The 57,671-nt window shown below is 35.2% G+C and carries 49 protein-coding genes and 1 pseudogene (2 of these 50 cut by a window edge); 34 read left to right on the forward strand and 16 right to left on the reverse strand.

Annotated elements, in window-relative coordinates; translation table 11 throughout:
- Both RBR53_04615 and dapA read right to left on the reverse strand, forming a co-directional pair.
- A protein-coding gene (locus tag RBR53_04615; GenBank protein ID MDY0131933.1) for a DUF1015 domain-containing protein crosses the window boundary here: on the reverse strand, nt 1-396 show its beginning. 945 nt of this gene lie to the left of the window's left edge; only the first 396 of its 1,341 coding nucleotides appear in the window; it begins with the start codon at nt 394-396; its stop codon lies beyond the left edge, outside the window.
- 91 nt (nt 397-487) lie between these two features.
- Nucleotides 488-1,525, reverse strand: a complete 1,038-nt coding sequence (dapA, locus tag RBR53_04620; GenBank protein MDY0131934.1) for a 4-hydroxy-tetrahydrodipicolinate synthase — start codon at nt 1,523-1,525, stop codon at nt 488-490.
- Nucleotides 1,526-1,774: 249 nt separating this feature from the next.
- Between dapA and RBR53_04625 the strand changes: the two genes are divergently transcribed.
- The 6 genes and pseudogenes from RBR53_04625 (at nt 1,775) to prxU (ending at nt 8,181) form a co-directional block, all read left to right on the forward strand.
- Nucleotides 1,775-2,404 (forward strand): tetratricopeptide repeat protein, encoded by a 630-nt coding sequence (locus RBR53_04625; GenBank protein MDY0131935.1) that lies wholly within the window; start codon nt 1,775-1,777, stop codon nt 2,402-2,404.
- A 499-nt stretch (nt 2,405-2,903) separates the two neighbouring features.
- The gene (gene dsrA / locus RBR53_04630; protein MDY0131936.1) at nt 2,904-4,223 is read left to right on the forward strand and encodes a dissimilatory-type sulfite reductase subunit alpha; all 1,320 of its coding nucleotides are present in this window, start codon (nt 2,904-2,906) and stop codon (nt 4,221-4,223) included.
- Nucleotides 4,224-4,241: 18 nt separating this feature from the next.
- Nucleotides 4,242-5,390 carry a dissimilatory-type sulfite reductase subunit beta gene (dsrB, locus tag RBR53_04635; protein MDY0131937.1) on the forward strand — a complete coding sequence of 383 codons (1,149 nt, stop codon included), beginning with the start codon at nt 4,242-4,244 and terminating at the stop codon, nt 5,388-5,390.
- Nucleotides 5,391-5,476: 86 nt separating this feature from the next.
- Nucleotides 5,477-5,704: a dissimilatory sulfite reductase D family protein gene (locus RBR53_04640; GenBank protein ID MDY0131938.1), complete on the forward strand. Its 228-nt coding sequence runs from the start codon at nt 5,477-5,479 to the stop codon at nt 5,702-5,704.
- Between the two features lie 24 nt (nt 5,705-5,728).
- Nucleotides 5,729-7,132, forward strand: coding sequence for a cobyrinate a,c-diamide synthase (locus tag RBR53_04645; GenBank protein ID MDY0131939.1), 1,404 nt, complete (start codon nt 5,729-5,731; stop codon nt 7,130-7,132).
- A 320-nt stretch (nt 7,133-7,452) separates the two neighbouring features.
- Nucleotides 7,453-8,181: pseudogene (prxU, locus tag RBR53_04650) on the forward strand (thioredoxin-dependent peroxiredoxin).
- Nucleotides 8,182-8,242: 61 nt separating this feature from the next.
- Here the strand turns inward: prxU and tatC are convergent.
- Entirely contained in the window at nt 8,243-8,971 is a 729-nt protein-coding gene (gene tatC / locus RBR53_04655; GenBank protein MDY0131940.1) for a twin-arginine translocase subunit TatC, read from the reverse strand.
- Entirely contained in the window at nt 8,958-9,179 is a 222-nt protein-coding gene (tatB, locus tag RBR53_04660; protein ID MDY0131941.1) for a Sec-independent protein translocase protein TatB, read from the reverse strand. The genes tatC and tatB overlap by 14 nt, the downstream gene beginning before the upstream one ends.
- A 101-nt stretch (nt 9,180-9,280) precedes the next feature.
- Here tatB and RBR53_04665 point away from each other — a divergent pair, with 101 nt between their 5' ends.
- Nucleotides 9,281-10,066 carry a sugar phosphate isomerase/epimerase family protein gene (locus tag RBR53_04665; GenBank protein MDY0131942.1) on the forward strand — a complete coding sequence of 262 codons (786 nt, stop codon included), beginning with the start codon at nt 9,281-9,283 and terminating at the stop codon, nt 10,064-10,066.
- A complete protein-coding gene (locus tag RBR53_04670; protein MDY0131943.1) occupies nt 10,056-11,735 on the forward strand; it encodes a response regulator in 1,680 nt (559 codons plus the stop codon). The genes RBR53_04665 and RBR53_04670 overlap by 11 nt, the downstream gene beginning before the upstream one ends.
- A 12-nt stretch (nt 11,736-11,747) precedes the next feature.
- Here RBR53_04670 and RBR53_04675 read toward each other — a convergent pair whose 3' ends face one another.
- Both RBR53_04675 and RBR53_04680 read right to left on the reverse strand, forming a co-directional pair.
- Nucleotides 11,748-13,400 carry a YcaO-like family protein gene (locus RBR53_04675; GenBank protein ID MDY0131944.1) on the reverse strand — a complete coding sequence of 551 codons (1,653 nt, stop codon included), beginning with the start codon at nt 13,398-13,400 and terminating at the stop codon, nt 11,748-11,750.
- A 1-nt stretch (nt 13,401) separates the two neighbouring features.
- A complete protein-coding gene (locus tag RBR53_04680) occupies nt 13,402-13,740 on the reverse strand; it encodes a DUF4405 domain-containing protein (protein MDY0131945.1) in 339 nt (112 codons plus the stop codon).
- Between the two features lie 199 nt (nt 13,741-13,939).
- Here RBR53_04680 and RBR53_04685 point away from each other — a divergent pair, with 199 nt between their 5' ends.
- From RBR53_04685 to nrfD, 6 genes are read left to right on the forward strand one after another with little or no spacing between them, the layout of a single operon-like run.
- On the forward strand, nt 13,940-14,509 hold the full coding sequence (locus RBR53_04685) for an RsbRD N-terminal domain-containing protein (protein ID MDY0131946.1): 570 nt from the start codon (nt 13,940-13,942) through the stop codon (nt 14,507-14,509).
- A gap of 32 nt (nt 14,510-14,541) precedes the next feature.
- Nucleotides 14,542-15,636 carry a sulfate reduction electron transfer complex DsrMKJOP subunit DsrM gene (gene dsrM, locus RBR53_04690; protein ID MDY0131947.1) on the forward strand — a complete coding sequence of 365 codons (1,095 nt, stop codon included), beginning with the start codon at nt 14,542-14,544 and terminating at the stop codon, nt 15,634-15,636.
- A gap of 3 nt (nt 15,637-15,639) precedes the next feature.
- On the forward strand, nt 15,640-17,259 hold the full coding sequence (locus RBR53_04695; protein MDY0131948.1) for a (Fe-S)-binding protein: 1,620 nt from the start codon (nt 15,640-15,642) through the stop codon (nt 17,257-17,259).
- Nucleotides 17,252-17,641 (forward strand): sulfate reduction electron transfer complex DsrMKJOP subunit DsrJ, encoded by a 390-nt coding sequence (gene dsrJ / locus RBR53_04700; GenBank protein ID MDY0131949.1) that lies wholly within the window; start codon nt 17,252-17,254, stop codon nt 17,639-17,641. The genes RBR53_04695 and dsrJ overlap by 8 nt, the downstream gene beginning before the upstream one ends.
- The gene (locus tag RBR53_04705; GenBank protein MDY0131950.1) at nt 17,641-18,435 is read left to right on the forward strand and encodes a 4Fe-4S dicluster domain-containing protein; all 795 of its coding nucleotides are present in this window, start codon (nt 17,641-17,643) and stop codon (nt 18,433-18,435) included. The genes dsrJ and RBR53_04705 overlap by 1 nt, the downstream gene beginning before the upstream one ends.
- Before the next feature lie 10 nt (nt 18,436-18,445).
- Nucleotides 18,446-19,603, forward strand: coding sequence for an NrfD/PsrC family molybdoenzyme membrane anchor subunit (gene nrfD / locus RBR53_04710; GenBank protein MDY0131951.1), 1,158 nt, complete (start codon nt 18,446-18,448; stop codon nt 19,601-19,603).
- Between the two features lie 126 nt (nt 19,604-19,729).
- Here the strand turns inward: nrfD and lpxC are convergent, their stop codons facing one another.
- The gene (lpxC, locus tag RBR53_04715) at nt 19,730-20,608 is read right to left on the reverse strand and encodes a UDP-3-O-acyl-N-acetylglucosamine deacetylase (protein ID MDY0131952.1); all 879 of its coding nucleotides are present in this window, start codon (nt 20,606-20,608) and stop codon (nt 19,730-19,732) included.
- Nucleotides 20,609-20,776: 168 nt separating this feature from the next.
- On the opposite strand from lpxC, the gene RBR53_04720 reads away from it, so the two are divergent.
- The 3 genes from RBR53_04720 to RBR53_04730 all read left to right on the forward strand — a co-directional run bounded on the left by RBR53_04720 (nt 20,777) and on the right by RBR53_04730 (nt 23,135).
- Entirely contained in the window at nt 20,777-22,309 is a 1,533-nt protein-coding gene (locus tag RBR53_04720) for a YifB family Mg chelatase-like AAA ATPase (protein MDY0131953.1), read from the forward strand.
- Between the two features lie 345 nt (nt 22,310-22,654).
- The gene (locus tag RBR53_04725; protein ID MDY0131954.1) at nt 22,655-22,801 is read left to right on the forward strand and encodes a hypothetical protein; all 147 of its coding nucleotides are present in this window, start codon (nt 22,655-22,657) and stop codon (nt 22,799-22,801) included.
- A gap of 58 nt (nt 22,802-22,859) precedes the next feature.
- The gene (locus RBR53_04730) at nt 22,860-23,135 is read left to right on the forward strand and encodes a hypothetical protein (GenBank protein ID MDY0131955.1); all 276 of its coding nucleotides are present in this window, start codon (nt 22,860-22,862) and stop codon (nt 23,133-23,135) included.
- A 124-nt stretch (nt 23,136-23,259) separates the two neighbouring features.
- Here RBR53_04730 and RBR53_04735 read toward each other — a convergent pair whose 3' ends face one another.
- Nucleotides 23,260-23,631: a cereblon family protein gene (locus tag RBR53_04735; protein ID MDY0131956.1), complete on the reverse strand. Its 372-nt coding sequence runs from the start codon at nt 23,629-23,631 to the stop codon at nt 23,260-23,262.
- Nucleotides 23,632-23,643: 12 nt separating this feature from the next.
- Nucleotides 23,644-24,678: a tRNA-dihydrouridine synthase family protein gene (locus tag RBR53_04740; protein ID MDY0131957.1), complete on the reverse strand. Its 1,035-nt coding sequence runs from the start codon at nt 24,676-24,678 to the stop codon at nt 23,644-23,646.
- Between the two features lie 29 nt (nt 24,679-24,707).
- On the opposite strand from RBR53_04740, the gene RBR53_04745 reads away from it, so the two are divergent.
- The 6 genes from RBR53_04745 to putP all read left to right on the forward strand — a co-directional run bounded on the left by RBR53_04745 (nt 24,708) and on the right by putP (nt 31,923).
- Nucleotides 24,708-25,724: an FAD:protein FMN transferase gene (locus tag RBR53_04745; protein MDY0131958.1), complete on the forward strand. Its 1,017-nt coding sequence runs from the start codon at nt 24,708-24,710 to the stop codon at nt 25,722-25,724.
- Between the two features lie 188 nt (nt 25,725-25,912).
- Nucleotides 25,913-26,728, forward strand: a complete 816-nt coding sequence (locus RBR53_04750; protein MDY0131959.1) for a crotonase/enoyl-CoA hydratase family protein — start codon at nt 25,913-25,915, stop codon at nt 26,726-26,728.
- 4 nt (nt 26,729-26,732) lie between these two features.
- Complete coding sequence (gene rimO, locus RBR53_04755) at nt 26,733-28,052, forward strand: 30S ribosomal protein S12 methylthiotransferase RimO (protein ID MDY0131960.1); 1,320 nt, start codon at nt 26,733-26,735, stop codon at nt 28,050-28,052.
- Nucleotides 28,052-29,035, forward strand: coding sequence for a polyprenyl synthetase family protein (locus tag RBR53_04760; GenBank protein MDY0131961.1), 984 nt, complete (start codon nt 28,052-28,054; stop codon nt 29,033-29,035). The genes rimO and RBR53_04760 overlap by 1 nt, the downstream gene beginning before the upstream one ends.
- 10 nt (nt 29,036-29,045) lie before the next feature.
- On the forward strand, nt 29,046-30,224 hold the full coding sequence (locus tag RBR53_04765) for a hypothetical protein (GenBank protein ID MDY0131962.1): 1,179 nt from the start codon (nt 29,046-29,048) through the stop codon (nt 30,222-30,224).
- A gap of 256 nt (nt 30,225-30,480) precedes the next feature.
- Nucleotides 30,481-31,923 (forward strand): sodium/proline symporter PutP, encoded by a 1,443-nt coding sequence (gene putP / locus RBR53_04770; GenBank protein MDY0131963.1) that lies wholly within the window; start codon nt 30,481-30,483, stop codon nt 31,921-31,923.
- Between the two features lie 36 nt (nt 31,924-31,959).
- On the opposite strand, the gene RBR53_04775 is transcribed toward putP, so the two are convergent.
- The gene (locus RBR53_04775) at nt 31,960-32,385 is read right to left on the reverse strand and encodes a hypothetical protein (protein ID MDY0131964.1); all 426 of its coding nucleotides are present in this window, start codon (nt 32,383-32,385) and stop codon (nt 31,960-31,962) included.
- 281 nt (nt 32,386-32,666) lie between these two features.
- Here RBR53_04775 and htpG point away from each other — a divergent pair, with 281 nt between their 5' ends.
- The 5 genes from htpG to RBR53_04800 all read left to right on the forward strand — a co-directional run bounded on the left by htpG (nt 32,667) and on the right by RBR53_04800 (nt 39,171).
- A complete protein-coding gene (gene htpG / locus RBR53_04780) occupies nt 32,667-34,604 on the forward strand; it encodes a molecular chaperone HtpG (protein MDY0131965.1) in 1,938 nt (645 codons plus the stop codon).
- Between the two features lie 251 nt (nt 34,605-34,855).
- Nucleotides 34,856-35,857, forward strand: a complete 1,002-nt coding sequence (locus RBR53_04785; GenBank protein ID MDY0131966.1) for a FeoA domain-containing protein — start codon at nt 34,856-34,858, stop codon at nt 35,855-35,857.
- Between the two features lie 8 nt (nt 35,858-35,865).
- Nucleotides 35,866-38,037, forward strand: a complete 2,172-nt coding sequence (gene feoB / locus RBR53_04790) for a ferrous iron transport protein B (GenBank protein ID MDY0131967.1) — start codon at nt 35,866-35,868, stop codon at nt 38,035-38,037.
- Nucleotides 38,038-38,051: 14 nt separating this feature from the next.
- On the forward strand, nt 38,052-38,495 hold the full coding sequence (locus tag RBR53_04795; GenBank protein MDY0131968.1) for an SH3 domain-containing protein: 444 nt from the start codon (nt 38,052-38,054) through the stop codon (nt 38,493-38,495).
- A gap of 16 nt (nt 38,496-38,511) precedes the next feature.
- A complete protein-coding gene (locus tag RBR53_04800) occupies nt 38,512-39,171 on the forward strand; it encodes a hypothetical protein (protein ID MDY0131969.1) in 660 nt (219 codons plus the stop codon).
- Between the two features lie 317 nt (nt 39,172-39,488).
- Here RBR53_04800 and RBR53_04805 read toward each other — a convergent pair whose 3' ends face one another.
- On the reverse strand, nt 39,489-40,868 hold the full coding sequence (locus tag RBR53_04805) for a sigma-54 dependent transcriptional regulator (protein MDY0131970.1): 1,380 nt from the start codon (nt 40,866-40,868) through the stop codon (nt 39,489-39,491).
- Nucleotides 40,869-42,314, reverse strand: a complete 1,446-nt coding sequence (locus RBR53_04810) for an ATP-binding protein (protein MDY0131971.1) — start codon at nt 42,312-42,314, stop codon at nt 40,869-40,871.
- 152 nt (nt 42,315-42,466) lie between these two features.
- Between RBR53_04810 and pilM the strand changes: the two genes are divergently transcribed.
- The 6 genes from pilM (at nt 42,467) to RBR53_04840 (ending at nt 52,918) form a co-directional block, all read left to right on the forward strand.
- Nucleotides 42,467-43,525 carry a type IV pilus assembly protein PilM gene (gene pilM, locus RBR53_04815; protein ID MDY0131972.1) on the forward strand — a complete coding sequence of 353 codons (1,059 nt, stop codon included), beginning with the start codon at nt 42,467-42,469 and terminating at the stop codon, nt 43,523-43,525.
- The gene (locus RBR53_04820; protein ID MDY0131973.1) at nt 43,522-44,079 is read left to right on the forward strand and encodes a PilN domain-containing protein; all 558 of its coding nucleotides are present in this window, start codon (nt 43,522-43,524) and stop codon (nt 44,077-44,079) included. The genes pilM and RBR53_04820 overlap by 4 nt, the downstream gene beginning before the upstream one ends.
- 14 nt (nt 44,080-44,093) lie before the next feature.
- Nucleotides 44,094-44,726, forward strand: coding sequence for a type 4a pilus biogenesis protein PilO (pilO, locus tag RBR53_04825; GenBank protein ID MDY0131974.1), 633 nt, complete (start codon nt 44,094-44,096; stop codon nt 44,724-44,726).
- A 1-nt stretch (nt 44,727) separates the two neighbouring features.
- The gene (locus tag RBR53_04830) at nt 44,728-45,513 is read left to right on the forward strand and encodes a pilus assembly protein PilP (protein ID MDY0131975.1); all 786 of its coding nucleotides are present in this window, start codon (nt 44,728-44,730) and stop codon (nt 45,511-45,513) included.
- Nucleotides 45,514-45,516: 3 nt separating this feature from the next.
- Entirely contained in the window at nt 45,517-48,246 is a 2,730-nt protein-coding gene (gene pilQ / locus RBR53_04835; protein ID MDY0131976.1) for a type IV pilus secretin PilQ, read from the forward strand.
- A gap of 97 nt (nt 48,247-48,343) precedes the next feature.
- Nucleotides 48,344-52,918 (forward strand): invasin domain 3-containing protein, encoded by a 4,575-nt coding sequence (locus RBR53_04840; GenBank protein ID MDY0131977.1) that lies wholly within the window; start codon nt 48,344-48,346, stop codon nt 52,916-52,918.
- Nucleotides 52,919-52,967: 49 nt separating this feature from the next.
- On the opposite strand, the gene RBR53_04845 is transcribed toward RBR53_04840, so the two are convergent.
- The 4 genes in view from RBR53_04845 to serS are tightly spaced (at most 19 nt apart) and all read right to left on the reverse strand, a layout consistent with a single transcriptional unit that may run on beyond the window.
- Nucleotides 52,968-53,717: a tetratricopeptide repeat protein gene (locus tag RBR53_04845; protein MDY0131978.1), complete on the reverse strand. Its 750-nt coding sequence runs from the start codon at nt 53,715-53,717 to the stop codon at nt 52,968-52,970.
- Between the two features lie 19 nt (nt 53,718-53,736).
- The gene (locus RBR53_04850) at nt 53,737-55,392 is read right to left on the reverse strand and encodes a LysM domain-containing protein (GenBank protein MDY0131979.1); all 1,656 of its coding nucleotides are present in this window, start codon (nt 55,390-55,392) and stop codon (nt 53,737-53,739) included.
- 1 nt (nt 55,393) lies between these two features.
- Nucleotides 55,394-56,887 (reverse strand): threonine synthase, encoded by a 1,494-nt coding sequence (thrC, locus tag RBR53_04855; protein ID MDY0131980.1) that lies wholly within the window; start codon nt 56,885-56,887, stop codon nt 55,394-55,396.
- Nucleotides 56,877-57,671: the 3' portion of a serine--tRNA ligase gene (gene serS / locus RBR53_04860; GenBank protein MDY0131981.1), read on the reverse strand. The gene runs 489 nt beyond the window's last position; 795 of the gene's 1,284 nt are visible here — the last part of the coding sequence; the start codon falls outside the window, past its right edge — the gene reads right to left on this strand; it ends in the stop codon at nt 56,877-56,879. The genes thrC and serS overlap by 11 nt, the downstream gene beginning before the upstream one ends.

The raw sequence follows: 57,671 nt of genomic DNA on the forward strand, positions 1-57,671 counted from the left end.
GATAAGTGATTTTGAGTCTTTTGAATAGTCATAATGTTCAAGATCAAGGCAGCAGATAATTCCTTTTCTTTTATTGCCTGTGGTCAAAGTTCTTTCACAGATGAAAATTCCTGGGCCGTGCTTTTCAAGAACATTGTTTTCCAGGTAGATATCCATTGATGAATGGATGTTTTCAATAAGAATTTCCTCTTTTTCAGAATCAAGAAAAACTTCAGGAAAAATTATATTAAGAGTTGAAGGTAAATCTCCAACATATTTTGCTATTTTTTCCCAGTATTCGGGATGGGAAGTATATTGATCGCAGGCTATTACCGACCATTTTTCAGGGTCAGTATTTTTTGAGGGTAGATATACCTCGGGCAATTTAAGGGCAACTTTATTAAAAACTGTTTTCATTTGTCCACCAAAATTAAATTTAAATAAGAAAATTTTATAAAGGAACTCTGGAAGAGAACTTAAAGACCGGTAATACCGGTCTTTAGGTTGTTTAAATATCCTGATAAATAAGGTGTTGGAAAAGATCTGGAGAATTCAGTCTCTTTTCAATATCAACATCAAAAAAATCTGAAATGGGGTTGAAAATATGAGGTGATTTTTTGAATGTTCCTTTTGCAATTTCAAGAACTTTTTCAGCCCCTTTGGGAGACATTTTGCCAAGAGGCCTTCTGCATTGACCACCGGGCATACCTAAAATTCCCATAAGTGTTTTAATTGGAAGAGGGTTTTTTTGCTTAAATTCAACTTCACCATAGGGGGTATTTTCATAAGTTATTACAGCAACCAGCTGAAAAAGAGGTTCAATCTCTTTTAGAATTTTTAATGCATTATTATTGTTTCCCTTAGATAATTCCATTGTTAACTCTGTTAGAAAATAAGGGATTATATTTGATGCCACAGAAATGATTCCTGAACCTTTAATCTGTGGGTTTGACATGAGCTCAAATCCAAGGGAGTCATCTCCTGAATAAATTTTGAATTCATCTCCACAGACTTTTCTTGTTCTTTTCATATTTTCAATGTCGCCGGTAGCTTCTTTGACACATGAAATGTTTGGGCAGTTTTTATTTGCAATGGCAATATCTTCGGGGAGGAGCTTGCTGCCAGTTCTTCCTGGAATAACATATGGAATTATTGTTGTATCCGGACATTGTTTTGCAATAGGTTCTAGATATTCTTTTCTTATACTCATTGAGCCTGGGTTGTTGTAGTAAGGATCTACAAGGAGAAGAGCCTGAGCCCCGGATTTAACAGCACGTTGGGATGCGTTTAGAGCTTCGTCAGTGTTGTTACTCCCTGTTCCTGCTATGCATATACATTTTCCTTTTGTTTTCTGTGCTGTAATTTCAATTACCTTGTTGTGTTCTTCCCATTTAAGAGTCGGGCTTTCGCCTGTTGTTCCAACAGCAAGAATTCCAGTTATATTGTTTTTAAGCTGAAAGTCTATAAGTTTGTCTAAACCTTTTAAATCAAGGGATCCGTCTTGTGCAAAAGGAGTTGCTAATGCCGTATAGCAGCCTGGTATCATAATATCTCCATATAATAATTTGATATAGTTACAATTTTTATTGGCTTTAACATAAGTTTTCCAGATTTACAACTCTAACCAAATAAAAAAAATATAATAAAGATTTATACTTGAAATTATCTGAATAATTGCAATATTTAAAATCCGTATTTGAATAAAACACTTTAATTCAAGTTGAATCAAAAAACAAGAAAAGGACAGTGAAGATAAATTTGTCCTAAAACAAATAATTTTTATGACGGAGGAAAGATGGCACCAATCGCAAGAGATGTTGATGAATATATAGCAATTCAAAGGGGAGCGATTGCTCAAAATCCCGACTGCGGAAACTCTCATTATAATCTTGCTGTAGCTTTGATGGGACTTAAAAAATTGGATGAAGCTGAGGCTGAACTTCATACCGCACTAGATTGTTCTCCTTCACTGGCTGAAGCTTATGTTCAGCTTGGTGCTATATGTATGCAAAGAGGGGATCTTGAAGGAGCGATTTATTACAATAAATCCTCGATAAAGGTAAGGGCTGGGTTTGCTCCTGGATATGCTAATCTAGGTTTTTTTCATCTTCAGCAGGGGGAGGTTGAAGAGGCAATAAAAAACCTTCAAAAAGCAATTGTATATAACTCCAAGTTTGTGCAGGCATATACAACTCTTGGAAACGCCTATCTCATGAAAGGCCTTGTTGATGAGAGTATAGAGGCAAATAAGAAAGCCATAGAAATTCAGCCTGAATTTCCGGTTTCTTATTATAATTTAGGATTAGGTTACCTTGAAAAGGGTGAAGTCGGTCTTGCCTCTGAAAATATCGAAAAGGCAGCTTCAATGGGATATGAGGTTCCTGAAAAAATTTTAGAGGAACTAAAAGAACTGAAATCTAAATAAAGATTTGGTCACTTAATTAGGCACTGAACAAAATTTAATTTTTTGTTCAGTACCTTAAAACGAACTTAATATCGTCTGTAGCATAGTTTTTTTAAGGTTGCTTTTTTTAAATTAAGAATCTCATCGTGAACTAGTAAATAAAATTTAAGCTTAAAAATATTTTAGTTTTTTGAAGATTAATATTTAATCAGGATAATAGACTTTTTGCTTTTGTATTGACAAGAAAACTCATTCGTCCTATATCTTTAAACTGACAGTATTTAATTGACGCTCTTTAAGGTCTGATGTTTAAGTTAAGCTTTTAGTCCAGGCTCTGTGGTTTAGTTTTGTTTTAACCATAATTTCAGGGGTTTAAGTTTGAGAACGCAAGTTCAGGTTTTTTTAGTAATAGAAAAACTTCTTATTTGTTTATTTTAGAAGCATGTACTTTATATTTAAGTACTTGAAAAGTGAATTAAGTATATAATTAATCAATCTTTATCTTTATGGAGGTAAGGCGATGGCAAAACACGAAACTCCCATGCTGGATCAACTAGAATCCGGTCCATGGCCAAGTTTTGTTTCTGACATGAAGCAAGAAGCGGAAGCAAGAGCTAAAAATGTGAATAATGTTGAATATCAGGTTCCCGTAGATGTTGTGGATGATTTACTTGGTGTTCTTGAGCTTTCCTACAAGCATGGAAGAACTCATTGGAAGCACGGCGGTATTGTTGGTGTTTTTGGTTATGGCGGCGGGGTTATAGGCCGTTATTGCGACCAGCCAGAAGTGTTTCCTGGTGTAGCACACTTTCATACAGTACGTGTTAATCAGCCTGCAGGCAAGTACTACACAACCGAATATCTTAATCAGCTTATGGGTGTGTGGGAGATGCGTGGTTCAGGACTTACAAACATGCATGGTGCAACAGGCGATATTGTTTTTCTTGGTACAAGAACTGAGCAGCTCGAAGAAATTTTCTTTGAACTTACTCATAAATATGACACAGACCTTGGCGGTTCAGGCTCAAACCTTAGAACACCAGCGGATTGTATAGGTTCTTCAAGATGTGAATATTCATGTTATGACACAAACTCACTATGTCATTTCTTGACAATGGAATTCCAGGATGAGCTTCATCGTCCTGCTTTCCCTTATAAGTTTAAATTTAAGTTTGACGGATGCCCAAATGGTTGTGTTGCTGCAATGGCACGCTCTGACATGGCTTTTGTTGGAACTTGGAAAGACGATATAAGAATTGATCAGGAAGCAGTGCAGGCTTATATCGGTGGCGAACTCGTTGCTGATGGTGGTGCACATTCAGGCCGTGATTGGGGTAAGTTTGATATCGAGAAAGATGTTATTGGTCTTTGTCCTACCGAGTGTATGTGGATGGACGGGAAAGAGCTTAAAATCAATAATAAAGAATGTAATCGTTGTATGCATTGTATCAACGTAATGCCTCGTGCCTTGAGAATCGGCGAAGATACAGGAGCCTCAGTTCTTGTTGGTGCAAAAGCTCCTATTCTTGATGGTCAGCAGATGGGTTCACTTCTTGTTCCTTTTATTGAGGTCAATCCTGACAATGATTATGAAGCAATCATTGACCTAATTGATAAGATTTGGGACTGGTGGATGGTAGAAGGTAGAAACCGTGAGCGTCTTGGTGAAACTATCCGTCGCTTAAGCTTCCAGGGACTTCTTGAAGCTTGTGATATGGAAGCTGATTCACGTCATGTGTTACATCCCCGTGAAAACCCATACATCTTTTGGAAAGAAGAAGAAGTACCTGGCGGATGGGAAAGAGATATCAACGAATTTAGAAAATATCATCAGAGATAAGATAGGGAGGAAATATAAATGGCATTTGTATCTTCAGGTTACAATCCCGATAAGCCAATGGAAAACCGTATCACAGATATCGGTCCAAGGCATTTTGAAGAGTTTTATCCTCCGGTCATTAAAGCCAACAAAGGTAAGTGGCTATACCATGAAATACTTGAGCCGGGTGTACTGGTTCATGTTTCAGAAACCGGAGACGAAGTTTATACAGTACGTGTAGGTGGTGCTCGTCTTATGAGTGTTACCCATATTCGTGAAATATGTGAAATTGCTGACAAGCATTGTGATGGACATCTTCGTTTCACCACACGTAACAACATCGAATTTATGGTTGATTCAAAGGATAAAGTTGAAGGGTTAAAAAAGGATCTTGCTTCAAGAAAATTTCCTGGTGGCTCCTTCAAGTTTCCAATCGGCGGTACTGGTGCAGGTGTAACCAACATCGTTCATACACAGGGATGGATTCATTGTCATACCCCTGCTACTGATGCATCTGGCCCTGTTAAAGCTACTATGGATGCACTGTTTAAAGATTTTCAGGACCACAGACTTCCTGCACAGCTTAGAGTTTCCCTTGCTTGCTGTCTTAATATGTGTGGTGCAGTTCATTGTTCAGACATAGCTATTCTTGGATATCACAGAAAACCTCCAATGATTGACCACGAATACGTAAGCAAAAACTGTGAAATTCCCCTTGCTGTTGCATCATGTCCTACTAATGCTATCAGACCTGCAAAGCATGTTGCTGGGGATGGAACAGAATACAAATCACTTGCAGTTAACAACGATCGTTGTATGTATTGTGGTAACTGCTATACAATGTGTCCTTCAATGCCTCTTGCTGATACAGAAGGTGACGGTATTGTTCTAATGGTAGGCGGTAAGGTTTCAAACCGTATTAGTAGACCAAAATTTTCTAAAGTTGTTGTTAGTTTTCTTCCAAACGAAGCTCCAAGATGGAAAAGCACAACTGATACAATTAGTAGAATTGTAGAAGCTTATGCTAACGACGCAAGAAAATACGAAAGAGTTGGCGACTGGGCAGAAAGAATTGGCTGGGAGCGTTTCTTTGATAAGTGTGAAATTGATTTTACCCATCACCTTATCGACGATTTCCGTGACCATGCTTACTATACATGGCGTCAGACTACTCAGTTCAAGTTCTAATCAAGTTCTGAGTTAAAGATTTTTATATCTAGCCGGAGGTTTTTTAACCTCCGGCTGAATTATTTTTCCTGATTAAGGAGGAAATTATGGCACTTCCAGATAATGCAAAAGATATTATAGTTGAAGAATTGACAAAAAAATCAAAATCCAAATCAAAATTTTACTTTAATGACCTTTCAAAAATGTTTCCTGGTGAAAGCCCGAGAACAGTTAAAAAACTTGTTAATGAAATGGTTAGCGAAGGTGTTCTTGAGTACTGGTCAAGTGGAAGTACAACTATGTACGGCCTAAAAGGAATGGGTGACCTTGGGTAGTATTCTTTCTGGAGCTTTTTAGTAATGCCTAAAAATTCAGAGTGTAGTTCTTTAGTTACAATTGCAGGTTTAAGAGGTGGTTCAGGTAAAACCTTTGTATCTCTTGGACTCGTGTCTTTACTCAGAGGCATTGGTAAAAAAGTATCTCCTTTTAAGAAGGGTCCTGATTATATTGATGCCGGCTGGTTGGCTCTTGCCTCAGGCCGGCATTGCTATAATTTGGACACGTATATGTGTACCAATGAAATTGTTAAACAATCTTTTGGTTATCATTCCCAGGGCTCTGATTTTGCACTTATTGAAGGGAACCGAGGGCTTTTTGATTCAATAGATGTTGATGGACTTACCAGTACTGCAGAAATAGCAAAGCTCCTTAATTCTCCTGTAATCGTCTGTATTGACTGCACAAAATGTACAATGACAATAGCTGCAATTGTTATGGGACTAAGAGCCTTTGATCCTGAACTTGAACTTTCAGGAGTGATTTTCAATAGAGTTGCAGGGCCAAGACATGCAGGCAAGCTTACAAAAGCTGTTGAGCATTATACTGATGTTCAAGTTATTGGTGCTCTTCCTAAAGTAAAGAAATTTGATTTTTCCGAAAGGCATATGGGACTTGTACCAACTTGTGAAAACAAGATGGCTTCTCTTATTATTGAAGATACTGGGAGGATAATCAAAGAAAATCTTGACATTGATAAAATATTATCCATTTCAAAGTCTAAAAATTCTATTTCCTTTGAAAAATCGCCTTACGAGGTCTTAATGTCTGGTAAAAGCTTTGAAGAAGTTAATATCGGCATTATCATCGATAATTCTTTCCAATTTTATTATCCTGAAAATATACTTATTCTTGAAAAGTATGGAGCAAATCTTATCAAAATCAATGCCATGGAAGATAAGTTTCTTCCTGACAACCTCCATGCATTATATATAGGGGGGGGATTTCCAGAATGTTTTGCAAAGGAACTTTCTGAAAATATAACCATGAGAAAGTCTATAAAAGAAAAAGCTGATAATGGTCTTCCTGTATATGCAGAGTGCGGGGGGTTGATGTATCTGGGAAAATCCATAATTCTTGAAGAAAACGAATACGAGATGTGTTCTTTTTTTGATATGAGTTTTACAATTTCGAAAAAACCCCAGGGTCATGGGTATGTTGATGCTGTTGTTAAACAGGAAAATCCCTTTATTGAAAAAGGTACTCATCTTAAAGGCCATGAATTTAGATATTCCAAGATTGTTAAAAATATGGAAAAGGATCCCTGCTTCTCCTATGAATTGGACAGAGGCGTAGGTATAATCGACAATATGGACGGAATAACAAAGAAGAATACTTTGGCTTCATTTATTCACCTTCATGCTTTTGGTTCCCCCTCCTGGGCAGAAGCCATGGTAACTGCTGCAGAAAAATATAAAAAAGCCTAAAACATTTAATTTGTTCCAGAATTTAACCTTTCTTTTTGCCTATTTTTTCACTAATCTAAAAAAAATGATTATCCTAAACAGTTTGATATAATTTCCTTATCTTAAAGGCTTAGTTGTTTTTTTGTTGACCTTCTTCTGGAAAGCCATTGAATCGTTTACTATTAGATCAAAGTGTTTTACTTGGCTTTAATATTCTTTTTCAAAAAACTTATTGATTAATTCAAAAACATTGATAATCTAGGTGCTAAGAAGAATCATTATTGATAACTTGTGTTAAGAAATTAATTAGAAATGACTAAATCATTTTCCAAGGAGGGATAATGGCAGAAGAAAATGTGATTGGTTGTGCAAGGCCTGTAGGAGGGGTTGAACCAGATTCTGAAGTTGAAAAAACTTTGGAAGTAAATCATCAAGAAAAAAACAATTTTAAGGAGAAAAAAATGATACAGGTTGGTAAAAAAGCTCCGGATTTTGTTTCTCCGGCATATCATAAGGGTTAGTTTACAAACGTTAAGTTGTCAGATTATCTTGGTAAATGGGTGATCCTTTGTTTTTATCCAGGTGATTTTACCTTTGTCTGAGCTACAGAAATTTCGGCGGTCGCCGATAAATACAAAGAATTTCAGGAGCTTGGAGTTGAGGTGTTTTCAATGAGCGTTGATAGTATGTTTGTTCATAAAATGTGGAACGACCATGAAATTTCAAAAATGGTTGAAGGTGGAGTTCCTTTTCCTATGCTTTCAGATGGCGGAGGAAGAGTAGGTTCTGTTTATGGTGTATATGATGAAGATGCCGGTGTTGAAAACAGAGGAAGGTTTATAATTGATCCTGATGGAATAGTTCAGGGATACGAGGTTTTAACTCCTCCTGTGGGCAGGAATGTTTCTGAAACAATTCGGCAGATAAAGGCTTTTCAACATATAAGAAAAACAAAAGGCGGCGAAGCTACTCCTTCAGGCTGGGAGCCAGGGAAAATAACTTTAAAGCCCAGCCCTGAATTGGTGGGTAAAGTATGGGAAGTCTGGAAGCCAGGTATGAAATCTGAATAAGTAAAAACTATAGTTTATTTCCTCAGGCGGTTTTATTAACCGCCTGAATTTTTTAGGGGATTTAGTCTTTTTTTTTGGCAAATACAATTGCTCCTAAAATTCCCAGTTCATAAAGTAAAATCATAGGGACTGCCATCATAATCTGGGTGACAACATCCGGGGGAGTTATAATAGCTGCAAAAACAAAAAAAATCAAAATTGCATATTTTCTTTGTTTTTTTAAAAATTTGGGTGAAACAATTCCCATTTTAGAAAGCCCGCTCAAAACAAGAGGAAGTTGAAAAGAAAGACCAAATGCAAACAAAAGTTTTGCTGCAAATGAAAAATATTCTTTCATTGAGGGAAGTGCTTTGATATTTTCATTGGCAAATCCCAAAAGAAAATTAAATCCGTAAGGGAATACAATAAAATAGGCAAATGAAGCACCTGCACTAAAAAAAACAATTGAAAGTATTGTAAGAATAATTACAGCTTTTTTTTCCTTTGAATAAAGACCCGGGGAAACAAAAAGCCAGAATTGATAGAGGACAAAAGGTAAAGAGATTATTATTCCTGAAAAAAGGGCAGTTTTAATATAAGTGAAAAAAGCTTCAGGAAGAGATGTGAATATAAGTTGCCCATTTTCTTCAAGAGCTTGCCTTAAAGGTTTGATTAAGAAAAAGAAGATCTTTTCTTTAAAAAAATATGATCCTACAAAGCCGGCACTGATTGCAAAAAAACATTTAATCAACCTTGATCTTAATTCTGTTAAATGATCTGTTAAGTTTATTTTTTCTTTATTCTGATTCATTTTTTTCTTTTGAATTTTCCTCGGACTTCAGTTTTTTCTCAAGTTCAGGTTCCACTTCAACTGTTTCCTTGATTTCGTTTATTGAACGTTTAAATTCTCCAAAGGCTTTTCCAAGGGTTTTTGCAAGATCAGGAAGTTTTTTGGGTCCGATTACAATAAGAGCCACGGCTAAAATGATTAAAATTTCTGGCATTCCTATTCCAAACATAAATTCACCTAAAAAGTTCTTTAAATTTTTAAAAAAAACTACTACTTCTTAAAACCAAGCTTGTCAATAATCCAAACAGATTAAAGGTATAAATCATAATTATGAAAAAAGATATTATAAAAAAAGTTCAGGTTAACCTTCCTCTTAGAATGATTGATGATTATTTGGAAAAATATCTTGAAATAGGACTTAATCCAGAATTTGGGATAGATTCCTTTGTTTTAGACAAAATGGATATTGAGGAAATTAAGAAAATTTCAGAAAAATTTAGAAAAAAAGGGCTTAAGGTTACAGCCCATGGTCCATTTTTTGATTTGAATCCAGTATCAACAGATGAATTAATAAGGGAAATCAGTATAAAAAGAATCTACAAGTCCCTTGATTACGCACAAATCTTAAATGCATCATCAATTGTAATTCATCCGGGTTATGATTATAAAAGACATGGCTTTTTAAAGGATGAATGGGTTAAAAGAAGTTGCGAGTTTTATTTTGAACTTTCAAAACAAACAACAGAAAAAAATATCAGCCTTTTGCTTGAAAATGTTTATGAAAGAAATCCTCAAGAAATTTTACCTTTACTTGAAGTAGTAAATGAAAATAATGGAGGATTTTGTTTTGATACAGGCCATCATTTTGCCTTTGGAACAGAATCTCTTGAAATCTGGCTTGAAAAAACCGGGGAGTTTATAAAAGAAATTCATTTGCATGATAATGATGGTAAAAATGATTTGCATCTTCCTCCGGGAAAAGGGAAAATAAATTTTGATCCGCTTAAAAAATTTTTAAATCATAATTTAGACAGGTTGAGGATAACCTTGGAACCTCATAGAGAAGAAGATCTTTTCCCATGCTTTGACTGGTTGGAGAAAAACAATGTTTTCTGAGATGTTTTTAATTGCTTTTGGTTTTTTTCTTATTATTTATGCTTTTATTTTTGTGTTTTGCAGAATGAATAAAGCTTCTTTGGATCTAAAGCGTTATAGGGATATCCTTGATGAGGTTGAGGATGGATATTATGAAGTAGATCTGGAAGGTAAAGGAACTTTAATTACCAAACCCATTGAAAAAATCTTTGGATATTCTGCTGATGAGGTGATTGGGACAAATTACAGTTTCACAATGACCCCTGAGGGAGCCAAACATCTTTTTGATAAGTATAATGAAGTGTTTCTTACAGGAGTCCCTCAAAAAGGAGTTTCCTATGAGGCTTTTAATAAAAATGGAGATTTGATTTATCTGGAAACCTCTGTTTCTTTAATAAAAGATAACAAAGGCAAAATCACAGGTTTCAGGGGGATTACCAGAGATATTTCATCAAGAAAAAAAACGGAAAAAGCCCTTAAATACGCCAAAGACCAGGCAGAGGCCGCAAGTGAGTCAAAAAGTAGGTTTTTAGCCAATATGAGTCATGAAATCAGAACTCCTATGGGCGGGATTGTTGGGATGGCAAATCTTTTAAAAGAAACAGAGCTCAATGATGAGCAAAAAAAACAAGTTGAAGTTATATTAAAATCTTCAAATACTTTGGTTGGAATTATAAATGATATTTTGGATTTTTCTAAGATTGAATCAGGGCAGCTTATTTTAAGAACAGAACCAGTTGATTTAAGGAGCCTAATTGAAAATATCAAAGAAACTCTAATGGCTTCTATAAAAGAGAAAAGTCTTTATTTTGAAATAGATATAGACACTGCAATTCCTGAAATAATCATCTCAGATGAACTCAGGCTTCAGCAAATACTTTTTAACATAATCGGCAATGCGGTCAAGTTTACCCAAAAAGGAGGGATAGTTGTTTTGGTAAGGCTTTCTGCCAAGGGGAAAAACAAAAATATCAATTTTAAAATCAGCGATACAGGTATTGGGATTTCAGAAGAAAATATTGAAAAAATATTTGAAAGTTTTTCACAGGCTGATAATTCAATATCAAGAAAATTTGGGGGAACCGGTCTTGGCCTTACTATTACAAGGGAACTGATAAATTTAAGCGGAGGTTTCTTAAAAGTTGAAAGCCTTGAGGGCAAGGGTTCGGAATTTAGTTTTCAACTTCCTTTTATTGAGTTTAACAAAAACTATTCAAGGCAGATGAATACTAAAATAAATACCAAGGTCTTAAAAAAAGACGGCCTTTCTTTTATCAGGCATTGGAAAAAACAAAACAACAATAAAATCAGGGTTTTGATTGCAGAAGATAATGAGGTCAATTTGGAGCTGGCAATAAGGTTTCTTGAAAAAATTGATCCTGAAATTAAGGTTGCTCAAAACGGGGCAGAAGCTTTTGAGCTGGTTCAAAAAAACCAGTTTGATATTATTTTGATGGATGTTCAAATGCCTGTTATCAATGGAGTTGAAGCAACAAGGTTGATCAGGGACTTTGAAAGGGAAAATTCTATAAGGGCTGTTCCTATAATAGCAATTACAGCCCATGGAATGGCAGAAGATAAAAGTAGATGCCTTGAAGCAGGAATGAGTGACTATATCTCAAAGCCTTTTAATGCAAAGGATTTGATAGATTCTATTGCTGGATGCCTTGAACAATCAAATCTAGACTAAGACTTATGTTTTTTATTTTATTTTAAAAATTTTTTTAAATTTATTAAATTGTCTTTTGCTTACCCTGTGATAATTATCAAAGTCTCCATTAAGTTCAAAACCTGGAATAATTGTTTTAAACACAGGGATTTCAAGGGATGCCTGGGTAAGTTCTGAATAAATTATTTTAATTTTGTTCATATAAAAATAATTTTCAAGCATTTCAAGGTCTGTTTTTATTTCACCTGTTGAATAATCTGGAAGATCTTCAAAAAACACTTCTTTTAGAGGATAAGTGATTTTTTTTGAAGGAGGATTGTTTGAAATAGGGTAAGGGACTTCAAACAAGGCATCAAGCAAGGCTTTTTTTGAATTTAGATCTGCACTGCAGCCTTTGTGAATTGCACCGTCATTTCCGTAAACAAAAGCTCTAAAGCAGGGTATTCCGGTTTCACTTTCAATGGATTGAAAAAAGAAGTCAATTCCTCTGGATTTATAAAAGTTCAACAAATTATTTATTTCACTTGTTCTTGATTTAAGTTTAAAGCAAAAATCAGGGTCAAATGGAGAAATAAACTCACTGTCTCTTTCAACTGCTTCAAGTATTCCAGCCAGTTTTGCCCTTTCCTCACTGTCCCCTGAAGCAAGTCCGGTTGAATCCAGGGATGAAAAAAGGTCTGGTTCATCAAGATTTAAAAATAAGAATGAAATTTGGGCCGGGATGTAAATTTCTTCTTCATTGCCAGGACTTGTCAATTCTTTTGCTTTTATCCAATAAAGAGGATCATCCATGTATGGAGCCTCAAGTCTCAAAGAGTTTGGGTCAAGAATATTTAATCCTTTTGAAAGGCCCTGGGATAAGCTCATTTTGACAAGGTCTGAATGATTCTTTTTGTCCTTTATTTTCATGTTTTCAACTGAAACAAAAGATGCCTTTCTTTCACTCATTTCCATCAGGCATGAGATTCTTGCGTTCTCAAGCTCTAAGCCTTTCCCATAGCTGGTTTGAATTCCTTGGAAAGTAAAATCTGCTTTTTTGGTTTTTACCTTAGTTTTCATATACCATTTTCTAAGTATTCCATGGGGAGAAAGGCAATTGAAATGTCGCATTTCATTGCCACTGGAAATTCCAAGAGAATTGAATTTTGAAAGAACATTTTCAAAAAAATCAAAGTTTTTATTTTTTGTTGAGTTTTCTTTTTTGTCAAAGTTGTTTTTTATTTCATCAATTGAAAAATTAAAGAAAATTTTATCTTCATCAGGAATAAAATCAGGGCAAATTTCATTAACAAAAAGATGTTCCTCGGTATTTTTCCTCATCCAAAATGAAAAAAAATTATGTTCTTTTAGATTCTCATTATTAAGAGTTTTAAGGTAAATAAGAGGGGAGTGGGATGAAAACTTGTTTTCTTCCGAAGTTAATTTATTTTGAAGGAACAAAATTTCTGATTCAAAAGATTTTATTTCCGGTTTTGTGGATAGAGAAATTGTTTTAAGGAAGTTTTTTTGACTTTCTTTATCAAGCTTTAAAAAAAGAGAAATAAGGTAGTTTCTCATAAAAGAATCAAATTTGTTTTCAATAATATATGAAAGGCCTTGGTCAAGATTAGTTATCTCATCAGGGATAGGAGCAAAATAACCTATTGATAAAGAAGTGTTTTCTAGTTTTATTTTGTAATTAATCATTTTAAACGATCCATCTTACAATAAGAGAAATAATTGTGAGGGGAATAAATCCCAAGGCCAAAATTACTGTAAGTATGGGCTTACCAGCCAACTCTTTTTTTATCATTGACTTAACCACACTTAGGTTTAAAAAAACATGTAAGCATATTAAAAGTAAAGAAGCTGCACCAAAAAAGGAATGAATATTCTTCCATTCATATCTTGCTAATCCAAGGAAAAAAGTGTGGTAACAGTTTCCTGACGGAATAACGGCATAAAGAAAAAAACCTGTAAAAAAAAGGGTTGAAAAAGTAAGATACAAAGCTGAGCTTGTAAAAAATTTAATTCGGGATAGTTTCATTTAATTCTCCTCATTTTTGATTGCATAAACTATATTTTTCAGGGCTACTTAAAAAGCTAGGAATCTTATTTTCATAAGATTTATGTTGTTTCTTTTTGTTAAATTTTATATGTTTCCTTGACAGAAAATACCATCTTTCCTATAAATCGCAAGTTTAGAGGGTAAATTTAAATAATTATTTGGGGGTAACTGCAAAATAATGACCAATTTAGAAAAACATATGGAATCAATCCATTCAAAAATTGCATTAAAGTGGTTTGATGCAGTGTTAGCTTCATATCCAAACGACAAAAACAAATTTCTTGCTAGGAAGAACGATCTTTTTATGAACCCTGTTGGAGTTAATATAAGGGAGTCAATAAAACTTCTTCTTAAAGAAATTTTAAAAACATCCCCGGATTATGACAAGGTTCAGGAGTTGATCGACCCTATAATGAGAATAGGTGCAGTTCAGGAATTTGGTCCAGGGAAAGCAGTTGCCTTTTTATTTTCCTTAAAAGAGATTTTAAGGCAGGAATTTAAAGATGATTTAAGTAATTTTTATTCTGAACTTGACGAGTTTTCCAAAAAAATAGATATGACTGCCTTAATCGGGTTTCAAGTTTATATGAAATCCAGGGAAAAAATATTTGAGCTGAAAGCAAGGCATGTTAAAGAAAGAACATTAAATATATTAAAAGCAAAAAACATTTTGGCTGAAGTTGAAGAAGTAGGCACAGAAATAATCCCCCATGAGGTGTTTAAAAAAGGTGGTTTTGAACAGCAGTAGAGCTGTTTTTTTATAAATTAGGTTAGGGTTTGGTGTCTGAAAAATTAAAACTTAAAGGGAAAAAAATAATTTTCAGGTACCGAGGAGTTAAGTTTAATTTTGCTGCCAAAAAGAGAGGTGTAAAGGCAATGTGGAAACAACATCTGGGCTTCTCAACGGCGGTGGTGGCTGTTCTTGCGCTACTTGCATATACTGCAGGACCAGGAATGACCTTGTTTTTTGGGGTATTAATACCCTACGCCGCACTATTGGTTTTTTTGATTGGGGTCGCATTCAAGTTATTTGGCTGGGTTAAGTCTCCGGTTCCGTTTCGTATTCCTACAACATGCGGACAGGGAAAGTCTTTACCTTGGATTAAGCATTCAAAAATTGATAACCCTTCAGATACAAAAGGGGTTATCGCAAGAATGATGCTTGAAATCCTGCTTTTCAGATCTTTGTTTAGAAACACAAAGAATGAAGTAAGGGAAGGGAGACTGGTATTTAATCTTGAAATCTGGCTTTGGCTGTTTGCTTTAATTTTTCATTATTCATTTTTAGCTGTGCTTGTAAGACATTTGAGGTTTTTTCTCGAACCTGTACCTGCTGCAATTAAATTCCTTGAAACAATAGACGGGCTCCTTCAAATAGGACTTCCTGTTGTACTGCTTTCAGGTTTTATGCTTTTAGTAGGTGTTTTTTTTCTTTTTATAAGAAGACTGGTAATCCCACAGGTAAGGTATGTGTCTCTAGCAGCTGATTATTTCCCACTTCTTGTGATTGGAGTTATAGCTTTCACAGGAATATGGATGAGATATTTCGGCAAAATGGATATCACTGCAGTAAAAGAATTTACCATGGGACTTGCAACATTTCATCCTGCATCTCTACCAGAGACTGTAGGCGGTGTTTTTTATGTCCATATTTTCTTTGTAAGTGTTCTTTTCATGTATTTTCCGTTTAGTAAGCTTATGCACTCAGGCGGAATATTTTTGAGCCCAACAAGGAATCTTGCTAATAACAACCGTGCAAAAAGACATGTCAACCCGTGGAATCCTGCTTTGGAATTTGTAACTTATGAGGACTACGAAAATGAGTTCCGGGATAAAATGATTGAAGCCGGACTTCCTGTAGAGAAGAAGGAGTAGGAAATGGTAGATATTCCAAAACCTGAAGAGCTAATTCAAATTGACAGGACTATTCCAGAGAAATCATGGATGGATGTACCTGTTGATTTTGAGGACGGCAGTTTTTGCTATCCGGCGAAACCTAGAAATCTTGAATATTTAGGTATTCCCCATGCAAGGGAGTGGTCTCCTGCCGATGATGACTGGACGCTTCCTTCAAATTGGAAAGAGATAATTCATGAAGGATTCAGGGAGAGACTTGATAAGTATCGTACCCTGAAGATTATGATGGATGTTTGTGTTAGATGCGGAGCTTGTGCTGATAAATGTCATTTTTATATAGGTTCCGGCGATCCTAAAAATATGCCTGTTTTAAGGGCAGAACTTTTAAGATCAGTTTATAGAAAAGATTTTACAACAGCCGGTAAAATTCTTGGCAAATTTTCCGGTGCAAGGGAGCTTACTCCAGAAGTGATTAAAGAGTGGTTTTCTTATTTTTATCAGTGCACAGAATGTCGCCGCTGTTCTGTATATTGTCCTTATGGAATTGACACTGCTGAAATAACAATGATGGGAAGGGAGCTTTTAAACCTTCTTGGTCTTAGCATTAACTGGATCAAAGAGCCTGTAGCAAATTGTTCAAAAACTGGGAACCATCTTGGTATTCAGCCCCAGAACTTTAAAGAGATAGTGGAGTTTTTCAGTGATGATATAGAAGAAATCACAGGGAGAGCAATTACACCTAGCTTTAACCGCAAAGGTGCAGAAATTTTGTTTGTAGCTCCTTCAGGAGATGCTTTTGCTGATCCTGGAACATACACATTTATGGGTTACCTCATGCTTTTCGAGGCAATCGGCCTTGATTACACTTTGAGTACCTATGCGTCAGAAGGCGGTAACTTCGGTCTTTTCACATCTTCTGATATGATGAAGAAACTTAATGCAAAAATGTATCATGAAGCTGAAAGACTTGGAGTAAAATATATTTTAGGCGGTGAGTGCGGTCATATGTGGAGGGTTATAAATCAGTATATGGATACAATGAACGGGCCTGCTGATTTTCTGGAAGTCCCAAAAAGTCCAATCACTGGTACTGTGTTTGAAAATGCACGCTCAACTAAAATGGTTCATATTGCTGAGTTTACAGCTGACCTTATTAAGCACAATAAATTAAAGCTTGATCCTTCAAGAAATGATCATTTAAAAGTTACTTACCATGATTCATGTAACCCGGCCAGAGCCATGGGTCTTCTTGATGAGCCAAGATATGTTCTTAAGAATGTATGTAATAACTTTTATGAAATGCCTGAAAAGACAATTCGCGAAGAGACTTTCTGCTGCGGTAGCGGGTCTGGATTAAATACTGAAGAAATTATGGAGCTCCGTATGAGAGGAGGTTTCCCAAGAGCCAATGCTGTTAAATATGTTCATGATAAATACGGGGTGAATATGTTATCATGTGTTTGTGCCATTGACAGAGCAGCTCTTCCTCCACTGATGGATTATTGGGTTCCAGGAGTTGATGTTACAGGTCTTCATGAACTTGTGGGAAATGCTCTCGTTTTTGACGGCGAAATCCCAAGGGAAACCAACCTGCGTTTTGAACCTTTAGGAAATGGAAATGCGGAGGGTGATGATGAGTGATAAAGTCAAAGTCCTAGCGGGATTTATAATATTTGTTGGAATTATAAGCATTCCGTTCTTTATTAATGCCGGTAATATGAAACCTGCTCCTGAGCCTATTCTTTCTGAAAAAGCACTGAAGGCTGGTTATTGTATTGAGGATAATATGGCTGCAAACCATATGCAGATTCTTGATATATTCAGAGATACTGTAGTTAGAGACGGTGAAAGAATTTATATAAACAGCAAAGGTGAAAAGTTTAACATGAGCCTTTCAACAGGAATAGACTCCTGTCTTGGCTGTCATGAATCAAAAGCTGATTTTTGTGATAAATGCCATGATTATGTTGCTATTGATCCTTATTGCTGGGAATGTCATATTGATCCAAAGGAGAATAAGTGATGAAGAAAAGCAGAAGACGCTTTTTGAAAATTGCCGGTGTTTCTGCTCTGGGTCTTGGAGCAGGATCAGCAGTCAATGTTTTTGCTTCGGCAGTTGTTAAAAGCGATAAAAATGTTTCAGGAAATACACAGTTTGAGCATTTGCCCAAAGCTTTGTCAGCTAAAAGATGGGCCATTGTAATAGATACAAGAAAACTTAACGACAAAAGAGTGGAAAAAATTCAGAAGGCATGCCATCTGAACCACAATGTCCCTGAAATTCCTGATAAAAACAAAGAAATAAAATGGATTTGGTCAGAAAAGTTCCACAATGTTTTTCCTGAAAAGGAAAATAAGTATCTGGCCGATAAACTAAGCGATCTCAACATCTTGACTCTTTGCAATCATTGTGAGAATCCTCCTTGTGTACGCGTTTGCCCTACAAAAGCAACATTTAAGCGTGATGATGGGATAGTGATGATGGATTTTCATCGTTGCATAGGTTGCCGCTTTTGTATGGCAGCCTGTCCTTATGGCTCAAGGAGTTTTAACTTTTTTAACCCAAGGCTTCATATAGAAAATATGAATCCTGATTATCCAACAAGACAGGTTGGAGTGGTTGAAAAGTGCAATCTTTGTGATGAAAGGCTTGCAGAAGGAAAGGCACCGTATTGTGTTGAAGCTTCTGATGGTGCAATTGCTTTTGGTGATCTTGAAGACCCGAAATCAGATGTTCGCAGGCTATTGAAATCCAATTTTACAATCAGACGCAGGACAAGTCTTGGTACAGGTCCATGCGTCTACTACATAGTGTGAGGTGGTTAACATGCTGGAAAAAGCACTTAGTGGAAGTAAAAAATACGGAATCTGGATAGGGTTCCTCCTGCTTCTTATAGGAGGGGCGTTCATAGCTTATCTGCAGCAGCTTAATATTGGTCTTGGCGTCACAGGCTTAAGTCGTGACGTATCCTGGGGCTTTTATATTGCCCAGTTTACTTTTCTTGTTGGAGTGGCGGCAGGTGGTGTAATGGTGGTTCTTCCTTTTTATATCCACAATTACAAAGATTTCGGAAGAATTACAGTTCTTGGGGAGTTTTTGGCAATAGGTACTATTGTTATGTGCCTTTTGTTTATTATTGTTGACCTTGGATACCCTTCAAGACTTTTTAATGTTATTATTCATTATAGCCCAAGATCAATGCTGTTTTGGGATATGGTAGTATTAAACGGCTACCTTTTAATTAATATAGTTGTTGGATGGAATGTTCTTCAGGCTGAAAGAAACGGTGTATCCTACAAAAAGTGGGTTAAGTTTTTAGCTTATGTTTCAATTCCAATGGCAGTGGGAATCCATACAGTAACAGCTTATCTTTATTGTGGTCTTCCCGGAAGAGGTTATTGGCTTACAGCAATACTTGCACCTAGATTTCTTGCATCGGCTTTTGCTGCAGGACCAGCTCTTCTTATAATTCTTGCTCTTATAGTACAGAAGACAACAAAGTTTGATCCGGGCGACAAGGCCATAGATACACTTTCTAAAATTGTATGCTATGCGCTTATTGCCAATGTGTTCTTTTTCCTTTGTGAAGTTTTTGTAACATTTTACAGCCAAAACCCTCACCATATGGAAACATTTCAGTTCTTTTTTCAGGGAATTGACGGAAAAAATGCTATAGTTCCATGGATGTGGGCCTCAATGTTTTTAATGGGGTTTGGAATTTTATTTCTTGTTATTCCAAGGCTGAGAACAAACAGATTTCTTCTTCCAATCACATGCTCAATGGTTTTTATCGGTGCATGGATTGACAAGGGAATGGGGCTTATCACAGGTGGTTTTAACCCCACACCTTTAAATCATATTACAGAGTACTCACCAACAGGGCTTGAAATTATGATCTCCATAGGCATATATGCCATTGGTCTTTTAATAATTACAGTCCTTTTCAAAATTGCAACTGCAGTTAAGGAAGAAGTTGGGGCATAGTTAGTTTAGATAATTTAAACGTTTAAAAATCAAGGCGTCTGAGTTTTCGGGCGCCTTTTTTTTTATGATTTTTATGGATGGATGGATGAATTAATAAAATCAGGTTGGTTTTATACAGGTTGTAAACTACACAAATGTTTTTGTTTCCCAGCAGTCTTTTTTTGAGAAAAGAAGATCAAGAAATCTCCTATGAAACTCGTGGCCTGACTTAAATGTTTTAATATGGCCAAGCAAAGGCATCCCTATAAGAGAAAAATCACCTACGCAGTCAAGCATTTTATGTCTTACAAATTCATCTGGATATCTCAGCCCTTCAGGATTTAAAATTTTATTTCCGTCAACAACAACAGCAGTGTCAAGGGAACCGCCCCTTCCCAGTCCAAGCATATTCATGGTCTGAACATCAGACATAAATCCAAAGGTTCTGGCTTTGCTTATTTTTTTAAGAAAATTTTCTGGTGTTATTTCCGCTGTGAATTCCTGAACTCCGACCACAGGGTTTGTAAAATCAATTTTGCAGGTAATTTTGTAAGAATTATCAGGATAGGCTCCAACAAATTTACCTTCTTCTTTAAGTTCAACTGTGTTTTTAATTACAAGATAATGTCTTGGAAAAGGCTGTTGCTCAAGGCCCGAGTTTAAAATTTTATTGGCAAAAACATAGGAGCTTCCGTCCATTATGGGAAGTTCGTAATTATCAATTAAAACCTTGGCGTTATCAACACCAATGGCAGAAAAAGCAGCCATGAGATGTTCTATGGTGGAAATTATAATTTCTCCGTTTCCAATCACAGTGGCAAGACTTGTATCAGTAACATTTTTGAAGATTGCCTTTATTCCGGTGTGACCGGGCAGATCTGTTCTGAAAAACTGGATGCCTGAATTTGGTTCCCCCGGTTGAATAAAAAGGGTTACATCTTTTCCAGAGTGCACTCCTTTACCATAAAATTTGATTTCTTTGTTTACAGTATGCTGGTAAATTTTTATATTTTTATTTTGAGGCATCTTTGCTCCGGACAATTATTTGGTGTAGAATCGGGCTTAATTAAGAATTAAGCTTATTTGTTCATTGAGTAGAAAGATTTATAACTTAATAAATGAGTGTAAGTCAAAAGGATTAATGATAAATATCACAAACTAAAAATAGAATTTTTACATTTACAGGAGTATTTCTTGATTTCAAAAATTAATGCCTGGACTTTATTCGGGGTCAAGGCAATTCATGTAGATACTGAAGTTGATGTTTCAAAAGGACTTTCCAGCTTTCAGATTGTAGGACTTCCTGAAGCTGCAGTAAGGGAAAGTAAGGACAGGGTAAGAGCTGCAATCAAAAACTCTGGATTCAGGTTTCCTCTTGGCAGAATAACAGTTAATCTTTCTCCTGCTGATATAAAAAAAGAAGGTGCTGGATTTGATCTTCCCATAGCATTGGGGATTCTTTGTAGTTCAGGAGTTATTGAAAATCAAAAAATAAATAAGTTTTTGATTCGTGGCGAGCTTTCCCTTGACGGAAGAGTAAAAGCCCAGCCCGGGATACTTGCCGGAGCAGTTTTATCCAGGGAAGAGAAGTTTAAAGGAATTATTGTTCCCAGGGAAAACGGAGCAGAAGCAAAAATAATAGGCAGTGTTGAAGTAATTCCTGTTTCCTCTTTATCTGAAGCTGTTGCCATAATAAGGGGTGAAAAAAAACCGGAAGAAGTAATTTTGGAGGTAGCAAAGGAAACTTTTGAGGAAAAAATTGATTTTAGCGAAGTCAAAGGTCAGGAATATGCAAAAAGGGCTTTTGAAATAGCAGCTGGAGGAGGTCATAATATTCTTTTATCTGGGCCTCCTGGAGCCGGGAAGACAATGCTCTCAAAAAGAGTTCCCACAATAATGCCTGAAATGGAGGAAGATGAAATTTTAGAAGTGAGTCTGGTTTATTCTGCTGCCGGGTTTATGAGTCAAACAAATGAAATTATAACTAAGCGTCCTTTCAGAGCTCCCCACCACACCATTTCATATGCAGGTCTTGTAGGCGGGGGAAGGATTCCCAAGCCGGGTGAAATTTCCCTTTCCCATAAGGGGATTTTATTTTTAGATGAATTTAGTGAGTTCAGGCGAGACAACCTTGAAATGCTTAGACAGCCACTTGAAGGAAAGAAAATTATAATCTCAAGAGCTGAGGGCTCTTTGGAGTTTCCGGCTGACTTCATGCTTATAGCAGCCATGAATCCATGTCCTTGCGGTTATTATACTAGCAGGTTTCATCAGTGCAGGTGTACTGGATCCCAAATAGAAAAATATAGAAATAAACTTTCAGGCCCTGTAATTGACAGAATAGATATTCAAGTGGAAGTAAGCGATATTTCCTATGAAAAATTTTCTGATGATTCCAGGTCAAGAAGCTCAGATGAAATGAAGCAAAATGTTTTAAAGGCAAGGAAGATACAAAGGCAAAGATTTGATTCCAGTTTGAGGTTAAATTCAGGAATGGAAAAAAGAGAGGTAAAAAAGTTTTGTACCCTGGACTCAGAAGGAGATGAAATTTTAAAAAAGGCATTTGAAAAGTTAAGATTTTCTGCCAGGGCAATGGACAGGATTCTTAAAACAGCAAGAACCATAGCTGATATGGAAGAAAGTGAGTTTATAAAAAAGGAGCATCTTGCTGAGTCTCTTCAGTTCAGGGTGAACTTGGCGTCTTGTGCAGTGCGTCAAGGGGATTAAAGGTGCTTATGGGAAAAAATCCCAGATATTTGAACCTCTATCCCTATAGACTATTGCTTTGGAAAGTGGGATAAAGTTTGAAAAAGATTTAAAGTTCTGGATTTAAAAATATCCCCCCGTATTCTTTAAAGTCCAATAAGGATAATTCTTTCGTCTTTCCATCTCTTCCCGCCTGACGAAAGAATTATCCGAAAGTCCCCTCCAATTCCCCAATAATTATCCTGTGCTAGCAAAAAAAGATCTGTATTTTATTTTAAAAGCCTCCTTTACTTATCAATAATTAAATGCTAACAAATTTGAAGATTTCGGGGGATTTCTAAACTTTATCTTTTTCAAGGAGGGGGTATGCTTTTTTCAAGAACCGCAGTTGAGGCTGGTAAAGACGCTCGGAAAAAAAAAAGTGGGAAAAAGGAAGTGTGTTATTTCGAGTGGTATGAAAAAGCAGAGAAAGAAACTTGCACTGCGGCAAAGAAAGCAGCAGGGCTTTGTTAGCTATTTAATTTATTATTTTTTGATTCACGCTTTTTCATATTTGGTTTGGATATTTACAATGCTGTTTTATAATTATTCTACTATCCAGCAAACAGATAATGGTGTTTTTCTTTTTATGGATAATAATACTGAAGTTCCGCTGATGACCAGGTGTTCATGGATGAAGCAGTATGGAATTTATGAAAGAGAAGAGGCCATAAATTTTGCAATCAAATGGACTCTTGTCAAGGTAAGTGAACTTTTTGTATCGAAAAAGACCGGGGAAAAGCGTGTTTCAATAATATTTATAAAAGACCCAAACGATAAGCTCAGACCATATAAGGGTTTTGCCTGATATTTTTTCTAGTCCTTCTTAAATAAAATTAATTTTATTTATTGCTTTGAATTGAGCAAGTTTGAAGCCTGCCTAAACTAACCATAACTTTCCAATTTCTAAATTCAAATACAAAAGTGTTGGATTAAATAAGTTTGTCGTCAATAAGCCCAAAAAAAGATGAACTTGAATTTGAAAACTCCCAGCCAAAATGGGTCATACACCTGATGCAGGCACAAATTCTCCATGAATAATCTTTAAACCAGGAAAATTCCGGGGAATAATCTCCTGTAGAAATTAGTCCGGGTGCAAGTGAAAAACATCGTATGGTGAAAATATATCCATAGGGATTTGCAAAGGAATGTGTGTGGGAATTGTTTTTTTCTATGGCAAAGTTTTCACTTGTAATTTCATTTAAACAATTTTTGCAGAGCAAAGCCCTGGAATAAAAGCTTGATTTTTTTGTTTTGGTCCTGGTTATGGTTTTGTCTTCTGGTTCTTTAAATAATGTTATCATTAAGATCTCTTGCTATTTTGAAAAAATATTTAAGTTGGGTTTTTCACTTATTTCCGGATGCTTTTTAAAAAGCATTGTAATCTCATTTTTCATTTCTTCAATTGTTTTATCTTTTTTTTCAAAGATTCCTGAAAATTCATTGCCGAATTTAAAATTAGCACAAAAATAACTGTAAAACTTAATAAAAAGTTTTTTTCCGTATTTATCTCCAAAATAAAAGCTGTATTCATCTAAAACTTTTCTAAGAGTTTTTTCATAAATATCATAATCAAATTTTTTATTCTGAGTCCATGAAGCAAATATCCAGGGTTTTGCAATGGCAATTCTTCCTAAAGATACACCGTCGCAATGGGTAAGTGATAAAACTTCTGAAGCATCATCAAGGGAGAATATATTTCCGTTTGCAAATACAGGTATTTTTACATTTTCTTTGATAATTTTTGTATATTTATGTTTTGGGGGCCTGGATCTTTTATCAGGTGCAGTTCTTGGATGAAAAGTTATTGCATCAGCTCCTGAATTTTCAAATCTTTTGGCAAGGTTGACGGCATTTTCAATATCATCTGTCCATCCTGTTCTCATTTTTACAAAAACAGGAAAGGAAACAGCTTTTTTTACATTTTCAATTATTTTTTCTGCAAGTTCAGGCTTTTTCAGGAGAGCTGCTCCGTACTCCTTATTGCAGATTGCGCTTACACAGCATCCAAAATTTAAATCAATACAAAAAAAGCCTTCTGATTCCAACCTTTTTGAGGCTTTTGCCATAAATTCAGGGTCATTGCCAAATATTTGGGCACCCAGTGAGCTAAGCTCGTCTTTGTGAAACTTAAGAACCTTAGAATTTTCCATTTTTTCAGTAGGAACTGCCTTTGAGTTGAGCATTCCTGTAAAAAGAAGGCCATATCCTCCAAAAGAACTTATTATTTTCCTGAATCCAAGATGGTTTATTCCTGCCATTGGAGCAAGAATCATTCTGTTTTTTAAGATTTTATTTCCAATATTAATTGGAGAATTTAAAAGTTTTCTAGTATCTTCGTTGTTGTTCATTTTATTAGTCTTTATTAAGGAGTGTTTTAATGAAAAAAAAATCTCTATTGGTTCTTCTTGTTTTTATTTTCTTTGGGTGTTCTGATAAAAGACTGATTGAAATTTCAGGTAAAACAATGGGAACAACCTATAATATCAAAATTGTTGGAACAAAAAAATACCCTGAAGGACAAGTCTTGAAAAGTGAAATAGACAAAATTTTAAGAAAAATCAATTCATCAATGTCAATTTATGACAGCTCAAGTACAATTTCTGTTTTTAACAGATTGGAAAAAAACGTTGAACTGACAATTGAGAATGAGTTTTTAGATGTTTTAAAAGTGGGCCAACAAATTTATGATTCCACTGAAGGGTATTGGGATGCAACCATAGGCTCTCTTGTTGACTTATGGGGTTTTGGTACCGGAAAAAAAGAATTTGAATTTCCTGATAAAAAAGAGCTGGAAAAAAAACTTTCAACCACAGGCTTTGATAAAATAAAAATTATGCCTGATAAAAATAAAATAAGCAAAACCAAAAACAATGTGTCTTTGAATCTTGGCTCCATAGCAAAAGGTTATGGGGTTGATCTTGTTTCAGATTATTTGAAAGGTTTGGGATTTGAAGATTTTATGGTTGAAATAGGTGGAGAAATTTATGCATCAGGAAAAAATATAAACAAAGAAAAATGGAAGATCGGTATAAATCTTCCTGATTCAGGTGCTTTGCTTGATGAATTGATAAATATAATTGAAATTTCTGATTTAGGGGTTGCCACCAGTGGAACTTACAGGCAGTTTGTAAAATCGGGAAAACAAAAGTACTCACATATAATCAACCCTAAAACAGGATATCCTGCTGACACCTGTCTTGTAAGTGTTACTGTTATATCTAAAACATGTGCTTATTCAGATGGCCTTGCAACTGGAATGCTTGCCATGGGAGCGAACAAAGCAATTAAGCTTTGCAATCTTCTTGAAAACACAGAGTGTATGACAATAGAAAGCAAAAATGGTTTCAAAGTTAGCTATTCAAAGGGTTTTAAAGAATTTTTGAAAACGAAATAACTTGACTGGGTAGATATATTTTACATACAAACTATTGCAGTATACAAATTATAGTCGTTTGTCGGGTTAGTTTTCCCTGGATAAACTAAATCATTAGTTAGTCGAAACTAAAGATTTTGGAAAATTTTAGAAATATTAAAGCCTGAATTTTTCGATTAAAAACAAATTGTTATTTTACGGAGGAAATAATGTCTGAATTTTATTTGGTAGAAAAAAAAGGACCTATTGCTTATGTTTACCTTAACCGTCCTGAAAAGAAGAATGCAATGAATCCACCAGCTTGGGATGATTCTCCTGCAATTTTTGATGATCTTGACAAGGATCCAGAGATAAAAGTGGTTATAGTTGCAGGGAAAGGGTCTTGTTTTTCTGCGGGAATAGATCTTACAGGAATGATGGGTGCCCTTCCAGAGGTTCTTGAAGAAAAGCAGCTTGGGGGAACAAAATGGAAGTTTCTTCCAAAAATTAAGGCAATGCAGGAAGCAATGACTTGTATGGAAAGATGTAAAAAACCTGTAATTGCTGCTGTTCACGGATTTTGTATAGGTGCAGGTCTTGATATGATAACTGCTTGCGATATAAGACTTTGCTCAAAAGATGCCACTTTCTCACTTAAGGAAGCAGCAGTTGCTTTTGTTGCAGACGTAGGTGTTTTGCAAAGAATTCCAAATATTGTGGGTCAGGGGATAGCAAGAGAACTTGCCTTTACTGCAAAAACAATAGACGCTAAAAGGGCAAAAGAAATAAATCTTGTATCCGAAATTTGTGAAGACTATGATGATCTGATGAAAAAAGCCGAAGCTATGGCCTTGGAAATTTGTGATAACTCTCCTCTTGCTGTTCAGGCAAGCAAAGATGTTTTAAATTTCGGAGTTGGAAAATCTGTTCAGGACGGTCTTAGTTATGTAAGCTCAATGAGTGCCAATATAATACCTTCAAAGGATCTTTATGAAGCTGTTACAGCTTTTACAGAAAAAAGAAAACCAAAGTATACCGGCAAATAAATTAATGAAAACAGTCTATATAGAATCTCTTGGCTGTCCCAGAAATTTTGCGGACAGCGAGTTTCTTTCAGGGCTTCTTGAAAATAACGGGTATCATCTTGTTTTATCACCAAAAGATGCCCGTTTTATAATAATTAATACCTGCGGGTTTATCGAAGATGCGGTAAATGAATCTTTGGATTATATTTTTGAATTTTCCAAGCTTAAAAAATTTGGGAAATGCGAATTTTTGATTGTTGCAGGATGTCTTGCCCAGAGATTTAAAGATGAGCTTGCATCCGAGCTTGATGAAGCTGATTTTTTTGTTGGAACCGGAGGTTTTTCAGATATTTATAAAATTCTTTCTGAAATTGAATTAAAAAAAGGAAAAACTTTTTTTCCGGATCCTTTAAATCAGCCTCTTTTTACTTCTTCTTCTCCAAGGATTGTATCAACTTTTCCCTTTGCTTATCTTAAAATTGCTGAAGGCTGTGCAAGGAGATGCAGTTTTTGCATAATCCCTGAATTAAAAGGGAGGCTAAGAAGCAGGGGAGTAAAAGATATTGTTTCTGAAGCTGAAAGTCTTGTTTTATCTGGGATAAAAGAAATTGTGATTGTATCCCAGGAATCAACTGATTATGGAAGAGATTTTAAAACAGGAGAAGATTTAAGCCTTGTTCTCAAAGAAATTTCATCAATTTCAAGGGATACAAGGATAAGATTTATGTACGGACATCCTCTAAGCATAAGTGATAAGCTGATTGAAACAGTGGCAGAAAACAAAAATATCTGCTCATATTTTGATATTCCCATCCAGCACGCTTCGGAAAAGCTTCTTAAGAAAATGAACAGGGGATACGATTTATCCTTTTTAAGAAATTTATTTAAAAAAATAAGACAAAATATAAGTGATGCTGTATTAAGAACAACAATAATGACAGGTTTTCCCGGTGAAACCGAAGATGATTTTGTTATTCTCAGTGATTTTTTGGATGAAATAAAATTTGACCATGCAGGAGTGTTTAAATATTCTGAAATGGATGATTTAAAATCATTTGCTTTTGAAAACAAAGTGGATCCTGAAAAAGCTGAACAAAGAAGAATTGTACTAATGGAAAAGCAAGCTCTTATTTCCCAGGAAAAAAACTATGAATATCTTGGAAAAACTCTTTCAGTTCTTATTGAAAAAAAGGATTCTGAAGAATTCTATGCTGGAAGAACAATGTTTCAGGCTCCCGAGGTTGACGGAATAACTTATGTGGATGGGAAAAATCTTCAACCGGGTGACCTTGTTGATGTTTTAATAACAGACGCTTTTGATTATGATCTTGCAGGGAATGTTTAATGGAAAATTTAAAGGAAAAGTTAATGGGTTTGATTTCTTCAGATATTGAAGAAATTGAAAAAGCAATAGAAAGAAACCTTTCCCCCCATTTCGAGCTGGTAAAATCCATTTCAGAACATATTCTTTTTAGCGGAGGTAAAAGATTCAGGCCTATCCTCATGCTTCAAAGCTCAAGAATCTGCGGGAAGAATTCCTATGATTTATATGATTATTCAGTTATTTTTGAATATATTCATTCTGCAACTCTTCTCCACGACGATATTATTGACGAGGCTGAAATGAGAAGAGGAAAAATAGCTGCCCATCATATATATGGTGCTGCTGCGGCTGTTTTAACAGGAGATTTTCTTCTTGCAAGATGTCTTAATATTTCTTCTTTATTAAAAGATTATGAAATAGTTAATGAAGTTTCTAAGATAACTGAAGAAATGTCCCAGGGTGAAATCCACCAGCTGATGATCAAGGGTAAACTTTCAATAACAAAAGAAGATTATTTTAATATAATAAAACGTAAAACCGCTGTTCTTATTGAAGGTGCGTGTAGAACAGGGGCAAGAATTGCAAAGGCTGATCCAGATACCATAAAAAAGCTTGGTGAATACGGATATAATCTTGGAATGGCATTTCAGATGGCAGACGATCTTCTTGATTATTTGTCAGATGAAAAATCCCTTGGAAAAATTCCCGGGGCTGATTTAAGAGAGGGTAAACTTACTTTACCTCTTATTCATACATTGTCTTTGTGTTCTGAAAATGAAAAAAAATTTATAGCAGAGGAAATAGAAAAGGGGCTTTCTTCTAAAGAGCCTGATTTTGAGTCTGTTTTGTCTTTGGTTAAACAATATGGCGGATTGTCGTTTACTGAAGAAATTGCACAAGAATATGTAAAATCAGCTAAGAATGCTTTGGCTGAGTTTCCTGATTCAAGAGAAAAAGAAATCTTTTTCATGCTTGCTGATTATTCAGTTTTAAGGAAAAATTAAAGAGGTCAAAATGAAAGTTTTAAAAACTATTCTGGTTTTATTTTTCATTAATCTGATTTGTTTCAAAGCTTTTGCTGTGGAGGATTCCCCTTATATTTCAGTAAAAGGGTTTGGGAGTTCAGAAATCAGATCCCAGGGGTTTGCAGAAGCAAAAAATGAGGCTGTTTATAATGCAATTAACGATGCATATAAAGCTGCTCTGCTCTCCTACCTTCCAGAAGATGTCTTAAGGGTTGATTTTGAAAAAATTATTGTTCTTCTTAAAAAAGATGGCAAAAACTTAGTCCATGAATTTCAGGTTCTTGGAGAAAAAATTTCAGCCAATATTTTGGAGACTGCAGTATCAGCAAGATTTTCAAAAAAACAGATTGAAAATCTTTTTTCAGTTAACGGGATTGTAATTGAAAAAATTACCCTCCCTGAAATTATGCTTCTTGTTTCAGAAAAAGACATTGAGGATTATGATTATTATCAATGGTGGAAAATTGATGAAAACCCAAGGTTTGGAATAACTGAAAAAGGGCTTGCTTCGGAATTTGAAAGTTCTGGTTTCAAGGTCCATCCTCCATTTATTTACAGCAAAAGAAGTGATTTTAGATTTGAATCAGCTCCTGTCCCTGATAAAAAAGATGCAATAAATATCGGTCTTGAAAAAAATGCAGGGATTGTGGTTGTAGGAAAGTCACATGCTGAGCCCGGAGGAAATAAAATCAAAGGAGTTGATACAGTAAAGGTTGTGCTCAGATTGATTGTATTTAATACAGGCAATGGAGAAGAGATTTGCACTGTATCAAAGGATATAATAATTAAATCTGAAAACGGGATATACAAAACAAGGGAAGCTTTTGAAAAAGCGGGAAAAGATTCGGGGCAAGAAGTTATAAATAAAATTAATTCCTATATAAGAGCTAAGGCTGATATAAAAAACGAAATAGGAATTGAAGTGTTTGGTGAAAATTTTTTTCCAAGGTTTATTGCCTTTAAAAGCAGGCTTATAAATTCAGAAATAATAGATGGTTTCAAGGATAAGGAAATTTCTTCCAAAAACAGCCTTTCTTTTGTTTCTTATAAAGGAAGCAGCAAAGAACTGGCAGAAAAAATTGTCCAGCTTTCCTTTGACGGATTTGGAATTTCAATTACAGATATTTCTGAAGGGAAAATAAAAATAGAGCTTGTTTCAGTGGACTAAAGGGCTGAACTTGGTAAATCTAAATAAAACTTGAGTAGAAAATGAGTTTAAGCAAAATTAACTCACAATACTTGGGAATTATAAATATTGTAAAATTTGGTTTTAGGATAAAACCTGGATTAATGTTTTAACGGGGGAGAAAAATGGAGAGTCTTTCTTTAACAACGGCTACCTGGTTTGTGTTAGCTGTACCAATGCCTTTAACTGTGGTTTTGTCAATAATTAATCTTATTGTTAGAGCGGGGAGGAAGAGTAAATGAGTCTTGGTATCAGCTTTGCGTTTGTTGTTTACTTATTTATAATGATGTCAATTGGGGTTTATTTTTATTTCAAGACAAATGATCTTTCAGACTATATTCTTGGTGGAAGAAATTTAGGGCCTGGAGTTGCTGCACTTTCGGCAGGTGCTTCAGATATGAGCGGCTGGCTTCTTCTGGGGCTTCCCGGGGCTTTGTATGCAGGGGGAATGAATAGCATCTGGATTGCAATCGGGCTTACAATAGGTGCTTTTTTAAATTGGCAGTTTGTTGCTAGACGACTTAGAAACTATACTGAAAAAGCTGGAAATTCAATAACCATTCCAGATTATCTTGAAAATAGATTTGAAGACAGTTCAAGGGTTTTAAGAGTGATTTCGGCCCTTGTTATTTTGATTTTTTTTACAATTTATGTTTCTTCCGGGCTTGTTGGGGGGGCAATTTTATTTGAAAAAACCTTTGGCCTTCAATATCAAACTGCTTTGTGGGTAGGTGCTCTGGTTATTGTAGCTTATACATTTCTTGGCGGATTTATGGCTGTTACACTTACAGACTTTATCCAGGGTATTCTTATGTTTTGTGCTCTTCTTCTGGTTCCTATGATTGCAATTAATTTGACTGGGGGATGGGATAAAATTCTTTTAGCGGTTAATTCAGTAAACCCTGAACATCTGGATGCTTTTTCAGGAATGACATCAATTGGAATTATTTCTCTTATGGCCTGGGGACTTGGGTATTTTGGGCAACCCCATATTCTTACAAGATTTATGGCACTTAAAAATCCTGATGATGCTCCTAAAGCTCAGGTTGTTGGGATGTCATGGATGGTTCTAGGCCTTTTCGGGGCAATATTTACAGGCTTTGCAGGTATAGGGTTTCTTGAAACTCCTCTTGATAATCCTGAAACTGTTTTTATTGTTCTTACTGAAACACTTTTTAATCCATGGGTTGCAGGAGTTTTTCTTGCAGCTATCTTATCTGCCATAATGTCAACAATAGATTCTCAGCTTTTGGTTTGTTCATCAGCAGTGGCAGAAGATTTTTATAGAAGTATACTTAAAAAAGAAGCTTCTCAAAAAGAACTTGTATGGATAGGCAGGGGGGCAGTGCTGATTCTTGCCTTGGTTGCAACTGCATTTGCCTCAAATCCGGAAAGTAGAGTTCTTGAACTTGTTTCTTATGCCTGGGGAGGTTTTGGAGCAGCCTTTGGTCCTGTAATTCTTTTTTCTTTATTCTGGAGAAAAATGACAAAAAACGGAGCTCTTGCAGGTATAGTAACAGGAGCAGTTACTGTTATTGTATGGAAAAATTTAAACGGAGGCATTTTTGATGTTTATGAAATTTTGCCTGGGTTTATTTTATGTTCCATTGCTGTAGTTTCAGTCAGTCTTTCAGGGAAGGGTCCAAGCAGTTCAATGAAAGCTGTTTTTGACGAATTTTAGGTTTTTATAAGGCGGGCAGAACAAGCCCGCCTGAATTTATTTTAAAAATTGGTTCATTGTTTTTATAAAGTTTATTTTAAGTGTATTGTCCTTAATTTCTTCAGAAAGAAATCTTATCATTGATGCAGCCTGGTTTTTTGTAATTTTTTCAGAATCAATTTTAAGCTCAGAGCAAACATCTTCAACAAGATATTCTGCAAGAGGGCCTATTGCTTTTGCTAAATTTTTTTTAACTAGGTTTGTAAATTTTTTACTTGATAAGCTTTTTTCCCTGAAAACTTTATCTATGAGCTCATTTTCAAGGAGCTGATTAAGAGCGTTGTTCAGCTTTTCATTGGTGAGTGAGACTGTTTTTTTTATTTCTTCAATAGATTTTTTTTGGTGGATAAGGTGGAGAACCCGGAGAGAAATTCCGTTTAATGTGTAAGTTTTATTTCCAATTTTTTTGGGTATAAACTGCATACACAGCCCCTTTTTTAATTAAGAGATTATCCTAGGATTGATTTAAATAAATTATCTTATTTTTTTGAAATTTACAAGGACTGGAGTGTTTCATGGGGAGGAAGACTTTTTAAATCTTTTATTTTATAGGGCAAAAGCTTTCTTAAAAGTATGGGGCTTGACATTTCCTGTTTTGGCTTAATTTTATAAGCGGAATTAAAAATTATTATATAAACAAATAAATTAGCTGCAAGACTAAAGGATTTTTTTGGGCAGCTAAAAAGAAAATGTTAGGGGAAAAAATGAACGAAAACAAGAATACATATGAATTTAAAACAGAAGTAAAACAGCTGCTAAACCTTATTGTTCATTCTCTTTATTCCAATAAGGAGATTTTTTTAAGAGAGCTTGTATCAAACGCATCTGACGCAATTGACAAGTTGAGTTTTAAAGCACAAACAGATGATTCTGTTCTTGAAGATAATGATGAGTTTTTTATTAGAATAGAAAGAAATGAAAAAGATAAAAAGCTTATTGTTTCCGATAATGGAATAGGAATGACAAAGCAAGAAATTGAAGAAAACATAGGAACTATAGCCCAGAGCGGAACCAAGGCCTTTGTTGAAGCCATTGAACAGTCCAAAAAAGAAGGAACCTTGTCCAATGAGCTTATTGGTCAGTTTGGTGTAGGCTTTTACAGTGCATTTATGGTAGCCGAAAAAGTCACTTTGATTACAAAATCTGCAAAATCAGACAAGGCTTGGAAATGGGAATCTGACGGAGATGGAACCTTTACCATTGAGGAAGCGTCCAAGGAGCAAAGGGGAACTGAAATAATTCTTACGCTTAAGGAGCCTGAAGATGGTGATGATGATTTTACAGATGAGTATGTTATAAGGCGAATAATCAAGAAGCACTCTGACTTTATCAGATATCCTATTATAATGAAGACAGAAAAATACGAACCTCTTCCAGAAGATCAAATAGTTAAAGACAGCGAAGGAAAGCCTGTTGGAGAAACATCCAAAAGAGTTATAAAAGATGAAACCTTAAACTCAATGAAGGCAATCTGGGCTAGAAGCAAATCAGAGGTAACTGAAGAGGAATATGATGAGTTTTACAGGCATATCAGTCATAATTGGGATTCTCCCTTAGACAGAATTCATATGAAGTTTGAAGGAATAACAGAGTATGATGTTCTTTTATTTATTCCTTCAAAAGCTCCTTTTGATATTTTCAGGGAAGATAGAAAAAACGGGCTTCATCTTTATTGTAAAAAAGTATTTATAATGGATGACTGCAGAGAGCTTATCCCTGAATATCTTGGTTTTGTTGAAGGGGTTGTTGATGCTCCTGATTTGAATCTTAATGTTAGCCGTGAAATTTTGCAGCAGGACAGACTTGTAAGAAATATAAGAAAAAATGTAGTTAAAAAAATTCTTGATCTTTTAAAAGACATGGACTCAGAAAAATATGAAAAGTTTTACAATGAGTTTGGCACTGTCCTCAAGGTTGGAGTTCCTTCAGATCCAGAAAACAAAGATAAAATAGCAGAACTTTTAAGATTTGAAACAACAAAGTCAGACGGTAAAAAGATTTCTTTTTCAGATTATGTTTCAAATATGCAAAAAGATCAAAAAAGTATTTTTTATCTTACAGGCGAAAACATCAACACCCTAAAAAACAGTCCCTATCTTGAGGTTTTAAAGGAAAAAGATTACGAAGTTTTTTTAATGACAGATCCCGTTGATGAATGGGTTGTTCAGGGTCTTTATGAATATCAGGGAAAGGGTTTGAAAAGTGCTGAAAAAGGCGACCTTGATCTTGAGGATGAAAAAGAAGATAAAAAAGAAGAAGATTCCGGTGAAAACAAATTCTTTTTTGAGTTTATAAAAAAAGAGCTGGATGGAAAAATTGAAGAAGTTAAAAAATCAGCAAGATTGAAGGAATCCTTATCTTGTCTTTCATCAGAAGACAGCGGTATGAGTGCTTATATGGAGAAAATTCTCAAAGCTTCAGGACAGGATTTTCCTGCTCCCAAAAGAAATCTTGAGCTTAATCTTGATCATGAGGTTGTAAAAAAATTAAAGTCTATGTTTGAAACTGATCCCACAGATTCAAAATTAAAAGATTATATAAGCTTGATTTATGATCTTGCCATTATAGGTGAGGGAGGAAAAGTTGAAAACCCAGCCCTTTTTTCCAAACTTGTGGGAGAACTTATGAATCAATCAGCCTGATAAATTAAAAGCCGGTTTAATCCGGCTTTTTTGTTTGATTGTTTACATCAGGGCAGCAGGGCTGATTTTTTTAAAGTCTTAAAGATTTAAACCTATTTAAATTTGATTTGACATTAGATGTTCCGGTGGTAATTTAAACCTGAACTTAGAGTTTTATTTTTAAGATAATAATCTTGAATTTCAGTGATTTTTTTAATTTTAATTTTTTTCAATTGGGGAGGCGAGCAACTTAACCTCTCTTTGGAGTCAGGATGGAAGAGCTTACAAAAGCTAAGCTTGAAGATATAAAAAGTCTTCTTGAAGAAATCGGTGGCAAGGATATAGATAAGCGGCTTAAAGTCGTTAATTGTCTCTGGGAGTCAGAGGCCCATTCAACAGCAGAGGACTTGATAAAAGAAGAGGCTTTGAGCTGTGAAAATTTAGACATTGGCTTTGTTGAAGATACTTTATCTCTTTTAACAAGGCTTGGTCTGGTGACCAGGATGGAAATTGACGGGGGTTCTTTGATGTATGAACCCAAATATCTTGGTGAACGCCATGACCACATGATTTGTGTTGACTGCGGTAAAATTATTGAATTTGAAGATCCCCGCCTTGAAAGAATTCAGGAGTTTGTTGCTCAAAAGCACGATTTTACTTTGATAAGGCATAGAACTGAGCTCTATGGACTGTGTTCCAGTTGCAGTGCAGAAAGAGGAGAAGAGCTTCTTCTTAAAGATGCAAAAGCAGGAGAGTTTCTTGAGGTTATTAAAATAAAAACAGGGCTAGGACTTAGCAAAAAGCTTGCATCCATGGGAATAAGCACAGGTTCGGTAATTGAGGTTCTAAATTCAAACAAAGGTGGACAAATAATTGCGGCACATCAGGAAAGCCGTTATATTCTGGGCAAGGGAATAACTGAAAAAGTTTATGTAAAACGCATATTTAATGATAAGTGTTTTGCTGGAAGAAACCCGGCCTGCCCCTATGTCAGTGGTAATGTAGAAAATATTATGCCTATGCCGGCTTGTCGGGGTCGTGCTGTTTTTATGAGCAGCCTTAAAAACAATGATAGGGGAGTTATTTTAAGAACAGGCGGTTGTAAAAGACTCAGGAGAAGACTTTTTGAAATGGGCCTTTTAAATGGTGCTGAATTTGAAATTGTAAAATATGCTCCATTAAAAGATCCCTTGGAAATTATAGTGAGGGGAACCCATATATCTCTTAGAGTTGAAGAAGCCAAAAATATAATGGTTAGAAAGATAGAGGACTGAAATTTCAGATGACTGACAATCACCTTACAATAGCTCTTGCTGGAAATCCCAACTCAGGTAAAACAAGTATATTCAACGCAATAACAGGAACCAGACAAAAAGTCGGAAACTGGGCAGGGGTCACTGTTGAAAAAAAAGAAGGTTTTATTGAGCATAAGGGAAGAAAAATAAAATTAGTCGATCTTCCGGGTATTTACAGCCTTACTCCTTTTTCAATTGAAGAGGTGGTTACAAGAAATTATCTTATTGATGAAACCCCGGATGTGGTTATTGACATCATTGATTCAACCAATCTGGAAAGGGCTCTTTATCTGGCTCTTCAAATAAGAGAGCTTGATCTTAAAGTTGTTTTTGCCCTTAATATGGCAGATATTCTTGAAAATAAAGATATTTATATTGATGACTCCAAACTTTCTGAACTTCTTGCTCTTCCCATTGTTTTTACTATTGGGAACAGGGGAGAAGGGATGACCGAGCTTCTTGACGAGTCTGTAAACCTTGCTCTTCACGGAAAAAAAGCAGGTGATGAAAGAAAGGTCAAGTATTCGTCTGAAATAGAGAAATCAATAGGAAGAGTTTCTGATTCAATAAAAGATTTGATCCCTGAAAACAGCAGATATTCCCTTAGATGGACAAGTGTAAGGCTTCTTGAAAATGACAGACCTGTGTTTGAACAGGTGGATTCTTTTAAACCAAACTTTGATCTTAAAGCACTTGTAAAGCAGGAAAGACAGAGACTAAGAACTTTTTACAATGATGAGCCCGAGCTTGTGATGACAGATGAAAGATACGGTTTTATTGAGGGGATAATCAGAGAGGTTCTTCATACTCCCCTTACTGCAAGGGTGGATATCTCAAGAAAAATTGACTCTGTTCTTACAAACAGGTTTCTTGGGCTTCCTATTTTTGCTTTTTTTATCTGGTTCATGTTCCAGGCAACTTTTACCTTGGGTCAATACCCCATGGACTGGCTTGAAAGATTTGTTGTTTTTTCTTCAGAAATATTAACCAAAATTATTCCCGACGGGATTTTGCAATCTCTTGTTGTTGACGGGGTTATTTCAGGGGTTGGAGGAGTTCTTGTTTTTCTTCCCAATATTCTTATTTTGTTTTTTTGCATAGCTCTTTTTGAAGACACAGGATATATGGCAAGAGCTGCTTTTTTAATGGACAAGGTAATGCATTCAATAGGACTTCACGGCAAGTCATTCATTCCCATGCTCATGGGGTTTGGGTGTAATGTTCCTGCTATAATGGCTGCAAGAACCCTTGAAAATGACAGGGATAGAATTCTTACCATACTTATAACTCCTTTTATGTCCTGTTCTGCAAGACTTCCTGTATATATAATTCTTGCAGGAACTTTTTTTCCAGATAAAGCCGGAAATATAATTTTTCTTCTTTATCTCACTGGAATTCTTGTTGCTTTTGGCTCAGGAAAGCTTTTCAGAGCTACTATTTTAAGAGGAGAAGAAGCCCCTTTTGTAATGGAGCTTCCTCCATACAGGGTTCCTATGCTGAAAAGTCTTTTAATTCATATGTGGGACAGAAGTAAAATCTTTTTAAAGAAAATGGGGGGTGTTATTCTTGCCGGCTCAATCCTTGTCTGGGTATTGAGTTATTTTCCCCAGGAAACCAATTATTCAAAAGATTATGACTCCATGATAGTCAAGCTTTCAGAACAAATTGATATTAAGGAAAAATCCGGTTTAAGCTCTGAAACAGAAAATCTTTATTCCAGGATTCGGCATTTAGAAAGTGAGAGAAAAAAAGAGAGTGCTGAAAATTCATATCTTGGAAGGCTGGGTAATTTTGTTTCTCCGGTTTTTGAACCCATAGGAATAGACTGGAGGGGAAGTATTGCCCTTATTACCGGATTTGTTGCCAAAGAAATAGTTATAAGTACAATGGGAGTTCTCTACGGTGTTGACTCAGGCGAGGAAGATTCAGGCGGAATGGGAGCAGCATTGAAAAGATCTGGAATGACTCCTTTATCTGCCCTTTCCATGATGGTGTTTGTTCTTCTTTATCTTCCCTGTCTTGCTGCTATTGCAGCTGTAAAACAAGAATCAGGAAGTTTAAAATGGACTCTTTTCAGCATTTTTTATACAACTTTTGTTGCCTGGTCATTTTCTTTTACAGTGTATCAGGTAGGAACTCTTCTTCAAAAAGTAGCATAGAAAAGAGGTGAAATATGAAAATAAGTAAAGTTTTTATTGTTTTGGTTGCTCAGATTTTAATTTTGTTCTCAGTTCAATGTTTTGCAGGTGAACGTTTAAGCGTGGAATCAAACAGGGTTAATGTGAGATCAGGACCTGGAACCAAATATGAAGTTTTATGGCAGGCTGAAAAAAACTATCCCCTTGAAGTTGTGGAAGAAAAAGGAAAATGGGTTCATTTTAAAGATTTTGAAGGATATGAAGGCTGGGCTTACAAGCCTTTGCTTGGAAAAAAGAAAACAGTGGTTGTAAAGGTTTATAAGTCGAATATAAGAAGCGGTCCAGGTACAGAGCACCCTATTGTATTTACTGCTGAGAAAGGGACTCCTTTTGAGGTTATTGATACAAAAAATGGATGGCAAAGGGTTAGACATTCTGATGGAGATTCAGGCTGGATAAGTTCAAGTCTTTTATGGTAAAAATATTGGAGGAAAAATGAAGGAAAATAAAGATCTTGTAGAAGTTCCTGAAATTGATGGATTTACTGTGTTTATGAAAAGAGTGATTGATTATATAGGGGAAAACAGAAAAACTGTTATCATAGGAATTGCAGCTTTTTTTATTTTTCTTCTTCTTATTTCTTCTATACCTTCATTTATCAATGCCAAGCGTGAGAAATCATTTGCAGAACTGCAAAAAGCTTTAAGGGTTATTGAATCAGAAGAAAATCTTGATTTAAATCAGATTGAAAAAGCCTTTTTGGTTTTAAATGAAAAATATAAAGGAACCAAAGCTTCTGCTCTTGGTGATATTTATCTTGGCAGGGCAATTTATGGTCTGGGTGAAAATGAAAAAGCAGCCGTTTATTTTAAAAAGGCTGCTAATTATTTTGGTAAGCTCTCTCTTCCAGGCAGGCTTTCAATGTATGAGCTTGGGGCACTTTATTTAGATGATTTTCCTGAAAAAGCTGAGGTTTTTCTCAGGCCTCTTTCCGAATCTGAATCTTTTATTAAAGAGGATGCTCTTTTTTACCTTGCTGTTTCAGGAGATCCAAGAAGTATTGAAAGGCTTAAAAAGGAATATCCCGACGGCTTTTATTCGGGGATTATCAAAGAAAAAAATAATTTTATAAAAAGCTCAGCTGATAAAGATTGAGCCAGTCCAAAATAAAAAAACTAACCGGGGTCATTCGGTTAGTTTTTATCTAGGGAAAAAGTTAAAGAAGTAATACTATATATACAATAATTGTGCCAAACTTATCTTTTTCCCTTTAAAGCCTGGATTTACAGGCTTTTCTCTTTGGAAAGTGCTTTTTTAACTTGAATTAGTTGGGTTTATTTTACCCTAGGGTTCAAAATAATGAACTTTAAGTGTAACGTCTTGAAAATAAAAGCAATTGTGTGGTTTAAAAAAATATACTTTTTTATTCACCCTGGGTTGGCAAGGGTTTTGAAAGTTTAAAAATTTGAACTTTATCTGGGGATTTTGATTTTATATTTTTTTATTTTCTGGTTTAGCCCGCTTTTACCCATTCCAAGTACTTCAGCTGCTTTGGTCTGAATGTAATCGTTTTTCTTTAGAGTATCCTCAATTATTTTTTTTTCAATTTTGGCAAGTGTTTTTGAAAGACTCCCGTTAAGTTTAAGATCCAAAGGCAGGAAGGTCGTTGCCTCTGCTGTCTTTAAAAAATCCTTTGGAAGATTTTTTTCAGTTATTATTTTTCCGCTGGATAAAATCACTGCTCTTTCAATTATATTTTCAAGTTCTCTTACATTGCCCGGCCAAGAGTAGTTGAATAAAAATTCCATGCACTTAGGTGAAAATTCCTCAGGTAATGGTTTTATCTGCCTTTGATGTTTGTATTTATTTAAAAAATGGGTAGACAATAGCTTGATATCTTCTTTTCTTTTTTTTAAGGGAGGCAGGCTGAGCTTTACAACATTGAGTCTGAAATACAAATCTTCTCTAAATCTTTTTTCTGCCACTTCTTTTTTTAGATTTTTATTTGTTGCGGCAATAAGCCTGAAATTTGCCGGAATTGTTGTGTTCCCACCGACTCTTTCTATGGTTTTTTCCTGGAGAACTCTTAAAAACTTAACCTGAAGATTAGTGCTGAGTTCACCAATTTCATCGAGAAAAAGTGTGCCTCCGTCTGCAAGTTCAATTTTTCCTTTTTTTTGTGAAATTGCACCTGTAAAAGATCCTTTTTCGTGGCCAAACAGCTCACTTTCCAGAAGAGATTCTGCAAGGGCAGAGCAGTTGATGGCCATAAATGTTTTATCTTTTTGGAGGCTGTTGGCGTGAATAGACTTGGCTACAAGCTCTTTACCTGTTCCGCTTTCACCTTCAATAAGTATACTTGCTGTGGTTGGAGCTATTTTGATTATTGTGTCAAACAGCTCAACCATGGGCTTACTTTTACCTATGATATTGTCGAATTTGAATTTTGTTTCTACAAATTCTTTGAGCTCTTTGTTTTGCTTCACTACTTCAGAGTGGGCAAGAGCATTTTTAATATGCTGAATAAGTTCCTGGTTGCCAAAGGGTTTGATTATATAGGTGAAAGCACCTTTTTGCATTGCCTCAACTGCTTTTTCCACTGTGCCGTGGGCAGTCATTACTATTACTGGGATTTCAGGATAATCTTCTTTTATTGTTTCAAGAAGGGTAAGGCCGTCCATTTCAGGCATTTTCATATCTGTTAATACAAGTGAGATAGTTTCAGTTTTTAAAACTTCCACAGCTTTTAATCCGCTGAGTGCCGAGGCTGTTTCAAATCCGGCATCTTCTAATACCGCGCTTAAAATGATTGGGAAGTTTTTTTCATCGTCAACAATAAGGATTTTGCTCATTTATAAATTCTCTCCTTTATTGACGGGCAGTTTTATAGTTATTTCTGCTCCGTACTTATCTGAATTTTTAATTGAAAATTTCCCATTATGGTTTTTTATAGTTTGTTCAACAATTCCAAGGCCAAGGCCTGAGCCATCTGTTTTAGTGGTGAAAAAAGGATCTTTTACTTTTTCAATAATTTCATCTGGAATGCCAGGGCCTGTATCAGTTATCTTGATTTTTATTTCTTCATTTTCATAAGAAGTGGATACAAAAAACTCTCCTCCAAGGGGCATTGCCTGCATTGAATTGATAAAAATATTTAAAAAAGATTCATAAAGCTTGTTTTCGTCAGCAAAGGTTTTTGGAATATTTGGGTCAAAATCTATTGTAACCCTGCAATTGTTTTTGGAAAATTCATGTTCAAGATAATCTGTATTTTTTTTCAGAATATCGTTTATATTGCAGGGATTAAGTGCAGGTTCTCCTGGTTTGGCAAAGGAAAGAAAATCATTTATTATCTGATTCATCCTGGCCGATTCTTCAATTATTATTTTTGCAAAAGTATCTGCCTGGTTAACTTCTGTGAGTTTTTTACTCAAGTGTTCAGCTGAGCTTCTTATTATTCCCAGAGGATTTTTTATTTCATGGGAGATTATTGCTGTCATTTCTCCAATTGAAGACAGGTGCCTTGCCCTGTCAAGCTCTTCCCTTAGTTTAAGTCTTTCACGGTTTTTTGCCATGATAATTTCTTCACCGTTTTTTACAATCTGCCTGAGAATAAGAAAAAGCACAGCCATTACCATTGCTGTTGTCAAAATCACCAGCAATTGAAGCCTGAAAATTCGTTTGTAATCTTCTGAAACATCCTGGACAATTTCCATTACTCCAAGGATAGGTCCTGTGGCCAGTCTTGAACCGGGTCTTTCCACCCGAAGCGGGGCAAATGTGCTTATCTTGGCAATTTCGGGATATCTTATAAGCTTTTGAAAAAAAGAGCCCGTCTGGTTAAGATTTGAAACCATTTCACCTTTTAAAGCTTTTTGGTATCCTTCGCCGCCCAGATCTTTTTCGCCTATGATTTCAGGGTTGAAACTATAGGAAATTACATTAGAAAGATCATAAACATTTACAAGCTTGATATCAAAACTGTGAAGAGTTGCCCTGACCACCTTATCCATTCTTTTGAACTGAGTTTCCTTGCTCAATTGTATTTTTCCCTGATCAAGATAAACAGGAAGGATAAATTGAAGAAAAATCTGGTGGTTAAGATTTTCCACAAGAACTTTTGCATAGTCTTTGCTTTTTTTTAAGATTATATTTCTTACAAGATGAGTGTGAAAAGTAGAAAGGGCAATTGTTCCAACAAACATAAGAAGAAAACTTGTAAATGTAAAATATTTGACCAGGGTAAATGGAATTACTTTGTTTTCTGTTTTTATTTTTTCAGATTTTAATTTCTTCATTTTATAGTTGCAGTTCTTTATATTTAAAATTAACAAAAATATTGACTTATAAAAATAAAAAAGTAAACATAAACCTTGTTTAAACGCTATCCAATGGGTATTTAAGATTTTTAAAAACTTAAATTAACAATATTTTCTTCAGGAATTTACTTATGATATTTGGAAGAAAAAATCAGCTGGTAGGTCTTGATCTAGGCACATCCTCAGTAAAAATAGCTGAAATCCACAATACCAAAAAAGGCCTTTTTTTAAAAAAAATTGCTGTGGAAAAAATTCCTCCAGATCTTTTTTCAGATGGAGAGCCAGAAGATCCTCAATATCTGTCTGAACTGCTTAAAGACATTTTCGCTAAAAATAAAATAACAAACAAAAACATTGCCATGTCCATAGGTGGCTATTCTGCCATTGTCAAGCCAATTACAATTACAGCAAAAGAAGACGATGATCTTCAGTCAATTATATTTGAAGAAGCAGAGCATTATATTCCTTTTGATATAAGCGAAGTAAGCATTGACTATCAGGTTATGGGGAAAATGGAGCAAAATCCTAACCAGCTTTCAGTACTTCTTGTGGCTGCAAAACATGAGATGATCAATAAATATGTTTCTATTGCTGAAAATGCAGGACTTAATCCTGTTGTGATGGATATTGACGCTTTTGCAGTTCAAAATGTTTTTGAACTCAATGAGCCTGAAGTAGAAAATGCAGTTTTAATTAATATTGGTGCCAATAAAATTTCACTTAATGTTGTAAATGACAAAAAATCTGTTTTTATGAGAGAAGTGGGTATGGGTTCTTCTGAAATTACCCGTTCTATCATGGGGCTGGATTCAGAGCTTGGCTTTGAAGAGGCTGAAAAAATTAAGCAAGGTTTGGTCAGTTCAGAAAAAGTTAACAAGCTTGATCTTGACCAGGCTGTTAAATCAGTTTCAACGGATTGGTGTGTTGAAATTGCAAGAGCCCTTGATTTTTTCTATTCAAACAACCAGAGTGAAAAAGTTGAAAAAGTTTATTTATGCGGTGGAGGTTCTTTAATTGAAATATTTAGAAATGAGCTTTCAGCTTATGTTGGAGCAGAAATTATTCAATTGAATCCTTTCCAGGTTATTCACACTGAAAAGTCGGGCTGGACAAAGGAAGAGCTTTTTGCAATGGGTCCTGAACTTTGCGTTGCCCTTGGTCTTGGACTTAGAGAAATGGGTGATAAATGATACGTATAAATCTTTTACCCTATAGAAAAGCCAGAAGAAAAGAAAATATAAGAAGACAGATTTCTGTCTATTTTTTGAGCTTAATTCTTCTTCTTTTAGTTTTGTTTGTAATTGACCACTCTAAAAAAACACAAATAAATGATTTAAACTCCAAAATAAAAGCATCCGAGGCTGAGCTTGCCTCTTTAAAGAAAAAGGCAAAGGAAGTCGATATTTTGAAAAAAGAGCTTGATGCCCTTAATTCTAAAATAGAAATTATCGATTCTCTCAAACAGGGGAGAAATTTTGGAATCAATATATTAAAAGAACTGACAAAAGTTGTTGTTGCCGAAAGAATGTGGTTTAATTCATCAAATATAGAAAGAAATTCAATACATTTGGACGGCTATGCCCTTGATGATAAAACTGTGGCAGATTTTATGAGAAATCTTGATTCTTCTTTATATTTTTTTAATGTTGAATTAAAATCACTTGTAAGTTCCTCAATAAAAAATGTTGAATTAAGAAAATTTATAATAAATGCTCAAATCAAAGAGAATAATCCTAAAAGTTAAGCAAAGGGTTTTTTATGGCCGGAGTAAATCCAAATTTTCAGGGTAAACTTGATTCTTTTTTTTCTAAAGTCAATGACCTGGATACAACCCAGAAACTTGGTGTTTTTTTTGGTACAATTGTTTTAATTGCAGCAGCTTATCTATGGTTTTTTTATCTTCCCCAAAAAAATGAAATTGAAAGGCTGGAAAACAAGCAGTCAAGCCTTTCTTCCCAGGTTTTAGTTGCAAGATCAAAAGTAAAACGAATCAATAAGATTAAAGAAGAATTGAAAAACAGGCAGGAAGAGTTTGTTGTTGTTATGAAAGCCCTTCCTGATACCAAGGAAATTCCTGGTCTTTTGTCCTCTCTTTCTTCTTCTGCCAGTGAAGCAGGATTAAGTCTTGAGTCCATTGCTCCGGGAAAAGAATTGGAAAAGGGATTTTATTCTGAAATTCCTATTTCAATGAAAATAATCGGAGGTTTTCATGAAACAGCATTGTTTTTTGATAAAGTTTCAAACTTTAATCGTATAGTTGATTTCAAAAATGCAAAACTGACCATGGGAAAAGACAATAATATTTCCACAGATTGCAGAGCTGTTACATATAGATTTTTGAAAGATAAGAAAAATGAGGATAAAAAGAATTCAAAAAAGAAAAAGAAATAAAATGAATCTTAAACTGAAGTTTTTCGGAAAAATTTTCATTTTCACTGTTTTTCTTGCTCTTGCCGGCTGTAATAATGCTGATGATCAAGAACAAGTGAAAATTGAACCTGATAAGCTGCCAAAAAAGATCTCCATCCCCATAAATATTGAAATTCCCTCTCAAAAAGTTGAAGCTGATAAATCAAAAAAAGATTTAGCCAAAGCTGAGCCTGATTTGGAAAAAACAAAACCGTTTTCAGGTGTTGAAAAAGTTGAAAAAAAGTCTGAAGATATTGAAATTCAAGTGGCTGAAAAATCAACAGAATCAGAACTTAAAGATGATGAAAATAAAGTTTCTCAAGAACCTGATTCAGATTTTATAACCCAGCTCTTGGCTCAGGATACTAAGGAAGAAACTGAAATTAAAGCTTTGGATCACAAAGAACTTTATGATTTTAAAGGGAGGGTAAATCCTTTTAAGTCTTTGATAAGTGAATCAATAGAACCAAAAGAGGAAGTTTTAAAGAAAAAAAGAACAAGGCCCAAGTCTCCCTTGGAAAAGCTGGATCTTTCTCAATTAAAGCTTGTTGCAATTCTTTCAACCCCTGATGGTAAAAGTGCAGTGTTAGAAGAATCTTCGGGTAAAGGATATGTTGTTGAAAAGGGAATTTATTTGGGTCTTAATTCCGGACAAATAGAAAAAATAGAAGATGATCGAATAATTATAAAAGAAATTGTTGAAGATATATCGGGAAAATCTCTTATAAGAGAAAGAATCTTGCAAATTCAAAAGCCAGCCGGAGAATAAAAAATGAATTTTATCAAAACAGCCAACAGGATTTATATTAAAACTATTTTAGCATTAATGTTTGTGCTCTTGGCATTGTGGGGATGTTCCTCCAAAAATGAAACTTCACCAGATAAAACTGAAGTTTCCATCACATCAGAAGAAGCTGTGAAAAGCAATATAGTTTCTGTGTCAAGCCAATTGAAAAACGGATTTGTCAATATAAATATTGTTGGTGATTCTGAGCTTGTATACAGTGCGGTCAAGGAAAAAGAACCTGATGCAGTTGTTTTGTACTTTCCTGATACTTTTATAAATAAAGAACTTAGTTCAAGAGATTATTCTGCTGGTTTACTTGAAAAAATTGAGTTTAACCAAGATGAAAATGATGCAAAAATAAGGCTTTTTACCAATGGAGATTTTCCCTATGAAGTTAAAAAAGAAGGTTATAATCTTCTTGTTCAGATAAAATCAGATTTTGACGGCAGTTCTACAACCGAGGTTTTGGCTGGAAAAAAAGCTCGGGAAAAAAAAGAAACAATTGTAAAAGCTGAGGTTGTTAAAGAAGCTTCCAGGTTTAAAGATATTGAAGTTATAGAAGAAGACAATTATCTTAAAATAAAAATTCTTGGAGACGGCAGAATAAAAAAATACAATTCATTTACCTTGAACAATCCTCCAAGGATTGTTTTTGATCTGGTAAATCTTTCCTCTCCCTATACCAAAGTTGAAAAACTTGATTTAAACAATAAATGGGCACAAAGCTTAAGGCACTATGATGACAAGACTAAATTAAGGCTTGTTATTGATTCCAGAACTAAGTGGCTCAACAATTATGGTGCCCAGGAAACTCAAGACGGTCTTGAAATTTTCATAGGCAAAAGAGATGAAAAAAATATTTTAAAGGCTGAAGTTGAACCGGAAAAAATTGATTCATCATCTTCAGTAACAAAAGTATCTGGTAAAAAAGCAACCCTTAAAGCAATTGATTTTTCAGCTCTTGAAGACGGACGATCAAAAATTATTATTGAAACCTCAGAAAAAGTTGATTACAAGGCTGAAAAACCAGAAGCTGACAAGCTTGCAATAAGACTTTTTAATACACAAATCCCCGATTACCATCAAAGACCTATAATCACCACAAGATTTGATAGTGCTGTTAATAGAATTTTTCCAGTACATAAAGATATGATTAATAAAAATGACTCCCTTGTTTATATTGATTTAAGAGAAAATGTTGCATTTAAAATAAATTCTGAGATTGAAAATATAATAGAAATAGAATTTGAACCTTCTTTTAAATCAGGCTCCAAGGATGACACTGAATTTGCTGCACCTGAATGGAAAAATATTTTAATAGATTCAGCTCAAACCAAGCCTCTGGCTGATGAGTTTGAGATAAAATCAGCTGAAGAAGAAAAGCAAAGTTTTGTTGAATTAGAAAAAGAAGCTGAATTGCCCGAAACTATGGAAAAGTCCAAAGATTCTTTTATGGGCAGCAAGGCAAAAAAATACACAGGGCAGCCAATAACATTGGATTTTTATGAAACAGATATAAAAAATGTTTTCAGGATAATTCAGCATGTAAGCGGGCTTAACTTTGCCATAGATAAAGACGTAAGCGGTAAAGTCACCATGACTTTAAAACAGCCGGTTCCCTGGGATCAGGTTCTTGATCTTATATTAAAAATGAATTCCCTGGGGATGGAAAAAGAAGGTACAATTGTAAGAATTGCCCAGCAGTCAACCCTTCAGGCAGAGCAGCAGATAAAAAAGGATATGCTAAAGGCAAAACAAGAAAGCCAGGAGCAGGAAAAAATTCTTGCCCCTCTTTTTACTGAATATCTTTTAATAAATTATTCTGATGCCCAGTCTGAAATTATGCCCCACCTTCAAAAGCTTCTTTCAGCAAGGGGAAGCCTTTCTGTGGATAAAAGAAACAACCAGATTATTTTAACAGATACCGGAGTAAATATTGAAAAAGCCAAGGAAATTATTTCAAGAATAGATAAAATTACCCCTCAGGTTGTAATTGAGGCAAGAATTGTTGAGGCAAACACTGACTTTTCTAAAGATATTGGTACAGAATGGCAGGCAAGCTCAAATACAGCAGATGCCAGTCCTTACGCTTCAATACGGAAAAATTTCTTAGGTGGTAATTATGGCTATAATGTAGCAATGAACACTCCTAGTGAGTCTGGTTCAATAGGTGTTAATTTTGCAAGGATCGCAGGAACTCCTTTTATTTTAAATGCAAAATTGAATGCAATGGAAAGCGAGAAAAGGGGTAAAATTATTTCTGCTCCAAAAATTGTAACTCTTGACAATAAAAAAGCAACAATAAAACAAGGGTATGAATATCCTTACCAAACAACTGATGATGATGGAAAAACTACAACAGAGTTCAAGAATATAGATCTTCAGCTTGAGGTAACTCCCCATGTTACAGCAGATAATAAAATTTCATTAAAAGTAAATATTGATAAAAATGATGTTTATCTTGACACTCCCGAGGGTCCAGCCCTTTCAACTAAAAATGTTCAAACAGAACTTCTTGTAAATGATGGGGATACAATTGTAATAGGCGGCATTATCCAGCAGTCTGAAACATTAACTAAAAACGAGTTCCCCTGGTTATCTAAAATTCCCATTCTTGGATGGTTTTTTAAGTCAAAAAGCGAATCAAAGGTAAAACAGGAGCTTTTAATATTTTTAACACCAAGGATTGTTGAACTTGAACATGGTAAGTTTTAAGATTATTTTTATTGGAAAAATAATAAATATAAATTATTAAATATAAAATCAAAATCCATCAAATATTGTTTTAAGTTGCAAAGCAAAGGAGCTTTTAATGAAATATCTTAGTTCTGGGAAATATATTGTCCTGATATTGGTTGCCTTGATGTTTGTTATTTCTGGATGTTCAAGCGATAGTTCCAGTGATGAAGCTCCAGTTGCTGATGAAAACAGTGGTGATACTGGCGGGGATGAAAACGGTGGAAATACAGATGGGGATGAAGAAGTTTCTCAATCAGTAAGTTCCATAGTTATAAATACAGGTAATAACAAGATTGTTGCAGACGGCAAAACTTACATTGTTGTAAGGGTAGTAGTGAAAAATGATCAGGACAATGTTTTGTCAGGCAAAGTTGTAGAACTTGAGACTACTGCCGGGACTTTGGATAAAAATCCTGTGACAACAGACAATAAGGGCGTGGCCGAAACAAAATTATTTTCAGCTGAAACAATTGGCAAGGCAGTTTTATCTGCAATTTCAGAAGGAGTCAGCAGTTCAGTAGATATTGACTTTGTTCATGGTCCTGCTTCTGAAATAAAACTTTCTGCATCACCTGCTAATTTAACTGCTGACGGGACTAGTAAAAGCAAGGTTGATATAAGTATTCTGGACCAGTTTGGTAACCCTGTAGATGGGGAAACTCTGGTATTGAGATCTGAATACGGCAGTTTGGATACATATTCTGTTGTAACTGCTAATGGAAAGGCAAGCTTTTCTTATACTGCACCATCATCAGTGCCAGGAAGCGGTCGCGATACCATAACGGTAAAAAATAGTGGTGGGAAAATTGAATCAACGGATATAACAATAATTGGTCAGCAAATTGGTTCAATTTCACTCGTTTCCCAACCCTCAAGCCTTCCTGCAGATGGTAAAACCCAGGCAATTATAACAGCAAGCCTAACCAGTGTTGGCGGGGGAGATGTTCCTGATGGAACACAGGTTAATTTTAGAATAAAAGAAGGCGGTCTTGGAACAATAGATGCAAGTGCTTCATCAATATTGGGAAATGCCATTGCAACCTTGATAAGCCCTTTGATTCCAGGAAATGCAACTATAATAGCTGAAGCCAGGGGAAAAACAGCCCAATTAAATATTGAATATACCCCAGGCAGTATTGGTCTGAATATTATTCCAAATTCAATTTTAGGTACAGGTGATGATAAGTCTGTAATTACTGCAAAAGTAATTGATGCCTCAGGAAACCCTATACAAAATAAGGCCGTATCCATTGTCATGAGCGACAATTCTCTTGGTGCTCTGTCCTCAAATTCTCAGCAGACAAATTCCGAGGGAGAGGCTGTATTTAATTTTACAGGTTCAAATGTAGGTGGGCTGCTCACTTTTTCAGCATCTTATGATCCGGATGATAACCCCTCAACTGTAAATAATGTTACTGGTAATGCCGATATAACCATATTACCGCCTCCATCTTTTATGCAGGTAGCCGATGGTTTTCCTGATCCATCTTCAATAAATATTAAAGGTACGGGGGGCCAGTCAACTGCAAGGATTGCTTTTAATGTTGTGAATACTTCAGGAGAACCTGTTTCAGATGGGTATAAAGTAAATTTCGAAATACTTGATGGTCCAAATGGCGGAGAGGAGCTTGATCCAAAGTCTGCACTTACAAAGAATGGGCAGGTGAGTACTATTTTAAGAAGCGGTACAAAATCAGGCCCTGTAAGCTTAAAAGCAACATATCATAATGATACAAATATTTCTTCAATTGTAAGCCAAATTGCTGTTAAATCAGGAAACCCAGTTGGAGAAGAATTCAGTATTTCAGCCCAGTACAGAAATATTTCAGGTTTAACTCTTGCTAATCTTGTTGATAAAATAACAGTCAGTGCAGCAGATAAGTACGGTAATGCTGTTCCAGATAATACTGCAATTTCATTTAAGACATACAATACAGGAGGCTTTTTCAGTCCAAGTGTTGCTCAAACTGTTTCCGGACTGGCACAGAATGATCTTTATTCAGCCAGTAACCCTGTTCCTGAACAGGGTTTTGTATGCGTTACTGCAGAGGCAAATAATGGCGGCAGGACAACCAGGGTAACTTCAATAGCAGTTGATCCAAATAATAATATAATCTATGCAGGAACAAACGGCGGAGGAGTATACAAGTCAAATAATGCAGGATCAAGCTGGACAAATATAAGCAGAAGCTCCAATGAACCAGGTCAGAATTTTATTGATCCCTACATTAATGACATTGTAATAGACCCAGACGATACAGATATTGTATATGCGGCTGCAGGATACCTTGGCGGAGGAAATATTTATAAAAGTATTGACGCAGGAGGTACCTGGAAGGGCGGAAATATAGAAAATTTTGACGGATTGCTAAGTGATTCTACAGCAGTTCGATCAGTTCAGGCTGACAAAGGAAGTGATTATATTTGGGCCGGGACTGACGGCCTTGGAGCAATTTATACTTCGGATGGCATACATTTTATGTATGGCGGCAAAACAAAATCAGGCCCCTTAGATCCGGGAGATAAGAACTCAGGAAATGGAACAATAGAAAATATTGTTTATGGGCCATCTATGAAGTCTGAAAAATGGACTGCAACATATAAGTTTAATCCTGTTGGTGCAGAAGTCACATCGAGCCCCCAATTTACAGGAAGCAGTGCAGACGGTTCTATCAATGATCTTTCCGCCGAACTTGCTGCAGGAGATTCGGAGTGGGTTCTTGAATATGAGGGTGGTTATGGAGACGTAGAAAAAACTCTTAGTAATCCTGATAATCTTGGAAAACTAACCATTGTTTCAACATCAAAAAATACTCAAGATACAACCTGGACTGTAGAATGTATTGATATTACCACTCCCGGAGAAGAAAAATTCAGAGTAATCGGAAGCGGATCAATTGGTATTATGGGTGAAGCTCAACTCAATAAAAATTTCAAGGCAACAAACGATGAAGTTGAATTTTATATTACAGGAGGTGTTAAGACCTATGCTCTTGGAGATAAATTTAAATTTGAAACAATGAGAGACTCATGGAGTGTTAGTCAGAATGGAAATCAGCTTCCTGATAAAGCAAGAACTGATATTGAGTTCAATAATGATGAAATTTCATTTGAGATTAGATCTGGTAGCTACACTTTTTTTGAAAAAGGAGACAAATGGTCTTTTAAAACAGGTATAACAGGGGAAAGATACTGGCTTGTTGAGGGCAGTGAATCAGGAGTTCAAAAGCGAACTGCAAAAACCGGAGTTACTTATGTGACAGATTCAGATGAAGTAAGTTTTAAAATTACTTCTGGAACTACGCCTTTTGAAGAAAATGATAATCTTGAATTTGAAGTGTTGGAAAGCGGACTTGGTTTTGGCAAGATTGTGAGAGATATTTTTAAAGCTTCTGGTACAGGAAATACTGCTGTTCTTTATGCAGCAGCAGCTACTGGAGTATTTAAGTCCGTAGATGGCGGCAGGACTTGGACAGAGGTTTCAAATTTTTCTGAAGATAACATTACATGTCTTGCAGGTATTCCAGACAATGACAATGTTATTTATGCAGGAACAAAAAGTGCAGGTGTTTTCTACACTACTGACGCCGGTAATACCTGGACAAAATATATAGATGGGTTTGGAAAAGGTTTTGGAAATACATCGGTAAAAGCTGATGTTTTAAATAAAGGAAACGGAACTCTAAATATCAGTAATGTTGGTGAAGATGCAGAAACTGAAAACTGGACTGTAAAATGTATAGAAGCTGTAGGAAACGGCGGAAAATTCAGTGTAACAGGTTCTGTTTCAGGAGTTTTCCCTGTTTATGATATAACAGCAGGTAAATATGACATAACAGACACCTTAGAGTTTACAATTAAAGACGGGTCTCTGGATTTTGAGGCTGGAGATGTTTTTACATTTAAAACAGTGCGGGATTCAGGACTTGGTATAAAAGACCTTCAGGTGGCTGGAAATAGAATTTATGCAATAACATATTTTGAAGGACCTCTTGAGGAACATGCTGTTGGAAATCTTTATTCTGCATCTATAAATAATACAGGCAACTACTCCATAACTTCTCCATGGAAAGAATCTAATGCAGGGCTTCCCCAATATTCTCCGCCTGAAGATTTGACCCTTTTTGCACAGCATTCCCTTGCAGTTGATGATATTGATAATCCAAAGGCCTTGTATATTGGCGGTGAAGGAATTAATTTTTTCAAATCTGTTAATGGGCTTGATAATGGTAATTTGGAATGGTTTGAATGCAAAACAGGCATGACAAATCTTATCATGGCAAGAATGCCGATTTTATTTTCAGGTGATGCTGTTATGTCTGTTACTTATGAAAGAACTGGTAATCTTGTAACTTTTTATTGTTATGTTGAAGATCGAAATGGAAATCCTCCTGTTTACGGTTCAAGTTTGAGAGTAACCAGTAATGGTGAACTGATATTTAATATTGATTATGGGGATTTATATGTAAGCCAGGGTACTTTTAGAGATAAAACTGATACTTCAACTAATAGGCCAATAGTAATAAGTTATACTTTGGAAGTAGATTCAAGCATAATTTTTGAATTTGATCCTGCCTGTGAAACAAGTGCACCTGGATGTTCGGGTGTTAATCAGACTTATAAAATAGATTTTAAAAAATTAGATTGATAATTCATAACATATAAAAGCCGGTTTCAGTATGAACCGGCTTTTATTTTTAAATATTTTTTAAAGCCATCTCAGCCTCTTCAACAACATCATCATTTCCAAAAGAAACAGCATTTAAAAATTCTTTTTTAGCTTTTTCCTTTTCCCCCATTAAAATAAGAGTGTTGGCTTTTTGAAGATAAAGCTCACCATTTTTTGGATAGTATTTTATTGCCCTGTTAATTGAGCTCAATGAGCTTCTATAATCTCCAGTTTGACGGTAGACAACACAAAGTCCCCGGAGGGCAGTGATATAGTTTGGATAAAGTTCAAGACTGTTTTTATAGTGTTTTTCTGCCCTTAAAAAATCCCTTTTATTTAAAAAAGCATAGGCAATATTTGATTCTGCAAAATGTGGGGTCGCATATAAAATGTTTTTAGTAAGAGGGGTAAGAGTTTCAATTGCCATATCCCAATTACCTTCGGCAAGATAGGCAGTTCCAAGGTTATTTATTGCGGGGGCATATTCAGGTTTTAATTCAATGGCTTTTTTAAAATGAAAAATTGATTTATCAATTATCCCTCTTGAAAGATAGGCCAAACCAAGACCGTTTTGAGTATAGGGATCATTTGGAAGCATTGAGTCTGCTTTTAATAATTCCCTGATCGCAAGGGTAGGGTTTCCTGCTGCAAGATAAGCCTCACCAAGATTTCTTATTGTCTCTGCCTGAGCTTTTTGTTCTGAATTGTTTAAAGCAGATGAACATGAAAAAAAGCATAAACAGATTGCAAATATAAAAGAAACAAATTTGAATTTCATAAATTTTCCCTGATTAAATTTAGATAAAAACAGTTTTGATACCAAGCCAGTCAAGATAATATAGTACAGGCTTGGGAAATTTGGAAGAATCTAATCTTGGAAAAAAGATTAATCTGTTTTGGGCATTGAAATGATTTATCAATAAAGTTCCGGGGATTTTAACTTTTAGTGGTGAAAATTCATTATATCCGGCTGATTGGGGAAAAACAGGATCTTTTATTATTGGATAGTTAAAGTTTTTTGCAATTTTTATTGCCAAATCCAAATTGGACTCATTGTGATTAATTGTCATTATTTTCATTTTCATTTTTTTTATGGAGTTTATTGCTTCTCCGTAAAACTCATTAAAATCAACTATGAGAAACTTATCTTTTTGATTAACTGCAATATTTGTATATGCTTTTATTTGCACACCTTTAAATGGAAATGATATTTGGGTATCTTCGTTGTATTTGCATCCAAGCAATAGGAAAAAATTTTTAACAAATGTTTTTGGGTCCATGTTTTTAAAATAAATAGATTCAGGATTTGAATGGATTTTAGTTTGAGATGGTAAAACAATATTTTCTTTAAGTAATAAAGATAAAAAACTAAAAGGTGATTTATAATAATTTTTTATATAAAAGATTTCACTTTCTTTACTTGAACCTTTTGAAGAGGTGATTTTATTTTTATATTCTATTTCAATTTCTATTCCATTAAAATTTAATGTTTTTTTAGATAAAATGTCTTGATTTTCAACTTTATTGTTAAGATTGAAAAAAATGGCTTCTTTATAAAATTTTTTTATTATTTCTTTTTGGTTATTGTCCAGAAAATCTTTTTCATAAAAAAATACATGGGGATAAATTTCAGACTTAATAAAAGGAGTTTTTGACAATACAAGGGGGATGATCTTTTCTTTATAAGGAAGATAAAGTTCTCCTCTTGATTCAAGTTTTCCGTTTAAAGTATTGGCAATCAATTCAAGAATGTTTTTTTTTGGGGGGCTTAACTCTTTTTTGGGAGGGGATGGAATTGTTATATTGAGTTTATCTTTTTTTTTGCCTGAAAGTCTTTTTTCTATTTCAGGATTAAAAAGAGAAGGATACCATTCTTTGTTAACAACTTCAGACTTGGGAAGTTTTATATTCTGGCCTTTTGAAAGAAGATTAATGTTTTCTATTTCAGGGTTGATGTATTCAAAAAGTTTAACACCTCTTGTATATTCCCTGGTTCCCCATTTTGTATAGAGGGTATTTGAAAGAAGCTTTGAAACTGTATCTCCGGGTTTTACTTCATAGGGACCTGAATATTCTTTGAGAAGATCTTCTATATTTTCTTTGGTTATAAAGGGAACAAGAATTCTTCCGCTTTCAATATCTTTAAATTCATTTTCTTTTGCTATTCTTATGGGAAGATAAATAAGCTGGCCAGGTTCAATTTTGTTTATGTTTTTCAGCTGAGGATTAAGAATTCTAAGGGAGTTTAATTTGTTCTTTGAGTATGTTCCTCTTTCCCTTAGGATTTTGTAAAGATAATCACCTTCCTGGACAATATGAGTGGCACATAAGTATTTGGCTCCCTCAATATTGAAGATTTGATATTCTTTATATAAAATTGCAGAGTCTGCCTTTTTATCTAAAGGAAAAGTTAAAAAGGCAGAAAAAACCCATAAAAAAATTATTTTTTTCATTTCACAGATTTAATTTTTTTGCAATTTCATCGGCTGTTTTTTTAACAAACTCAGACATTTTTTCAGCTTTAAGAGGTTTTCCTGGAGCTGGATAAACATCTATTCCCTTTGCTTTAATAAGGGAAGGAAGGTTAATAAGGGATTCATCTGGAACAATTTGATATTCAGGAGGGATTGATTTGTCAAAATACATATCCTGAAATCCTGAAAATTTTAATGCATGGGCTGTTGAGTCAACCACAGCTATGGTATCTTTATCAATTATTCCTTCAGAAACAGCTTTTACAAGACCTGCAAGGGTTTCTCCTCCATGGGTGCAGGCAATATGACCGTTTCTATTTGCTCTAAGCTCATTGTCCATTATTTCCTGTTCAGTTACGCAGACAATTTCAACATTGTTTTTTTGTGAAACTGAATTGTATTGATTTACAAGCTGGATAACCCTTGGCATTGAAACAGGATTTCCAATCATTGCAGCCTGGGCAACACTTGGCTGAACAACCATGGGTTCAAATTTACGTTTATCAGGATTTTTTTCCAGATAATATTTAAATACAGGGTTTGCATGCTCTGACTGAACTCCTATGATTTTAGGAAGTTCTTCAATAATTCCAAGTTCAAAAAACTTCATAAATCCATTTAAAATAGCTGTGATATTTCCTGCATTTCCAATTGGAACAAAAACAGCCTTATTTTTCATATCAAAATCAAAGTCCTGGGCAATTTCATAGGAAAATGATTCTTGTCCAAGAATTCTCCAGGCATTTTTTGAATTTAAAAGGGCTACATTGTAGTTTTCTGAAAGATATTCCACAACTTTCATACAATCATCAAAAACTCCTGGTATTTCAAATACCTGAGCTCCGCTTCCAAGGGGCTGGGAAAGCTGTTGGGGAGTAACTTTTTTATGGGGAAGCAAAACAGCTGATTTTACCCTGGGGTAAAGATAAGCTGAGTAAAGTGCAGCAGCTGCACTTGTATCTCCGGTTGATGCACAAACTGCAAGAATGTTTTCAGATTTTCCTGAGTTTAAAAGAAAATTTATATAGGAAAGAGCTGAGGCCATTCCTCTGTCTTTAAAAGAAGCACTGGGATTTTGTCCGTCGTTTTTATAAAAAAATTTAACCCCTGCATAATCTTTAAGATTATCATTGGCTTCAATCATGGGAGTGTGGCCTTCCCCAAGATATACAATTGAATCAAGGGGAATTACAGAACCAAGAAATTCGTGATATCTGTAAATTCCTGAAACTGCAGGTATTTTTAAAATCTTTCTAAAGTCCAGGATTTTTCTCCACTTTTCACCGGAAATCTTTTTTAGGTTTTCAAAGTTTCTGTCATGAAGAAGAAGCACTTTACCGCATTTTGGACAAATGTATAAAAGTTCGTCTATGGGGTGTTCACTTTCGCATCCAAGGCATTTGTAATACATTTCTCCCTGGGGAGAAGGAATAACAAGATCTTTTATATCTTCTGGGAAATAGTTAGTTTTCAATTTCAATTTTCTCCATATTGTTCATGTATGGCCTGAGTTTTTCAGGAATTATAATATCACCGTTTTCATCCTGACAATTTTCAAGAATTGCTGCCACTGTTCTTCCCACAGCAAGTCCTGAACCATTAAGGGTGTGGGGAAAAAATGTCCCTTTTTTACCTTTTTTCTTGTATCTTATATTTGTACGTCTTGCTTGAAAATCTTCAAAATTACTGCAGGAAGATATTTCTCTGTATTTATCCTGGGCAGGCATCCATACTTCAATATCATAGGTTTTTGCAGCTGAGAAACCAAGATCTCCACTGCAGAGGGTTACTATTCTATAGGGCAGTTCAAGCAGTTTAAGAACTTCTTCTGCATTGCTTAAAAGTTTTTCAAGCTCATCATAAGAGTCTTCAGGACGGGTGAATTTGACCAATTCAACCTTGTTGAACTGGTGCTGTCTTATAAGACCTTTGGTATCTTTTCCGTAAGAACCCGCTTCTTTTCTAAAACAAGGGGTAAATGCTGTAAAATAGAGAGGGAAATCATTTTCATCTAAAATTTCGTTTTTTAAAATATTTGTAACTGGTACTTCAGCAGTTGGAATCAGAAAATAATCTAGCCCGTCTATTTTAAAAAGGTCATCCTCAAATTTGGGAAGCTGCCCTGTACCTGTTAATGTGTTTCTATTAACAATATAAGGGGGAATGGTTTCAGTATATCCATGTTTTTCTGTGTGAAGATCAAGCATGAAATTTGTTAGGGCTCTTTCAAGTCTTGCACCTTTTCCAAGATAAAGAGG

This window comes from Desulforegulaceae bacterium (assembly GCA_034006035.1).
Lineage (GTDB): Bacteria > Desulfobacterota > Desulfobacteria > Desulfobacterales > JACKCP01 > JACKCP01.

What these genes read in the sequence shown, in the direction of transcription:
- dapA (MDY0131934.1), bottom strand. Translation starts at nt 1,525, where the DNA reads ATGATACCAGGCTGCTATACGGCATTAGCAACTCCTTTTGCACAAGAC.
- RBR53_04625 (MDY0131935.1), top strand. Translation starts at nt 1,775, where the DNA reads ATGGCACCAATCGCAAGAGATGTTGATGAATATATAGCAATTCAAAGG.
- dsrA (MDY0131936.1), top strand. Translation starts at nt 2,904, where the DNA reads ATGGCAAAACACGAAACTCCCATGCTGGATCAACTAGAATCCGGTCCA.
- dsrB (MDY0131937.1), top strand. Translation starts at nt 4,242, where the DNA reads ATGGCATTTGTATCTTCAGGTTACAATCCCGATAAGCCAATGGAAAAC.
- RBR53_04640 (MDY0131938.1), top strand. Translation starts at nt 5,477, where the DNA reads ATGGCACTTCCAGATAATGCAAAAGATATTATAGTTGAAGAATTGACA.
- RBR53_04645 (MDY0131939.1), top strand. Translation starts at nt 5,729, where the DNA reads ATGCCTAAAAATTCAGAGTGTAGTTCTTTAGTTACAATTGCAGGTTTA.
- tatC (MDY0131940.1), bottom strand. Translation starts at nt 8,971, where the DNA reads ATGAATCAGAATAAAGAAAAAATAAACTTAACAGATCATTTAACAGAA.
- tatB (MDY0131941.1), bottom strand. Translation starts at nt 9,179, where the DNA reads ATGTTTGGAATAGGAATGCCAGAAATTTTAATCATTTTAGCCGTGGCT.
- RBR53_04665 (MDY0131942.1), top strand. Translation starts at nt 9,281, where the DNA reads ATGAAAAAAGATATTATAAAAAAAGTTCAGGTTAACCTTCCTCTTAGA.
- RBR53_04670 (MDY0131943.1), top strand. Translation starts at nt 10,056, where the DNA reads ATGTTTTCTGAGATGTTTTTAATTGCTTTTGGTTTTTTTCTTATTATT.
- RBR53_04675 (MDY0131944.1), bottom strand. Translation starts at nt 13,400, where the DNA reads ATGATTAATTACAAAATAAAACTAGAAAACACTTCTTTATCAATAGGT.
- RBR53_04680 (MDY0131945.1), bottom strand. Translation starts at nt 13,740, where the DNA reads ATGAAACTATCCCGAATTAAATTTTTTACAAGCTCAGCTTTGTATCTT.
- RBR53_04685 (MDY0131946.1), top strand. Translation starts at nt 13,940, where the DNA reads ATGACCAATTTAGAAAAACATATGGAATCAATCCATTCAAAAATTGCA.
- RBR53_04695 (MDY0131948.1), top strand. Translation starts at nt 15,640, where the DNA reads ATGGTAGATATTCCAAAACCTGAAGAGCTAATTCAAATTGACAGGACT.
- dsrJ (MDY0131949.1), top strand. Translation starts at nt 17,252, where the DNA reads ATGAGTGATAAAGTCAAAGTCCTAGCGGGATTTATAATATTTGTTGGA.
- RBR53_04705 (MDY0131950.1), top strand. Translation starts at nt 17,641, where the DNA reads ATGAAGAAAAGCAGAAGACGCTTTTTGAAAATTGCCGGTGTTTCTGCT.
- nrfD (MDY0131951.1), top strand. Translation starts at nt 18,446, where the DNA reads ATGCTGGAAAAAGCACTTAGTGGAAGTAAAAAATACGGAATCTGGATA.
- lpxC (MDY0131952.1), bottom strand. Translation starts at nt 20,608, where the DNA reads ATGCCTCAAAATAAAAATATAAAAATTTACCAGCATACTGTAAACAAA.
- RBR53_04725 (MDY0131954.1), top strand. Translation starts at nt 22,655, where the DNA reads ATGCTTTTTTCAAGAACCGCAGTTGAGGCTGGTAAAGACGCTCGGAAA.
- RBR53_04730 (MDY0131955.1), top strand. Translation starts at nt 22,860, where the DNA reads ATGCTGTTTTATAATTATTCTACTATCCAGCAAACAGATAATGGTGTT.
- RBR53_04735 (MDY0131956.1), bottom strand. Translation starts at nt 23,631, where the DNA reads ATGATAACATTATTTAAAGAACCAGAAGACAAAACCATAACCAGGACC.
- RBR53_04740 (MDY0131957.1), bottom strand. Translation starts at nt 24,678, where the DNA reads ATGAACAACAACGAAGATACTAGAAAACTTTTAAATTCTCCAATTAAT.
- RBR53_04745 (MDY0131958.1), top strand. Translation starts at nt 24,708, where the DNA reads ATGAAAAAAAAATCTCTATTGGTTCTTCTTGTTTTTATTTTCTTTGGG.
- RBR53_04750 (MDY0131959.1), top strand. Translation starts at nt 25,913, where the DNA reads ATGTCTGAATTTTATTTGGTAGAAAAAAAAGGACCTATTGCTTATGTT.
- rimO (MDY0131960.1), top strand. Translation starts at nt 26,733, where the DNA reads ATGAAAACAGTCTATATAGAATCTCTTGGCTGTCCCAGAAATTTTGCG.
- RBR53_04760 (MDY0131961.1), top strand. Translation starts at nt 28,052, where the DNA reads ATGGAAAATTTAAAGGAAAAGTTAATGGGTTTGATTTCTTCAGATATT.
- RBR53_04765 (MDY0131962.1), top strand. Translation starts at nt 29,046, where the DNA reads ATGAAAGTTTTAAAAACTATTCTGGTTTTATTTTTCATTAATCTGATT.
- putP (MDY0131963.1), top strand. Translation starts at nt 30,481, where the DNA reads ATGAGTCTTGGTATCAGCTTTGCGTTTGTTGTTTACTTATTTATAATG.
- RBR53_04775 (MDY0131964.1), bottom strand. Translation starts at nt 32,385, where the DNA reads ATGCAGTTTATACCCAAAAAAATTGGAAATAAAACTTACACATTAAAC.
- htpG (MDY0131965.1), top strand. Translation starts at nt 32,667, where the DNA reads ATGAACGAAAACAAGAATACATATGAATTTAAAACAGAAGTAAAACAG.
- RBR53_04785 (MDY0131966.1), top strand. Translation starts at nt 34,856, where the DNA reads ATGGAAGAGCTTACAAAAGCTAAGCTTGAAGATATAAAAAGTCTTCTT.
- feoB (MDY0131967.1), top strand. Translation starts at nt 35,866, where the DNA reads ATGACTGACAATCACCTTACAATAGCTCTTGCTGGAAATCCCAACTCA.
- RBR53_04795 (MDY0131968.1), top strand. Translation starts at nt 38,052, where the DNA reads ATGAAAATAAGTAAAGTTTTTATTGTTTTGGTTGCTCAGATTTTAATT.
- RBR53_04800 (MDY0131969.1), top strand. Translation starts at nt 38,512, where the DNA reads ATGAAGGAAAATAAAGATCTTGTAGAAGTTCCTGAAATTGATGGATTT.
- RBR53_04805 (MDY0131970.1), bottom strand. Translation starts at nt 40,868, where the DNA reads ATGAGCAAAATCCTTATTGTTGACGATGAAAAAAACTTCCCAATCATT.
- RBR53_04810 (MDY0131971.1), bottom strand. Translation starts at nt 42,314, where the DNA reads ATGAAGAAATTAAAATCTGAAAAAATAAAAACAGAAAACAAAGTAATT.
- pilM (MDY0131972.1), top strand. Translation starts at nt 42,467, where the DNA reads ATGATATTTGGAAGAAAAAATCAGCTGGTAGGTCTTGATCTAGGCACA.
- RBR53_04820 (MDY0131973.1), top strand. Translation starts at nt 43,522, where the DNA reads ATGATACGTATAAATCTTTTACCCTATAGAAAAGCCAGAAGAAAAGAA.
- pilO (MDY0131974.1), top strand. Translation starts at nt 44,094, where the DNA reads ATGGCCGGAGTAAATCCAAATTTTCAGGGTAAACTTGATTCTTTTTTT.
- RBR53_04830 (MDY0131975.1), top strand. Translation starts at nt 44,728, where the DNA reads ATGAATCTTAAACTGAAGTTTTTCGGAAAAATTTTCATTTTCACTGTT.
- pilQ (MDY0131976.1), top strand. Translation starts at nt 45,517, where the DNA reads ATGAATTTTATCAAAACAGCCAACAGGATTTATATTAAAACTATTTTA.
- RBR53_04840 (MDY0131977.1), top strand. Translation starts at nt 48,344, where the DNA reads ATGAAATATCTTAGTTCTGGGAAATATATTGTCCTGATATTGGTTGCC.
- RBR53_04845 (MDY0131978.1), bottom strand. Translation starts at nt 53,717, where the DNA reads ATGAAATTCAAATTTGTTTCTTTTATATTTGCAATCTGTTTATGCTTT.
- RBR53_04850 (MDY0131979.1), bottom strand. Translation starts at nt 55,392, where the DNA reads ATGAAAAAAATAATTTTTTTATGGGTTTTTTCTGCCTTTTTAACTTTT.